26 protein-coding genes and 1 tRNA gene are annotated in these 40779 nt (G+C 61.2%); 13 read left to right on the top strand and 14 right to left on the bottom strand.

The window, feature by feature from the left end; all coding sequences use genetic code 11:
• Window positions 1-44 precede the first annotated feature (44 nt).
• Genes HQL56_02940 through HQL56_02930 form a run of 3 tightly spaced genes read left to right on the top strand, consistent with a single transcriptional unit; the run spans window position 45 to window position 730 of the window.
• Window positions 45-227 carry a hypothetical protein gene (locus HQL56_02940; GenBank protein ID MBF0308474.1) on the top strand — a complete coding sequence of 61 codons (183 nt, stop codon included), beginning with the start codon at window positions 45-47 and terminating at the stop codon, window positions 225-227.
• A 3-nt stretch (window positions 228-230) separates the two neighbouring features.
• A complete protein-coding gene (locus tag HQL56_02935; protein MBF0308473.1) occupies window positions 231-476 on the top strand; it encodes a hypothetical protein in 246 nt (81 codons plus the stop codon).
• Window positions 473-730: a type II toxin-antitoxin system RelE/ParE family toxin gene (locus HQL56_02930; GenBank protein MBF0308472.1), complete on the top strand. Its 258-nt coding sequence runs from the start codon at window positions 473-475 to the stop codon at window positions 728-730. The genes HQL56_02935 and HQL56_02930 overlap by 4 nt, the downstream gene beginning before the upstream one ends.
• Before the next feature lie 303 nt (window positions 731-1033).
• Here HQL56_02930 and HQL56_02925 read toward each other — a convergent pair.
• Window positions 1034-1108 (bottom strand) — tRNA-Val (locus HQL56_02925).
• Between the two features lie 282 nt (window positions 1109-1390).
• Here HQL56_02925 and HQL56_02920 point away from each other — a divergent pair.
• Window positions 1391-2080, top strand: a complete 690-nt coding sequence (locus HQL56_02920; protein ID MBF0308471.1) for a uracil-DNA glycosylase — start codon at window positions 1391-1393, stop codon at window positions 2078-2080.
• A 240-nt stretch (window positions 2081-2320) separates the two neighbouring features.
• On the opposite strand, the gene HQL56_02915 is transcribed toward HQL56_02920, so the two are convergent.
• From HQL56_02915 to HQL56_02905, 3 genes are read right to left on the bottom strand one after another with little or no spacing between them, the layout of a single operon-like run.
• A complete protein-coding gene (locus tag HQL56_02915) occupies window positions 2321-3193 on the bottom strand; it encodes a YdcF family protein (protein MBF0308470.1) in 873 nt (290 codons plus the stop codon).
• On the bottom strand, window positions 3190-4176 hold the full coding sequence (locus HQL56_02910; GenBank protein MBF0308469.1) for a tyrosine recombinase XerC: 987 nt from the start codon (window positions 4174-4176) through the stop codon (window positions 3190-3192). Before HQL56_02910 ends, HQL56_02915 begins: the two co-directional genes overlap by 4 nt.
• Window positions 4173-4892, bottom strand: a complete 720-nt coding sequence (locus tag HQL56_02905) for a DUF484 family protein (GenBank protein MBF0308468.1) — start codon at window positions 4890-4892, stop codon at window positions 4173-4175. Before HQL56_02905 ends, HQL56_02910 begins: the two co-directional genes overlap by 4 nt.
• A gap of 374 nt (window positions 4893-5266) precedes the next feature.
• On the opposite strand from HQL56_02905, the gene HQL56_02900 reads away from it, so the two are divergent.
• Window positions 5267-5551, top strand: a complete 285-nt coding sequence (locus HQL56_02900) for a winged helix-turn-helix transcriptional regulator (protein MBF0308467.1) — start codon at window positions 5267-5269, stop codon at window positions 5549-5551.
• Window positions 5552-5598: 47 nt separating this feature from the next.
• On the opposite strand, the gene trxB is transcribed toward HQL56_02900, so the two are convergent.
• Window positions 5599-6561, bottom strand: a complete 963-nt coding sequence (trxB, locus tag HQL56_02895) for a thioredoxin-disulfide reductase (protein ID MBF0308466.1) — start codon at window positions 6559-6561, stop codon at window positions 5599-5601.
• A gap of 104 nt (window positions 6562-6665) precedes the next feature.
• On the opposite strand from trxB, the gene HQL56_02890 reads away from it, so the two are divergent.
• The 5 genes from HQL56_02890 to HQL56_02870 are packed head-to-tail and all read left to right on the top strand — an operon-like array spanning window position 6666 to window position 13596.
• Window positions 6666-8090: a cysteine--tRNA ligase gene (locus HQL56_02890; GenBank protein MBF0308465.1), complete on the top strand. Its 1425-nt coding sequence runs from the start codon at window positions 6666-6668 to the stop codon at window positions 8088-8090.
• Window positions 8091-8840, top strand: a complete 750-nt coding sequence (rlmB, locus tag HQL56_02885) for a 23S rRNA (guanosine(2251)-2'-O)-methyltransferase RlmB (GenBank protein MBF0308464.1) — start codon at window positions 8091-8093, stop codon at window positions 8838-8840.
• A gap of 15 nt (window positions 8841-8855) precedes the next feature.
• The gene (locus HQL56_02880; protein ID MBF0308463.1) at window positions 8856-9737 is read left to right on the top strand and encodes a hypothetical protein; all 882 of its coding nucleotides are present in this window, start codon (window positions 8856-8858) and stop codon (window positions 9735-9737) included.
• A gap of 26 nt (window positions 9738-9763) precedes the next feature.
• The gene (locus HQL56_02875) at window positions 9764-10777 is read left to right on the top strand and encodes a cache domain-containing protein (protein MBF0308462.1); all 1014 of its coding nucleotides are present in this window, start codon (window positions 9764-9766) and stop codon (window positions 10775-10777) included.
• A gap of 14 nt (window positions 10778-10791) precedes the next feature.
• Window positions 10792-13596, top strand: coding sequence for a tetratricopeptide repeat protein (locus HQL56_02870; protein ID MBF0308461.1), 2805 nt, complete (start codon window positions 10792-10794; stop codon window positions 13594-13596).
• Here HQL56_02870 and HQL56_02865 read toward each other — a convergent pair.
• On the bottom strand, window positions 13524-15335 hold the full coding sequence (locus HQL56_02865) for a tetratricopeptide repeat protein (protein MBF0308460.1): 1812 nt from the start codon (window positions 15333-15335) through the stop codon (window positions 13524-13526). The two genes, HQL56_02870 and HQL56_02865, sit on opposite strands and share 73 nt — an antisense overlap.
• On the bottom strand, window positions 15335-28561 hold the full coding sequence (locus HQL56_02860) for an FG-GAP repeat protein (GenBank protein ID MBF0308459.1): 13227 nt from the start codon (window positions 28559-28561) through the stop codon (window positions 15335-15337). Before HQL56_02860 ends, HQL56_02865 begins: the two co-directional genes overlap by 1 nt.
• A 440-nt stretch (window positions 28562-29001) precedes the next feature.
• Between HQL56_02860 and HQL56_02855 the strand changes: the two genes are divergently transcribed.
• Together HQL56_02855 and HQL56_02850 are read left to right on the top strand one after the other, a co-directional pair.
• Window positions 29002-29973, top strand: coding sequence for a phosphate/phosphite/phosphonate ABC transporter substrate-binding protein (locus tag HQL56_02855; protein ID MBF0308458.1), 972 nt, complete (start codon window positions 29002-29004; stop codon window positions 29971-29973).
• Window positions 29970-32285, top strand: coding sequence for a PAS domain S-box protein (locus tag HQL56_02850; protein MBF0308457.1), 2316 nt, complete (start codon window positions 29970-29972; stop codon window positions 32283-32285). Before HQL56_02855 ends, HQL56_02850 begins: the two co-directional genes overlap by 4 nt.
• Before the next feature lie 15 nt (window positions 32286-32300).
• Here the strand turns inward: HQL56_02850 and HQL56_02845 are convergent, their stop codons facing one another.
• Genes HQL56_02845 through HQL56_02820 form a run of 6 tightly spaced genes read right to left on the bottom strand, consistent with a single transcriptional unit; the run spans window position 32301 to window position 37893 of the window.
• Entirely contained in the window at window positions 32301-33092 is a 792-nt protein-coding gene (locus tag HQL56_02845; GenBank protein MBF0308456.1) for a ParB/Srx family N-terminal domain-containing protein, read from the bottom strand.
• 3 nt (window positions 33093-33095) lie between these two features.
• The gene (locus tag HQL56_02840; GenBank protein MBF0308455.1) at window positions 33096-33605 is read right to left on the bottom strand and encodes a hypothetical protein; all 510 of its coding nucleotides are present in this window, start codon (window positions 33603-33605) and stop codon (window positions 33096-33098) included.
• An 11-nt stretch (window positions 33606-33616) separates the two neighbouring features.
• Window positions 33617-34813 (bottom strand): hypothetical protein, encoded by a 1197-nt coding sequence (locus HQL56_02835; GenBank protein ID MBF0308454.1) that lies wholly within the window; start codon window positions 34811-34813, stop codon window positions 33617-33619.
• A 1-nt stretch (window position 34814) separates the two neighbouring features.
• On the bottom strand, window positions 34815-36593 hold the full coding sequence (locus HQL56_02830; protein MBF0308453.1) for an N-acetylglutaminylglutamine amidotransferase: 1779 nt from the start codon (window positions 36591-36593) through the stop codon (window positions 34815-34817).
• Window positions 36594-36598: 5 nt separating this feature from the next.
• Window positions 36599-37438: a glycosyltransferase family 2 protein gene (locus tag HQL56_02825; GenBank protein ID MBF0308452.1), complete on the bottom strand. Its 840-nt coding sequence runs from the start codon at window positions 37436-37438 to the stop codon at window positions 36599-36601.
• Window positions 37435-37893 carry a hypothetical protein gene (locus HQL56_02820; GenBank protein ID MBF0308451.1) on the bottom strand — a complete coding sequence of 153 codons (459 nt, stop codon included), beginning with the start codon at window positions 37891-37893 and terminating at the stop codon, window positions 37435-37437. Before HQL56_02820 ends, HQL56_02825 begins: the two co-directional genes overlap by 4 nt.
• A 113-nt stretch (window positions 37894-38006) precedes the next feature.
• Here HQL56_02820 and HQL56_02815 point away from each other — a divergent pair, with 113 nt between their 5' ends.
• A complete protein-coding gene (locus HQL56_02815; GenBank protein ID MBF0308450.1) occupies window positions 38007-38216 on the top strand; it encodes a hypothetical protein in 210 nt (69 codons plus the stop codon).
• Between the two features lie 229 nt (window positions 38217-38445).
• Here HQL56_02815 and HQL56_02810 read toward each other — a convergent pair whose 3' ends face one another.
• Window positions 38446-40107 (bottom strand): hypothetical protein, encoded by a 1662-nt coding sequence (locus HQL56_02810; GenBank protein ID MBF0308449.1) that lies wholly within the window; start codon window positions 40105-40107, stop codon window positions 38446-38448.
• Between the last annotated feature and the right edge of the window lie 672 nt (window positions 40108-40779).

The raw sequence follows: 40779 nt of genomic DNA, 5'->3' as shown, positions 1-40779 counted from the left end.
GCCGGGGGCGATAATCGCCCCCGGACCCCCGTATTAATGAACGAATGAAACAGAACTGGAATAAAATTCCTGCCATGACCGCCCGTTATGCCCATCTGGCAGATGATCCCGTCAAGGTGGCCGCTGACCACGTATCGGGGCACATTGCCGCTGCATTGGATGGCAAACCTACGGCAGAGGTGATACCTTTGAACAGGGTCAAGATCCACGCCAACCAGGGAGGTTGAACCATGCTGGCCATTGAGCTTTCACCCGACATGGAAGAGATGATGGAATCGGTCTCCAGGGAGACCGGGAAATCCATGAAAGAGTTGGTCCGGGAGGCACTGGACCGCTTTCTGGAGGAATGGGAAGACCGGCATGACGCCATCGTTGCCGAAAGAGTCCAGGTGGCTTACCTGAAAAGTCCGGGAAGTTTCGCGACCATGGATGACGTTCTGGAGGAGGCGGGCCTTTCCAGGGATGACCTGAGATGACCTATGCGGTTGTTTGGGACCATGCTGCCAAGAAGCAGGTTCTCAGGCTGGACCAGGATATTCGGCGCCGCATCCTTCAGAAAGTGGTTTCTCTGGAAGCCATGCCCCGTCCACCGGGAGCTTTGAAGCTGGAAGGGTCGGTCGATGTGTGGCGTATACGTGTTGGCGATTACCGCATCCTCTACACCATCGAGGACGACAAACTGATTGTCCTGGTGGTCAAGATCGGGCATCGGCGTGAAATCTACCGCTGACCCCACCGAAGACCGGGTCAGCCGCGACGGCGGGAAATGGAACCACCACCTTGGCTCAAACACCAGCAATGGAAATCCTGGGGGTTATTTGCCGCTTAACCGGATGCCACGCTTGGCGGGCCTGCATGATTCTTTCAGGATTTCTTCTTTTTAAGAATTGATTGGCGGGCACCATGCCGGGGCCGATTGGTCGGGTACTGATTTGGGTACTGGAAGCGGGGAATTTTCCCCTGATGGGTACCATGTGATTGCTGGACCAAAAAGGGGTTAGACCGAAGATGGCCTAACCCCTTGATTTTTTGATGGTGGGCGGCACAGGGTTTGAACCTGTGACCCCTGCCGTGTGAAGGCAGTGCTCTCCCGCTGAGCTAGCCGCCCGTGGAGATGCGCTCTTTGCAACGCACCCCGCATGAGAGCTTCGAATTATAGGCGAAGTTTGCTAGAGTGGGAAGGGATTTGTTCCTCTCCCGGCAACAACGACCTCACAGGCAGCCCGCCATGAAGCCGATCAACCCCTCCTCTCCCGTGGTAACCCTTCTCGAATACTGGGAAAGTTGCGGGATTTCCCATCTCACGGCGGACGATCCCCAGGATTGGACGGTCTCGGAACCCGCACCGTCTGCGCAGGTGAGCAAACCCCTGCGAGCCGCCCCCGTAGCCATGGTTCCCCCTTCGGGCCCCGTCCGAAACGCCCCGACGGCGAGACCGTCGGCCTCCATTTCCGTCCCCCAACCCGTTCTGGCCAATCAAACGACTATGACCACCACCCGTCGCCTCTCCGATGCCGAAAAGGTGCAGGAACTCGATCGCCTTCGTCAGGAGGTGCTGCCCTGCCAACGCTGTGCCCTCTCCGCCAGCCGTATTCAGACCGTCTTCGGCGTGGGTGATCCCACCGCGCGGGTGGTCTTCGTCGGCGAGGCGCCGGGAGCGGAAGAGGACAAACGGGGCGAACCCTTCGTCGGACAGGCGGGAAAGCTGCTGGATCGCATGCTCGCCTCCATCGGTCTCGACCGCGGTCAGATCTATATCGCCAACGTCCTCAAGTGCCGCCCCCCGGCCAATCGCAATCCCGCACCGGAAGAGGTCGCCCTCTGTCAGGGCTTTCTTTTCCGGCAACTGGAGATCATTCAGCCGGTCATTCTCTTCGCACTGGGACGCTTCGCCATCGAAAGCCTGCTGGGCCATACCGGTCCCATCGGCGCGGCGCGCAATCGCAGCGCCGCCTGGCGAGGCATTCCCGTGGTGGCCAGCTATCATCCCGCCTTTTATCTGCGCCAATCCAGCCGCAAAAAAGACGCCTGGGACGACCTGCAACGACTGGAAGAACTCATGACTGAACATTCTTTTTAATATTTTGCCTTTAAGAAAGCAAAAAAAGGAAATGTTCTATCCTTTGACTTTTCGGAAACTATTGAGGCCCCTGCACAGAGCGGCATGATCGTGTCAACGGCGAAAGAAAGAGTCCCAGGGCGCTGCCCTGGACCCGTCGGGGGGGATAATCCCCCCCGAACCCCCGTATATCTGAAAGGATACACTTTTCCTTAACAGGATAACGGACAAGGTCAAAGGATAGAACATTTCCTTTTTTTGCTACTTTAAAGGCAACATATTGAACGTCAGGGGATTGTGTTGTTTCGTCAGGAACCGGGAAAGCCCCCTCTCCCATTGGGACAGACGAGCCTCCAGAACCGGCCAGAGGAGATATCGCAGGCGATACCAGCCCAGCCCCAGCCATTCGTGGGTGGCCAGCATCATTTTTTCGCCGGTCATCATCCGCGGCCACAACAGCGAGAGATAATCCCACTCCTGCCCCACCATGAATTCCGTCGGCACGGCAACCACCTCGAACCCCGCCTCTTCGAAACACCAACGCGCCCGCAGCATATGATAGGCCTGGGTCACCAGCAGAATCCGGCCCACACCGTGCGGTTCAAGCATCCGTTTGGAAAAGACGGCATTTTCCCAGGTGTTGCGACTCTTCCCCTCCTGCCAGCGAACCGGAACCTGAAAATCGCCTTCCAGGGTCTTGGCCATCAGAGCGGCTTCGGAAACAGGCTCGTCCATGGGACTGCCCCCGGACAAGAGGACAGGAAGAGCGGTGCGACGGTAAAGATGGGCCGCCATATGAATCCGGGTCAGGGAGGAGTGGTTGACCACATCGTCCTCATCGTATTCCCGAGCCGCCGGACGACGCCCTCCCCCCAGCACCACGATGGCATCGGCTTCGACACTCTGCAGCGCCTCCGTGGACAGAGCGGCAAACGGGGCCTCCAGCGGAGCCAGCAACAATACGCCCGGCAGAGGGATGGTCAACAGGTAGAGAACGAAGAGGGAACCCCCCAGAAGCGCAGCTCCCAATCCTGGCCGCATCCAGCGGAGGGAAGCCCCCCAGAAGGCCCCGGCCACCCAGGGCCAGGGGGTCAGCAGAAATCGCTCCAGAAGCAGATGAACCAACCAGGTCATCGCTCCTCCTCGCGGGAGGCGCGGCAGGCTTTGGCCCGAGGATGGGCGGCATCGTAGATCCGGGCCAGACTGGCCAGCTCCAGATGGGTGTACCGCTGCGTGGTGGAGAGGGCGGCATGACCCATCATCTCCTGAATGGAACGCAGATCAGCCCCTCCCCGCAACAGATGCGTGGCGAAAGCGTGGCGCAGGGCATGTGGCGTCAGGGAAGCCGGCATCTCCAGCTTCTCCCGCCACTCCTCCAGCAAACGTTGCGCCTCCCGGGGGGACATGGGCTGACCCCGTTGACCCAGAAACCAGAATCCCGCACCCGCCTGATCCGGCCAGAAGGCATCGCGAAGCTTCCGGTATGCGCTCAAAGCGGCCAGGGCCGGCGGGCCGACGGGAACGATGCGCTCCTTGCCCCCTTTGCCCAATACCCGCACCGTCTGGGCGGAGACATCCACATCGCCGAAACGCAGGCGACACAGCTCGCCGATGCGCAATCCGGCGCTGTAAAGCAACTCCAGCATGGCGATGTTGCGATGGGAACGCACCTTCAACCAAGCCTTCTCCGATGACGCGCCATTTTCGCGAGGGGCAAGACTCTCCAGCAGAAAGGCGGTCTGCTCCTCGCCGGGAGCGCGCGGCAGACGCTGGGGCACCCGTGGCGTGGCCACCAGCGTGGCGGGATTGCCGGTGACGATCCCTTCCCGCTCCAGAAAGCGGAACCAACTGCGAAGGGAGGCGATGCGCCGCTGCATGGTGGCTTTGGAAACCTGTTGCCGATGGCACCAGCCCAGAAAACCGCGCAGATGCTCCGGGGTCACCCGGGTCCACTGGGCCTCCTCGAAGGTTTCGCCCTCACGGGATGACCAGAATGCCCGGTACAGATCCATATCGCGGCGGTAGGCCGCCACGGTATGTGCCGAATAACGCCGCTCCGTGGCCAGATGACGGGCGAAGGCCTCTTCCCAGCTGCCCTCTGCGGGTTCGGCTCTCATTTCAGCACATTGTGCAGGCACAGGGCGAGAATCTCGGCCAGATTTTCCAGCAGATCCGTGGAATAGCCGGGCAGAAAACGGCTGGGCACCGAGCCGCCCAGATTCAGGCTGCCGATCATGCGCAACGGACCCGAAAAGACCGGCGGACCCGCAAAGAGCGGAACCAGGGCCTCGGAGCGGATGTCCCCCGCCACCGCGCCGAAGAAGCGCTCCCGATTGGCGCCCTCCTGACCGACGCGGATCAGCACTTTCGGGGACTCGCCGAAGGCCTGTTTCACGGTCTCCTGATCCAGCAGGAAAAGCCGCTGGGCCAGGGCCTCGGGAACCTGGCTGCCCAGCAGGGCGCCCGGACTGTCCATCCCGTTCGACAGGGCCAGCGTCACCCGATGGATGGCAAATATCCGTTCCATGTCATGACACACCGTGTTCACCAGCTCCCCGAGATCGGGCGCGGTGATCATGCGCATTTCCAGATGATGAAAATTATTGTAAATCTCTTCGTTGCGCCGAATCTGTTCCAGCAGGTGATCGAGATGCTTGCGACAGCCGCTCAACTCCTTTTCCATGCTGGCCAGTCGGGCATCGCCGAGCTGATGCACCTTTGCCGACGCCTCTCCCCGCGCGGCCAGTAAATCGGGATGACGCGACAGAAAATCCGGATTGGCTTCCAGCCAAACCCGCACATCCGCTTCCTGGATGGATGGCGTATTGCTCATCTTCGTGCTTCCTTTTCGGGAGTCTCCGGTTGACCATCAAACGCTGTCCGCTCCGCCATATTCTGGCCGGAGGGGCTCATCCACCAAGATAATGCAAAGATCATACCGGCCAGAACAAAGCCATTTTATCCGCCGATTATCGAAACACCTTGCCATGGAGCCCATATATTAGCTATAGCTAATGCGCTGATCTTTGGATATCATTGGAGCTTGATCTGAATCAAGAAAGACCCCCGGATCCGGACCAAAGCATTCCCGGGAAGCGTTGGCTGGGCGAGGACTGTGAGGACATCTGGATCAATTTCTAGATATTGCCGAGGTTTTCCGTGGGATGTGAATTCGACGAAGCCAGTATCGAAAAGGTGGCCCGCTGCATGAAGGCCCTGGCCCACCCCCTGCGGCTCAAGGTCATCGTGGCCCTCAACACCCAGGAACTGAGCGTACAGGCCCTGGTGGACGCCGTGGGCACCACCCAGTCCAATGTCTCCCAGCATCTGACCATCATGCGGGACAAGAACATCCTGGAATCGCGCCGCGTGGCCAATCAGGTCTTTTATCGGGTGGGGGACTGCAAGGTGCTCGATCTGGTCAGCTTGACCAAAAAGGTCTTTTGCCAGGGCGAAAAAAACGACCACGGCGTCCCCGAAAAACCAGGCTGAAGCGCCTCTTCCCGGAAGGGGAGAGACTTCTCCCCTTCCGGTCCACACTATTTGCGGCTGACGCCATGCCCGTGGGTCGCCAGATGGCGCTCCGCTTCCAGGGCCGCCATACATCCCGTTCCCGCCGCAGTGATGGCCTGGCGATAGATCTTGTCCTGCACATCCCCCGCCGCGAAGACACCCGGAATGTTGGTCGAGGTCGAACCGGGCTTGGTGAGAATGTAGCCGGTCTCATCCAACTGCAACTGGCCTTCGAAAAGGTCGGTGTTGGGTTTGTGCCCGATGGCCACAAAGGCTCCGGTCACCGCAAGTTCCTTGATCTCCCCGCTTTTGACATCCCGCAGACGCAGCCCCTTCAATCCTCCCGAGGCCGGATCGCCCTCGAAAGAGTCCACCGCCACGTTCCAAACGGGAGTCACCTTTTCATTGGCAAACAGATGCTCCTGCATGATACGCTCGGCACGCAACTGGTCGCGGCGGTGCACCAGATAGACACGGGTGGCGAAGTTGGTCAAAAAGATGGCTTCCTCGACGGCGGTATCCCCGCCTCCGATGACGGCGATATCCTGTCCCCGGAAAAAGAAACCGTCGCAGGTGGCGCAGGCCGAAACCCCGAAGCCCCGCAAACGGGTTTCCGATTCCAAACCGAGCCAACGCGCCGAAGCCCCGGTGGCGATGATCAAAGCGTCACAGGTGAAGGTGTCGCCGCTGTCTCCTTCCAACCGGAAGGGCGTCCGGGTCAATTCCGCCTTGAGGATGGTATCGAAAACCACCTGGGTGCCGAAGCGTTCCGCCTGGGTCTGCATGCGCTGCATCAGATCGGGCCCTTGAACGCCTTCGGGAAAGCCCGGAAAATTGTCCACATCGGTGGTGGTGACGAGCTGACCACCCGGCTGCATGCCCTGGATGAGCAACGGGGCCAGATTGGCGCGACCGGCATAGATGGCGGCGGTATATCCGGCAGGCCCGGAACCGAGAACAATCAGGGGATGGTGGGTCTCTTTGGCCATGGTATCTCTCTCCTGGGGGCATTGCATGACAGCAAAATCGTGTCGTTCGGCCTTGGGGGTATACCATTTTTTCAGGATTTTGATAAGTAAAAAGGAGACATGCCATGGGATTGCTGCTGTTCAACAGCATGACCCGGAAAAAGGAGGCCTTCGAGCCCCGGCTGCCCGGAAAGACGGGCATCTATGTATGCGGCGTCACGGTTTATGATTATTGTCACATAGGCCATGCCCGGGTCATGGTGGTTTTCGACGTGGTGGTGCGCCATCTGCGGGCCATGGGGCTGGAGGTCACCTATGTGCGCAACTTCACCGACATCGACGACAAGATCATCGCCCGCGCCCAACAGAACGGGGAATCCTGGGAAGCGCTGACCCGTCGTTTCATCGGCGCTTTTCAGGAGGATATGGCGGCTCTGGCCGTACTGCCCGCCGATGTGGAGCCCCTGGCCACCGCCCACGTGGCCGAGATGCAGAGCCTGATCTCCCGGCTGCTGGACAACCGGCTGGCCTATGTCACCGAGGGTGGGGATGTCTATTTCGCCGTGGATCGCTTCCAGCCGTATGGGGCCCTCTCCGGCAAACCCCTGGATGAGCTGCAGTCCGGAGCCCGTGTCGGTGTGGATGAACAAAAGGCCAATCCCCTCGACTTCGCCCTGTGGAAAAGCGCCAAACCGGGCGAACCCACCTGGCAGAGCCCCTGGGGGCCCGGCAGACCGGGCTGGCACATCGAGTGTTCCGCCATGAGCACCCGTTATCTCGGGGAGAGCTTCGACATCCACGGCGGAGGCATGGATCTGATCTTCCCCCATCACGAGAACGAGATCGCCCAGTCCCAGGGCGCGGCGGGGCAGGCCCCGGTGCGCTACTGGATGCACAACGGCTTCGTCAACGTGGTCAGTTCCGAAGGGGAGCGGGAGAAGATGTCCAAGAGCCTGGGCAACTTCCGCACCATTCGGGAGTTGCTGCAGGAGCATCCCGGCGAGGTGTTGCGCTACTTCATCCTCAACAGCCACTATCGCCATCCCCTGGATTTCAGCAACAGCCTGCTGGAAGGGGCCAAAGCGGCCCTCGACCGTTTGTACACCGTGCTGCGTCAGGGGGAGGAGCGACTGCAAAGCGCCCCCGACGGGGAAGCCGATCCCGGACGCCTGCAGGAATTTCAGGGCTGTCGGGAGCGTTTCGTAGCCGCCATGGACGACGATTTCAACACCCCCAAGGCGTTGGCGGTGCTGTTCGAACTGGGCAAAGCCCTCAACAGCCTCGACGGGGCCTCGCGGCGGACGGGGGAGGAAGGGTTGGCCCTGATGCGCGAATTGGGATTGCGGCTGGGACTGCTTCAGGCCGAACCGGAACGGTGGTTTCAAGGCCCGTCGGCGGACAACGCGGAGATCGAAGCCTTGATCGATCAGCGCAACCAAGCGCGACGGACCCGGCAGTTCGCCGAGGCGGATCGCCTGCGGGATGCCTTGCTGGCCATGGGTGTCGTTCTGGAGGACTCCAAGCAGGGCACCACCTGGAGGCGAAACTGAGTGAACGGGCCGACACGTCTGACCGGAGGCTTTCACGCCGTGGCCGCCGCTCTGCGGAACGGTGCGGCGGGCATCGAATATCTGGCGGTGGATCGCAACCGTCTGGACAAACGCATGGAGGGGCTGCTGCAACTGGCCCGCACCATGCGGGTCAAGATCCGCCTGGTGGAGCGGGCGGAGCTGGATGAACTGGGACAGGGGCTGACCCACCAGGGGGTGGTGTTGCTGGCCAGCCCCCGCATCACCCCGCAATGGGACGATTTCCTGCCCCTCTTGAAAGAACAGCCTCATCCGCTGCTGCTGCTTCTGGATCAGGTGGAGGATCCCCGCAACCTGGGCGCCATCCTGCGTTCCGCAGAGGTCTTCGGCGTCTCCGGCGTGGTGGTGCCGCGCATGCACTCCGCCCCTCTCGGCCCCGGCGCGGAAAAAGCCGCCGCCGGCGCGGCCAGCCTGGTGGATCTCTTCAAGGTGAGCAATCTGGCGCGCACCATGGAAGAGCTGAAGGAGGCGGGTTTTCAGATCATCGGGCTGGCCGAGGAAGGCAGCACCTCTTTGCCCCGGAGCGACCTCTCCGGCCCCCTGGCCCTGGTTCTCGGCAACGAGGAACGGGGTCTGCGTCGCCTGACCCGGGAACATTGCGACACTCTGGTCTCCATTCCCAACCAGGGGCGTATGGCCTCGTTGAACGTTTCGGTTGCCGCCGGTATCGTTCTGTATGAAGTAATGCGCCAACGACTGGCGCCACGCTGACCAAAGGAAATAAAGATGGTGCGCATTTCGATGTTGATCGTATTATTCCCCACCCTGGTCTGGTCCGAATCGGGTCTGGCCATCCCCGTCGTGCCCTTGCAACAAGCCCCCGTCATCGATGGGGACTGGAACGACTGGAAGTCCGCCCGGTTGTCTCCAAAGGTTGTCCCGCTGGAAACCTCCTCCCTCGGCCAGGATGCGGAAGCCGAAAACGCCACCGAGGAGAAATCCTGGCAACCCATCCTGCAGGTCCAGGCCGGTCTTTTCGGCACGCGCTTCTATCTGGCGGCCCAATGGACGGACAGTGTGGCCAATACGCAGTACAAGCCCCTGAAAAAGATGGGCAGCGGCTATCGTCGGGGGCTCAACAAGGACGATATGTTCGCCATCCGTTTTCCCATAAGCGGTGATTTCGCCAAATGCATGATCTCCCGGCGCACCTATGCCACCGATCTCTGGATCTGGAGCGCAGGGCGCTCCAACCTGGTCGGTCGCGCCGAGGATCTGACCCATCGTTTTTCGCCGCAACGCCTCGATCCGGCCCAGGAATACGCCAGCCCGTATGGCACGATCTATATTCAGAAGCTGCCGGACGAGGGACAGCGCGGCTGGGCCTACACGCCCGATCCCAAGGAGCCCGGCCCCGAAATCATTCCGGGGGTGATCGTGCAGGGAGAACCCTCCGGCAGCCGGGCCGATGTCCAGGCCAAAGGCAGTTGGAAGGATGGGTTCTGGACCCTGGAAATATCCCGGGAACTGAAAACCCCGGACCCCAACGATGTGGTCTTTCCGACCCGGGGTGAAGTGATTGGTCAGATTGCCCTGTTCAACGCCGAATATACTCTGCGCAAACGCATCAGCGAGCCCTTGCACTTCGTTTTTCCCGGTGTTCCGTAATGTCTCCGTCACGACAAGGAAGAACCATGACCCGCTTCTCACGGATAATCTCTCTCCTCGTCGGCTTGATCCCGGTTCTGATTTCAGCCCCGGCCTTCCCCGAGGCGCTTTCCGACCCGACATCGGCCTCCCGGCAAGCCAACTCCCAGATGGACGAAATGCTCTTCCGCATCTCCATGTTCCATCACGAAGCCCGCAGCAGCCTGCTCTCCTCCCTCGATCTGCCGTTTTTCCAGGACTACTTCGCGCTGCCGGAATCCCGGAAGCTGGCGCGTGACAGCAACCATATGCCGCTCTTTTCTAAAATGCAGCAGGAGTTGCGGCATCATATGGAATCCTGGGCCGTGCGTCTGCACCGCCGTTTTCCCATCGCCGAAACCTGTCTGGTGGACCACGAGGGGCAGGAACATCTGCGAGTGGTGGGCGACAAGGCGGAAGCCGCTTACCTCTTTTCGGATCACGAACAGGGCGCTCCCTTCTTCGAACCCGCCTTCAGACTGCCCAAAGGGGCGGTCCACCTCTCCAAACCCTACATGTCCGCCGACTCCCTGATGTGGGTCGTGGCTTTCGTCTCGCCCGTCGTTCTCCCCGGCGGGCAGATTCCGGGATTCCTGCATTTCGAAGTGCCCCTCTCCTACTATCAGGAACTGGTTATGACCAAGGATCTGCCTTTCCGGGCCGACCGGGAGGTCCGGCCAAACAAGGACGAAGAGGGACGCTACTTCATTCTGGACGAAAACGGACTGCTCCTGGCCGACAGCGGGCAGGTAATCGAGCTGCGCCTCAAGGAGGAGCGCAATCCCCGTTCTCACGAGGACCTGCCCGATTACCTCCCTCCTGAAAAATTGGAAACCTATCTGCCGCCCCTGACCTCGATTCAGTCGGATCCCGTTTTTCTGCAAGCCGTGGCCCAGGGCCGCGGCAAGCTGGCGGGAGAAACGGTCTTTTCCATCGGGAAAGCCCGTTACATACTGGTCTATCGCATGGTTCCGGACCGCCCCTGGATCCTGTTCCACCTTGACCCGATCCTCTCACCCTGAGTCCGGAGTGAACGGTGCGCGGTTCTGACGCCTCCACGGGGCTCTTTACCGGATTGCTGCTGCTTTCCGGGTATTGCGGCCTCTCCTACGAGGTGCTGTATGGCCGCTTGCTGGGCAATCTGGCGGGAGACCAGTTCGCCGTCAGCGCCTCCATTCTGATCGCCTTTCTGCTGGGCATCGGTTTCGGCTCCCGTAGCGCCCATCGCCTGTGGCCCCACTTGTGGCTGGTGGAAGCGGGCATCGGCCTCTCCGGCCTTCTGCTGGCACTGGGCACCCCTCTGCTGGACGGCCCCCTCCACGACGGTCTGCCCGGACTGATTCCGGGGCTGTTCAACACCGTCGTGGTCTGTGTTCTGGTGCTGGCCGTACCCTCGTTTCTCATCGGCTGTTCCATGCCCCTCTTCGCGGGCTACTGGCAACGTCTGCACCCGGCTCCCGGCTTCTCCTGGGCCTACGGTTTCTACAATCTGGGCGCGGCATCCACGGTTCTGCTCATCGAATTCGTCATTCTGCGTCAGGCGGGCCTGCGGCTGACCATCCTCTCCGTAGCCCTGGTCAACCTCTTCACCGCCTTCGTGTTGCGTTACTCCTTCAACGGCTTGAGAGCCCCGCCCCCCTCCGAGGGAAACAACAACACCGCCCCCCTCTCCCGCTCCCTGCTCGCGGCCCTGCTGGTGGCCAGCCTCGGCTCGGCGGTGTTTCAACTGCTAATGGTCAAACTGGCGGAGTTGCTGCTGGGACCGTTCCGGGAACACTTCGCTCTGGTGTTGGTACTCATCCTGGGGGGATTGGCGGGGGGCGCGGCCCTGGTGGAACGCTTCCGCCTCTCCTTCGCGGGGGCCATGGTCCTGTCCCTGGTCGGTCTGGCCTGGCTGGTGGCAGGATTATTGTGGACCATGGGCCTTTTCACCGCCCCCTGGGTCTCCACAGCCAGCACCCTGTTCGGCGCACCGGCGCTCAAGGGGGTGTTGCTGGCGATTCTCATGGCCCTGCCCGCCCTCGGTTTCGGAGCCACCCTGCCCGCGCTGCTGGCGGATAACCGCCAGGATATCGCCCGCCACGGCGGACATCTGCTCTATCTCGCCTCCCTGGCCAACGTGGCGGGTTTCCTGCTCATGGTCTTCGGACTGCACCCCTATCTGAGTTACGGCGGCATCGTGCTGGCGGTGGCCGTTTGCGCCGCCTCGGCCTGGATGCTGACGGGAAAGGCCCTCCTGACCCATCGTCTGGCGCCGCTGATGCTGTTGGGCAGCGCCTTCCTGCTGCACGGTTTTTACTGGGAGGAGCGGCTGCTCTACCTGGGACACAGCGAACTCCACGAAGGGCGCAACCTGAAAAAAGCCATCAAGCGTCTGACCGGACTCGACATCTTCAAAGGCCCCCAGGATGTCATGGCCATCACCCACTCCGACCGACCCTTCTTTCTGGTCAACGGCTCCATCAGCATTCCCCTCGACTCCGCCGCCGAGGTCATCGTCGGGGCTTTCGCCTCCTCCTTCGCCCCCCGTCCCCATCAGGCCCTGGTTCTGGGGGTGGGTTCCGGCAAGACCGCCAGCGCCGTCACCCAGCTTTTCGACCACACCGACGCGGTGGAGATCAACGCCGCCATTCTCGACAATCTGGCCAAACTGGGGCGATACAATTTCAATCTGCACGAAAAGAAGAATGTCCGTTTCCATCTGGACGACGCCATCCACTTCGTGCGCCATTGCCCCCGACCCTATGACCTGATCCTCAATACGGTGATGACGCCCCTCTATTTCAGCTCCTCCAAGCTCTACACCGCCGACTTCTTTCAGGACGTGGCCCGCTGTCTGGCGCCGGACGGGGTCTACATGACCTGGTTCGATTCAAGCATCGGCGACGAAGGGGCCCGCATCATCCTGAAGACCATCGGGGAGCGTTTTCCCCATGTGCGCATGGGCATGGTGCGTCACAGCTATTTTCTGCTGCTGGCCTCGAACCAGCCGTTGCAACTGCACGGTCCCGAACGGGTTAGGGCCAACGCCGTTCTGTCGGCTCACCTGCTGGAGGAAGAGGAGATCCTGCCGGAGTGGGTGCCTTACGGCCTGCTGCACACCGATCCCGTGGATTATGTGCGCGGCGGGGATGCGCCACTCAACACCCTGGACCATCCGGTGCTGGAGTTTTCCATGGCGCGATTGCGGGAGAAACGGCTGGCCCATTTCAAACAGTGGTTGCTGGAGACCCTGGATCCGGAGAGTCTGAAAGCGGCGTTGGGCGAGGCCCTGCCCTGGAAAGCGACGCAACAGTCCCTTTATCTGGCCAAACGGGACAGCTCCGGGGCCTTCGTGGCCCGTTTCGAGGAGCTGACCCGGCAGCGGCAGCCCGACTTCGATGCCGACAAACAGCGGGAGCAACGTCATCTCCGGACGGAAGTGGCCCGCCGCAGCGATACGGCCAAGGCCTTCACCCGTGCGGCGGAAAGGTTGTTTGAGGATGGCGACCCGGCGGGAGCCATGCCCATGCTGCAGGCGGCGCTGCAACGTCCGGGCAATCAGACCGGACGACTGTTGTACCGCATGGCCCGCTGTCACGAGGCGTTGTCGCAGTGGGACGATGCCATCGACTGGTACCTGCGCGCCATTGAAAACGACGGTTCCCGGACGGTGGCCCGTTTGCGGCTGGGGGAACTGCTGATCAGACAGGGACGGGCGCAAGAAGCGACTCCCCAGCTTCTGCAAGCCCTGGTGGCGGAGGATGACAAGGCCAAACGGCAGGAGATTTACCGGGTGTTGCAGCACGTCGCCCCGGAATCCGGACCACCCACGGAAAAACCTTCTTCGCCGACACGTTGATAGCGCTGCCACACCTGCAAAAGCGCCTTCTCCCACTCACGGGTAAACGCCTTCCCGTCGAAGAGGGCATGCCCCGGACGCACGGATTGCAGCCGTTGCCGCAGGGCCGACAGGCGTTGCGGCTCTTTGGCCAGTTGCAGGGCTTTGCGTCCGTAATCCGCCGGGGAGTCGGTGATCAGCTCGGGCAGTTCCAGCGCCGTCAACAGACTTGCGGAGACCCTGCCGGCGAAGGTGCGACCCTGGCAGGTCAGGACCGGGCAGCCGCCCCACAAGGCGTCGCTGGTGGTGGTGTGGCCGTTGCACGGCAGGGTGTCCAGAGCCAGATCCGCCACGGCGTAGCGGGCCAGATGGGCCTCGTTGGGCAGCGGCGGGGCGAAGATCAGGCGTTCCCCGGCGATTCCCCCCTGTTCGGCCCGCGCCCGCAAGCGTTTTTGGGCATCGGGATGAAACGCCATCAGCCACAGCACCGATCCGGGCACCCGGCGCAGCAACTCCAGCCACAGCCCGAAAAATTCCGGGGTGATCTTGGCCGTCTGGTTGAACGAACAGAAGACGAAACCCTCCTCCGGCAGTCCATAATCCCGACGCGCCCCCGGCGTATCGATACGGCGTCGGCTGTCGTTGACCTGATAACACACCGGCAGGCGGATGGGTTTTTCGTCGAAATAAGGCTCCATCTCCGCAGGCAACACCACCTCATCCGCCAGAATGTAGTCGATGAAGGAGGCGGCCATGGTGCCGGGGTAGGCCAGGAAATTGATCTGGACCGGCGCGGGACGCAACGCCAGAACCGTGGGCCGGGCATCCCGGGTGAAGCCTTTCAGATCCATGAGAATGTGGATGCCGTCTTGACGAATGCGCCCGGCCAGCTCCCGGTCCCCCAGCGCCGCCACATCCACGAAGTGTTCCACCCCCCGGCGGATGCGGGCTCGCAACGGGCCGCCATCCTCGGGACCGAAGGAGTAGGCGAAGACCTCGAACCGCTCCCGGTCGTGGGCCTCGAAAAGCTCGGCGGCCAGCAGGGCGGTAGCGTGCTGATGGAAATCGGCGGATAGATAGGCGATGCGCAGACGGGAGGTTGCCTCGAATGCGGGAAACGGCGGCAGCGGTTCCAGCCGGGCGGCCACCTTTTCCACCCGTTTGGCGTAGTGGCTGGCGCAGAGCCGCTGCTCGGCGGGATCGTTGCACAAGAAGAGGTAGGAAAAGGGGTTGACCTCGGCCACATCCTGGCGCATCTGCCGGGCCAGACGGGGCACCAGTTGATCGAGCCCCTCCCAGTGGGCCAACTGCTGCCGCTGGTGAATCAGATGGATCAGGGCCTCGGTGTGGTCGGGACGCAGGCGCAAGGCCTGTTCGAAGGCCTGTACCGCCCGTTCCACCTCTCCCAGGCGCACCCGCCCCAAACCCAGGTTGGTCCAGGCCAGATAGTGGCGGGGATCGCTGGCCAGACACTTTTCGTAGGCCTGCACCGACTCCTCGTGCCGCTGGCGACGCCCCAGCAGAATGCCGAGATTGTTCCAGGCCTCCGCGTGTTTGTCGTTCACCGCCAGCGCCTTGCGACAGCAGGCGATGGCCTCCTGCTCGCGGCGTTTGACCAGCAGCACCGCCGCCAGATTGGCCCAGGCTCCGGCGTGATCGGGCTCGACCGACAGCAGTTTCAGGTAAAGCCCCGTCGCGGCCTCCAGGTCGCCGGCCTGGTGCCGGGCGATGGCCTCCCGGAACAAGGGAACGCCTTCCATCAGTCTTGCCGGAATAATGCCATATCACTGTCCACCAGCAAGGTGGCGAAGGGTGCGCCACTTGGTCCACAAGCCAAATACGATTGACTGCCGATGGTCACCTGATGGCTGGCATTCACGGTGTAAGCGGCTCCGTCGTAGTTCACCGTGTCGTTTTCCGCCAGCAGCGGCGGATAACCGAAGAGGCTGTACCAGGTCACGGTGACCGTGTCGTTGGCGTCACCGTCCACCAGCAAGACGTTATCGTCGGTTTTGTTCAGCAGATCATCCAGCCGCAGGGAGAGGGAATCGGCTCCCGGAGACGAACTCGCCATATCGATGCGATCGATGCCTTGAACGTTTTGGGCATGCAGATCGAGGGCGTCGCTCGTGCCGTCGAAGAGCAGGGTATCCAGCCCGCTGCCGCCGTCGATCAACCGGTCGTTGGCTTCGAAGTAGAGGATGTCGTTACCGGCCCCGCCGTGCAGGCTGTCGATGCCGGAACCGCCGTTCAGGGTATCGGCTCCGCTGTTGCCCATCAGAAGGTCGTCGCCGCCATAACCCATCAGCGCGGCTGGTGTGGTGCTTCCGCGAAGGAAGTCGTCACCTGCGGTGCCATCGTCGTAAACCACCGGGCGGGACTGGAAGTTGCCGCCGAAGACCACGAAGCTGGAGCCGGAATAATAATCCCCACCAGACGCACCGGGAGCGCCGATCAGGATATCGGCAAAACCGTCGCCGTTGATATCCCCCATGCCCGAAACGGAATTGCCGGAATAGTCGTCGGCATCGACTCCGTCCAGGCGCACCCCGTTGGCGCCGTTCAGGGAGGCCAGGTTAATGATGCTGGAGAAGCTCCCGCCGTGACCGAAGAGGATATAGCTTGACCCGGCATCCGTGGAGACGATATCGGACTCGGGAGCGCCGATCAGCAGATCGTCAAAACCATCCCCGTTGAAATCGCCGATGCCGCTGCTGCCGAGGCCGGCGTAATCGCCACCGTCCACGCCGTCCACGCGGAAACCGTTGTTGCCGTCCAGGCTGGCCAGATCGAAAGTGCCCGTCCAGGTACTCCCTTTACCAAAGACCACGTAAGTCGAACCGCTGTACAAACCACCGGCGTAGTTGTCCCAGGCGCCGATGAGAAAATCGTCGAAACCGTCCCCGTTCAGATCGCCGGCGTTGCCCACGGGCCAGCCGGTGCGGTCACCGCTGTAGATTCCGTCGAGCCGGACGCCGTCGCCGCCGCTCAGAGTGGAGAGGTCGACCGTGGCGGTCCAATCCCCGGAATGGCCGAAGACCAGATAGGCCGCGCCATATTCCGGTCCCACCACGCTGAAACCCGGGGCTCCGACGATCAGATCGGCGAAACCGTCCCCGTTGACATCCCCGGCGCCGGAGACGGCGGAGCCGGTCCGATCATTCGGGGCCGCGCCGTTCAACCGGAAGCCGTCGCTGCCGTCGAAAGCCGCCAACGAAAGGGGTGAGGCGACCGTGCCTTCGTGGCCGAACATCACATAGGCCACTCCGGTATCGATTCCCACACCGCCCGCCGTGGAGTGGGGAGCCCCGATGATGAGGTCGTCGTAGCCATCGCCGTTGACATCTCCCGCCCGACTCACGGAGTCGCTGCTGTGGTCCCCGGCAGATTCTCCCGTCAAACGGAAACCAAGGCTGCCGTTGTCCAAGGTAGAGAGGTTCAGTGTAGCGTCCCAGGTACCACTGCGCCCGAAAACCAGATAGGTGGCTCCAGAATACCCGCTCGCTCCATCCGCCCCGATGAGGAGATCGGCAAAACCATCTCCATTGAAATCCCCCGCGCCGCTGACCGAGTACCCTGCCCTATCCCCACCTACGGAGCCCTCCAGACGGAATCCGTCGCTGCCGTCGAGATTACCGAGCGCGATCTTCGAACCCCATTCGAAGGAGTGACCAAAAACCACATAGACCGCCCCCGATTGGCTACCGTTCGGGTCCGCCCGATAGGCGCCGATTACCAAGTCGTCAAAGCCGTCCCCGTTGACATCGCCGACGATATCCACCGACCAGCCGCTGTAATCGTCGAAGGAAACGCCGTCAAGTCGGAAACCGTTGCCGCCGTTCAGGGTGGAGAGTTCAATAACGGAAGGCCCGGCGAAAGCGATGCCGGATTCGATCTGCAACCTGGCCCCACCCTGGGTGTAAACCTGGTAATCGTGGCCGTTGAGAGTGGTGATTCCGTCCGCTACCCAATCGGCATAGTCGGTGAGATGCACGGCGCTTTCCGCGCCGCCGTTCACCTGCAGGGTGTGGCCCGTGGAGGTGGTGTGCAGCAGGGTCTGCAACGACAGGGTCAGCCGATTGCCCGTGCCCTGGCTGCCCAGATCGATTGCATCGATGTTCGTTATGCGTCCCAGCATGGCGGAATCGGTCAGGTCGAGATGCAGATCGCTGCCGGCGAGCGTCAGGGTATCCGTTCCGGTTCCGCCGTCGAGGGATTGGAACCCGGTATCGGTGACGACCAGGAGATCATCTCCCGCCCCGCCACGGAACACATCCGCTCCGCCGCCACCGGTCAGGGTATCGTTGCCGGAACCGCCCTGCAGATACTCGGCGGCGGCAGTGCCGGTGGTGACCAGAGTATTGCCGCTGAAATTGCCGCCGAAGAAAACGTAGCTGGATCCCGAGTCACTCCCTCCAAAATCCGCCGTTTGAGCCCCAACGACCAGATCGTCAAAACCATCCCCGTTTACATCGCCTGCGCCACGAACGGAATGTCCGAACCAATCCCAGGATGCCGACCCGTCCAGAAGACGGAAGCCGTCGTTGCCGTCAAGCGCGGAGAGATCCAATGTCGCGGTAAACCCGCTCCCCTTGCCGAAAACGATATAGCTGGCTCCCGCATAGTCCCCTCCAACATGCGCCGCTTGAGCCCCGACGATCAGATCGTCGTAACCATCCCCGTTCACATCCCCGGCACTGCTCACGGAATTGCCGCTGTTGTCGAAAGCATCCACCCCATCGAGGCGGAAACCGTTGCTGCCGTCAAGAGAGGAAAGATCCAAGGTGGCGGCAAAACCACTTCCGGAGCCAAAAACGACGTAGCTGGTTCCGGAGTCTTGTCCTCCGGAATCCGCAAATACGGCCCCGATAATCAGATCATCGTAACCGTCACCGTTCACATCCCCGGCGCCGCTCACGGAAATGCCGCTGTGGTCAAAGGCCAGCACGCCATCGAGGCGGAAGCCATTGCCACCATCGAGACCCGACAAATCCAGGGTCGAGGCGAAGCCGCTCCCCTTGCCGAAAACCACATAGCCGGACCCCGAATCACTTCCCCCGTCATTCGCTGCATGAGCCCCGATGATCAGATCGTCGTAACCGTCCCCATTCACATCCCCGGCATTGCTCACGGACAGGCCGCTCTGGTCACCGGCGGCCACCCCGTCCAGGCGGAAGCCGTCGCTGCCGTCAAGGGTGGAAAGAGACAGGGTCGCGGCGAAGCTGCTCCCCTTGCCGAAAACGACGTAGCTGGCTCCCGAACCGCTTCCCCCCGGACCCGCTCCATAAGCCCCGACGATCAGATCGTCGTAACCGTCACCGTTGACATCTCCGGCACCGCTCACGGAAAAACCGCTCAGATCCCCAGCCGATACCCCGTCCAGGCGGAAGCCGTCACTGCCGTCAAGCGCGGAAAGATCGAGCGTCGCGGTATAACCGCTCCCCTTGCCGAAAACGACATAGCTGATTCCGGGATCGTCTCGGGATCCGATGATCAGGTCACCGAATCCGTCCGCGTTCACATCTCCGGCCCCATTCACCGACCAGCCGGTATCATCCCCCGAGGCCACCCCGTTCAGACGAAAACCGTTGCTGCCGTCGAGGCTCGACAGATCCAACGATGCGGCAAAACCGCTCCCCTTGCCGAAAACGACGTAGGCGACTCCCGCATCGCTTGCCCCCGCATAGATGGCTCCAACGATCAGATCGTCGAAACCGTCACCGTTCACATCTCCGGCACCGCTGGCGGAAAATCCGCTCTGATCCCCAACCGCCACCCCGTCCAGGCGAAAACCGTTACTGCCGTCCAGAATGGAGAGATCGACAGAAGAAAGCATGGCGGGCGGCCCGGATACGGCAATCGCCTGGGCAACCTGGAGGGTCAACCCCGAAGCGACATAGTTGCGATAAGTGAGCCCACCGATGATCTCCTGGCTCGCAAGCTGCCAGTTGGCGCTGTCGGTAACGATCAGCGTATCGTCGGCGTCACCGTCGATAACCACCGTGATGTCTCCGGCAATGCGCTCCAGGCCGAGCCGGTTCAGGAGCAGGGTGTTGCCGCCGCTGCCGGAAAGATCAATGCCCTCCAAACCGGAGATCCGGCCTGCCGTTGCGGGAGCGGTCAGATCCAGACTCAGGCCGGTTCCGTCCAGATGCACGGTGTCCCAACCATTACCGCCGTCGATGCGGAAAAAGGTGGTATCGGAGACATAAATCTCGTCATCACCGCCACCGGCACGAATCACATCGGCCCCGCCCATACCGAACAGGGTTTCAGTCGCGGAAGTGCCGATCAACAGGTTGGCGCCGGCATCCCCCGTTCCCCCCAGCCAGGTCAGGCCGTTGCTACCGCCATACAGGACGTAGGCGCTGCCATAGTGGTTCGCACCGGCATAAGGCGCACCGATAATGACATCATCCCAACCGTCGCCGTTGAAATCCCCGGCGGAACCCACCCAACCCGCCTGATCACCGGGGTCCGTTCCATCCAGGCGGAAGCCGTTGCTGCCATCCAGGGAGGAGACGGCCAGAGTGGGTGACCAGGCGCCCCCGTGACCAAAGACCAGGTAGGCCGCGCCGTAGTCCGTGTTGCCCCCGACATCGTTGGCCCGGTTGGCCCCGACGATCAGATCGTCGTAGCCGTCGCCGTTGAAGTCTCCCGCCGAAGAGACGGTCCGTCCGGCGTAATCCACGTCATGCAGGCCGGTGAGGACAAAACCGTCATACACGTTCAAACCCCCGAGGGAGAAGGAACCGGCACTGCCCCACTGGGAACCGCCAAACACCACATAGGTCACACCCGCACTGTTGAAGGCTTCCGGAGTGCCGATGAGCAGATCCTCGAAACCATCGCCGTTGAGGTCTCCCGCCGAAGCGATGGAGGTGCCCGTGTAATCGTCGGCAGCCACCCCCATCAGGATGACACCCGACTCGGCATACGGCTGACCCAGATTCCCGAGGGAGGTGGTGGGATTGAAGGTGCCGTCGCGACCGAAAACCACATAAACCTTACCCGCATACATGGTATCGTCGGGCAGCCAGGCGGAAGGCGCGGCAATGGCAAGATCGTCGAACCCGTCGCCGTTGAAGTCGAAACCTCCGGTTACCGAGCTTCCCGCCGCATCCGCCGAATACTCTCCAACAAACATGGTCCCGCTCTGACCATCGAGGGTGGTCAGATTGAAGCTGGCGTTCCAGGTTCCGGTGTGGCCGAAAAGGAGGTAGGCGGTTCCGGATTGAATCCCGTCAAACCGTCCATTCACACCACCGATGAGTAGATCGTCGTAGCCATCGGCGTTGAAATCACCTGCGGAACTCACGGAAAAGCCACTTAATTCGGAATCGTTCAGTCCCTCGACGCTAAAACCGTCGCTGCCATCCAAGAGGGTGAGGTCCACCGATCCGTTCCAGGGGCCTTCCTTGCCGAATACAATATAAGTCGTTCCACCTCGGAAATAGGCGCCCGTGGTCCTGGGAGCCCCGATGGCGAAATCGTCAAAGCCATCCCCGTTCAGATCACCGATACCCTGTACGGCCATGCCGAGACCATCCAGGGAACTGCCCGCATCAAAGCGCACGCCAAAAACACCGTCCATGCTGCCGAGCTGCATCGGACTCGTCAGGCCCGCTGCGCCGCCGAAGATCAGAAAAACGGCATTGTTGGCGGAACCGTCGTATTCCGAGGAGCCGACGACCAGATCGGTGAAGCCGTCGCCGTTGACATCGCCGACTGCCGTCGGCGACCAACCCAGATGGCTGGATTCAACGCCATCCAGACGAAAACCGGCTGTCCCGTCGAGGCTGGAGAGATCCACCGAGGCCTGGATCACCTGGACCCCGGACTGGATCATCAGCAGGGCTCCGTCGCTGGAGAAGGTCTGGTAGACGGTGCCATTGGTTTCATAGGAACCGTTGCCGGTCCATTCATCCATCAGGCGAACGGAAGCCGGACCGGTCGCGTCGTAAGTGACCACCAGGGTATTGCTGGTGGAACTGGCTTCCAGCACCTCCCAACGGGAGAGGATGAGCTGATTGCCACCTCCGGATAGATGGACGATTTCGATATCCTCGATACGCCCCTGGGTCGAATCGGTCAGATCCAGGGAGACGTTGCCCGTCAATTCCAGGGTGTCGACGCCCCCGCCGCCATCCGCCAGGCCAAAACCGGCTTGACCGACGGCGATGGTGTCGTGACCGGCCCCGGCCCGGATCACTCCCGTTCCGGCAAGCGAATCCGCCCCATCGCTGCCCAGAATGGTCGAAGCGATGCTGTGGCTGCCACCGAAAACCAGATAGGCCACGCCGGAATCGGTGCCGACGAGATCGGCCCGCTGTGCGCCAAGAAGGAGATCGTCCTGCCCGTCACCGTTGAAGTCGCCGCCTCCGGAAGCGGAATAGCCGCTCCAGGTGGTCAGGCCGGCATCACCCGTCAGAACGAATCCGCTGCTGCCGTCCAGGCTGGCCGGCGTCATCAGGGCATCCCAGGTTCCGGTATGCCCGAAGATCACATAGCTGTCACCCACGGCGCTGTTGACGCCCGTGGCGGAGGTGATCAGATCGTCGATGCCATCGTTGTTGAAATCACTCGCCGAGGCCACCGGATGACCCATCCAGTCTCCGGCGACAAGGCCATCGATGCGGAATCCGTTGGTCCCATCCAGTTCGGACAACAACAGCGAGGAGGCCCATCCGGAGGCGGCTCCGAAGACCACATAGGCGGAACCGGCGGAAGCAACCCCATCCGGATCGGCAGCCCAAGCCCCGATGAAGAGATCGGCAAAACCGTCGCCGTTGATGTCGCCCGCATTGCTCACGGAGTAACCGGTCTGATCTCCGGAGCCGATGCCGTAAAGGGCAAACCCGTTGGAGCCGTTCAGAGCGGAAAGGGAGACGAGCGGATCCCAGGTCGCAGCGTGGCCGAAGACCACATAGGCCGCACCGCTGTCCACAGCCCCTCCGTCCGCTTTGGGCGCCCCGATGAGCAGATCGGCATAGCCATCCCCGTTGACATCCCCCGCGCGGCTGACCGCATAGCCACTATCGTCGTACTCGGCGACACCGCGAATCTTGAAACCGCTGGTGCCGTTCAAGTCCGAGAGATCCATCGAGCCCATCCAGGATCCGGCATGGCCGAAGACCACATAGGTGGCGCCGTAATCGTAAAGTTCGGAACCGGCGGCCCCCCAGGCCCCCACCAGAAGATCGTCGAAACCATCGCCGTTGATGTCGCCGGCGCTATCCACAGCATAACCGGCGTAGTCATCCGCCAATTCGCCCAGCAGACGGAAACCGTCCGCGCCGTTCAGGGTGGAAAGCTCCAGCAAGGCATTCCAGCTCCCGGAATGGCCGAAGACCACATAGGCCGCTCCGGAATCGGCATAGGCCCCGTCAACCAGCCGGGCCCCGATGAGGAGGTCGGCGAACCCGTCGCCGTTGACATCCCCCGCGCCCCGAACCGAATAGCCGCTTTGGTCTCCCGCCGCGACGCCGGCCAGACGGAAACCATTGCTGCCGTCCAGCGCCGACAGATCCAGTTGGGAAAGAGGTGTGCCCGACGAATCGGCGTGGCCGAAAACCACGTAAGAGACCCCGGCATTGACCATCCCCCCGACATCGGCCAGTTTGGCGCCGATCAGCAGATCGTCGTAGCCGTCACCGTTGAGATCCCCGAGGAAGTCCACCGACCAGCCGGCCTCATCCCCCGACGCCACGCCGTTGAGCCGGAAACCGGTTGCACCGTCAAGAAGCGCGAGATCGACACTGGCCGGAAAAGTGCTGCCGCCGCCACCCTGATTGAACTGGGTGGCCAGTTCATAGACCTGGGAGCCCTGGGGAGTCCACACCGAAAACCACTCCACATCGAGCAGATCAATGGTGGCATCCCCCGATTGACCGGCATCGGAAGTGGTGACCACCTGATAATCCCAGGACTGGCTGGCGGCGTTATCCTTGGTGATAACCGCCACTTCATCGCCGTTGAGGTAAAAATGCAGCTTGCCGCCACCGTCCAACTGGGTGGTCAACGGCCCCGACTGCTCGCGAATGAAATTGTTGGCCAAAGACAGCGTATCCATGCCGATACCGCCATCGACCCAGCTGTGGCCCGCACCCCAGACGGAAAAATAGTCGCTGCCCCCATTGCCGTACAGCGTGTCGTTGCCGTTGGAAACATCGATGCTGTCGCCTTCTTCGGAGCCGTAAACCGTGTCGTTGCCTTCGCCCGGCCAGACGATCAGATGATACCCGTAAGGATAACCGGGCAAGGTCAGGGTATCGTCAAAATCCGAACCGGTGACCACATGTTCCGGGTGGATGGCATCGATGAAGGTTCCACCGACCAGGGTGATTGCCCCCTGGGTATTGGAGAGGGTGTGCCCCTGAGCGTCGGTCAATTCAAAAACCAGCTTTTCGAAACCGGTCAGATCCTTGATGAACTCGTTAGTGCCCGACACCACTTCATAAAGGATGACCGCGCCGTTTGCGTTGATCACCTGGAAACCGCGCGATCCGAGGATCAAGTCAAAATTACCATCGGGATTCAGACCACCCGACAGGTATCCCTGACCACTTCCATCCACGATGGAAAAAGCCAGGACGTCCCGGTCTCCGCCGGAGCCGGGAGTCAGATAGGCCAGGGCATCCGACAGGGAGGTCGGCGTACTCCAATCGGCCCAGGTGTCCGGTTGCACCCAGTCATTGCCGGAGGTTCCCACGGAAACTTCCGCACCATACAGAAACTGACTGGCCACCACATCGCCGGTCCGGGTAATGCCCAGAAAGGCGTCGCTCTGGTTGGAAACCCCCTGAATGGTATCCCCGCCGCCCAGATAGAGATTGCCCACGGCAATCTGACCCGAATCCGCATCCTGGCTGTTATAGGAGAAGATCAACGTGTTGCCGCCGTCTCCCGACACATAATCCGCCAGAACGGTTTTATATCCCCCGGTACTGCCCAGCACCAGTTGCAGATGCGGTGTGCCCGTCACCGACACCGCCTGATCGAAGGTGAGGACCACATCGAGGTCATCGCCCACCCGGAAGAGTGACTCTTCCACGTAGCGAACCTCCATGACGTAAGGCTGATGGTTGCCGAAGTCGGGGGCACCGGAAATCGGCGCATAATCCCAGACGTGGGGAATCGTCGGATCTCCCGCAACCGAGGGGGTCAGTACGGCAACGTTGTTCCCGTTGAGATTATTGATGCTCCAGGTTCCCTTCGAGGAGAAACCGGCCAGGCTGTTGTCGAAGGTGCCGTTACTGATGCCTTGTCCATTGACCTCGATATTGTCGATCGACACCGTCGAGGAGAGGGAGCTGTCCCGAACGTTGGTCACACCGATGGCCACGGTTCCGCTGAAAGCACCCGGCGTCCAGGTGAAGGTCCGCCAGCCGCTGTCGCCGTAGTTGCCCACCTGGGCCACATCCGAGAGAATCTCCTGTGCGCCGTCGACACCCAGGAAAAAGACGAAGTCATTGAAAGGCAGGTAGTCGGCAGCCTTGAAGTCCCAGTCGAAGCTGAGGGTATCGCCATCCGCCAGAGTCACATCGAAAGAGAGGACGGAATAGTTGATAATGGGCGTATGAGCCGGCACTGCGGTTCCGGAGATGAAAATCGTGAAACCTTCCGAAACCGGCTCCCCGATCCCGTCATCCGCTGTCAGCTCGATCTCCAGATCGGAGGCCCCGTAAGGAACGGTGCCGGAGAAGGTGCCTGTGACCGGATCGAGAGCAAGCCATTGCGGCAGAGGGGACCCATCGTCCAGAGTCGCGGTGTAGGTCAGGGAATCACCGTCGCCATCGAAAAAGCTGCCGTCAGCAATGGTGTGGCTGTGCAAGCCGACACTGCTCCAGTAGACATCCGAAAGGGGAACGACCAGTGTCGGGTCGTCGTTGACGTTGGCCACGGCGGCGCTGGCGGCGCTGAGCAGCACTTCCTGGGTTCCGTGGCCATCGATATAGGAGGCCATGGCCCGGATGTAATAGCCCACATCCTCCTGAATCGGCACATAATGATCTTCCGTGGCGAGATCGATGATATCCCAGGAGATGCCATCCCCGGAACGCATCCACAGGAAGGTGAAATCGCCGACCCCGTCCCCGTCGGAGATGGCGGAGACATCGGCTTCGAGGCTCTCCCCTTCCATCGGGGAGCCGGAAAGGGTCAGGGTGCCGCCGGGAGGGGCGTTGGTGCCGTTTTCATCCCCGATGGGTGAAGCCACCAGTTCCAGGGTATAGGAGGAGTTCTCCAGGGGGCTGAACACCTCGACCCAATAGGTGCCGGCTTCCAGGTCGATGCGTATGGCCTCGGAGAGACCATCCGTGGCGGAGTAATCGATGATTTGTTCATCGGCGTTCAGCAGATAGATATCCGCATCGCCGCCACTGGTGTTGAAGTCGGCAAGGAACAGCGCCACCTGACCGTCTTCGCTCAAGTCGAAGCGATAAAAATCACTGGCCTGCTGAAACGAGACGCTCCCGGTAAGCGTGACGTGATCCCCCAGGATATCTCCCTGATCGCTCGCCGTTTCGAAGCTCTCACCCGGATTGTTCGTGCCCTGGAACAGGGTATCGATGCTGGAGGTATCCGTGGTGACATCCTCACCGGTGGTGTCGTTTCCGGTGGTCTGATCAAACGCATCGGCGGCGGCGGTCTCCTGCTTGACCTGGGTGACCAGGTTCGATTCCCGGGTCAGGGCCTCCTTGAAATGGGCCAGGGCCTGCTGGGCGGAAACCACTTCCGTCTTGCCAAGGGTGGATTGGAGAAAATTCCCCAACCCGGAATTCTTGGCGAGAAACTGGTCGGGACTGGTCCCGAAATCGACGTTGACGTTCTCGGCGGCCTGTTGCACCCCGGTGCCGATGGTGATGCCGTTGGAGGGATCACCGTCCGCGTCGAGGGTTTGCAACAAGCGCAGCATGTTGGCCGCTTTGGTCGCCCCGCTCTGATCCTTGGAGTCGACCAGCGAGAAGGGGGTGATGATGCCGCCGCCCTTGCTGGAACCCAAACTGATGCCGCCGATGGAGAAGGAGAGGGTATCCCCCGCCTTGTAATAAAAGCGGCCCTGGGAATCGGTAACGCCGTTCTGCCCCGATGAGGAGCGCACCGTGATACCCTGAACCAGGTCATCCAGAAAATAGCCGACCTGGAGCAGGGAGAGATCCACGGTGCCGCTGGCCGAAGCCCCCTTGGCGTCGGTGGCGGTCAATTTGAGAGAGAAATCACGGGTACCATACAAGGGGGTGCCGGAAAGTACACCTGTTTTGGAGTTGAAACTCAGCCAGGAGGGCAAAGCCTGTCCGTTGCCCAGCGTGGCGGAATAGGTCAATACATCGCCGGCGTTGGGGTCACTGAAGTAGGTGGCGAACGATCCGGTATAGGACTGGGCCGTCACCATGGCAGCCTTGAGGGAACTCCCCGAGAAGACCGGGCTCAGATTCAGCACGGGCGGCAGATCGATGATCGTCTTGATCGTATCCGTCAGTTGCGTCGTGGTGGTTGCATTCTCCTGGGAGGAGAGATTGGTCGTCTGCTCCCCCGTACCGCTCGATCCGGACGTGAACGAAGTGGTCGTGGTGGTGGTATTGGAGAGCGCAAGCGGATCGTTTGAGCGGTTCCCGGACAATTGCAGAACCTGGTTATAGCTGGAACTCAACATATCGTCCCGCATGAAATCGGAAGTCAACGTAGAGGTGTCCGAAGCCGACTGGGTGGTGTGACGGGTCGTCGAGCCACCCTCTTCCAGGGCATGGCGCTGAATGCCGTCGGAGTGGCTGTCCGAGGTGGCCACATCCTTGCCGCCTTCCTTGTGGCCGGCGGAATCGTCTGCCTTGACAGACGACTTGTCGTCCTGATCCGCATCGGCCTTCTTGTCGTCGTGTTTCCGATCCTCTTCCTTGCCCTTCTCCTCCTTGCCCTTCTCTTCGCCCTTGCCCTCCTCCTTGCCCTTTTCCTCGCCCTTGCCCTTCTCCTCGCCCTTACCCTTGCCCTTCTCCTCCGGTTTCGCCCCCGCGTCACCCTCTTTTTTATCCTGACGGTTCGGGTCGTCCTGGCGCTGTTTTTCAACCTCCTTGGCCTTGAGCAGTCCGACCTCGGAAACCTGATGGTGCAACCGCTGGATCAACTCCGCCGGCGCCTTGAAAACCGGCAGGGGGGGCCCACCGTCAAAATGCACCACCGTGGCGGTGCCGGGTTCCAACAAGGTGACGCTGCCACGGCCCAGGGCATCGGCGATATCCAGCACGCCGGAGCTGTGGACTACCGTGGTATCCCCCTGGAGGGTCACTTCCCCCTCCAGTTCACTGCCTCGAATGCCGATGGTGGCGGTGGGGGTCTTGATGACGGAGTGGCGTCCCTCCTTGAGATGAGCCAACTGCCCGCTGGAGTAGCGGAACATGCCGGTCACCACCGAGGCCCCGAAGGCCCCCTGGGCCGCTTCGGGACGGAAAACGTAGTGGTCCACCACCGCCCGGGCCTGCTCGCCGAGCTGAAAGACCGTCCCATCCTTCAGGGTGAACTTGACCAGGCTCTCCTCCGCAGTACGAACCTGATCCCCTTCCCGAACCGCGTCGCCCTCCTTCAGTTGCCGGGTGGCGCCATCCTTGCCGGTCACCGTGACCCGCCCCACCAGGATCTCCGCCTGACCGATGACATCGCCCCCCTCCCCCTCCGGGACGGGCCCCGCCAGATGGACCGCTCCTCCGGGCAGAGCCAGGGCCGATACCGTCTCGAAGGTCAGGGCCGCACCGTTGGCCAGTACCAGCGCGGGAGGATCAGCCCGGGCGAAATAGCCCTCGATGCGGATCGATTCGCCTTGCGGATTGGTGATGAGCAGATCCGTACCCAGCCGCTGATAATCGCCCTGCAACAGATAGGAGGCATCCGGCAATTGCAGGATCTCCTGGCCCGGCAGCAGAGAAATACCTTTCTCCTTTACCCACAGTTGTGGAAAAACTGCCGAAGAGGAAGAATGGGAAGGGGTGGCGACCATGGGGGCTATCCCTGAAAGTGGAAATTGGCCTGGAGCGGCTCTGCCGCATACGTGCGCACAGTACAGGAAATTGTGGCAACAATAACTCAGTTTGGCAATATTTTTGACGGATTAGACCATCCATTTTCCATGCAGAACAAATGCCATTCGACAAGCTTTCAAACCTACATTTCGGCATATCAAGAAAGGGTACTTCACCGGCCGGGAGCTTGCCTTTTCCCAGGACAGATTATTGAAAGCCGTTGCTGCCACGAGCGTATTGGATTACAAATAGAACGCATTGCAATACCGATTCGAGAGGGCGCTTGAAAATAAGCAGTAATTATAATTGAAAATTTAAGATGTGTATTGGCCTGGCTTCGGTTGGATTGACCGCGTTTTGCAACGCCCTTCGCAATCATTCATTAATAGTGCCATTTCCTGTTTCAGGTAAAAGTCCGATGGATGCATGGCTTTTGCAAAGCGTCGTACCGCTACCCCGGCCAACGGCAGGGAAGAGACGGTCCCGCCAGACCCTGGGATGGTTGGCATGGCTCTGCCTCCTGCTGCCCGGATGCCAGGCCGATGAACAGGCCGAATACCGACCCCGCTATGCCGACCAGGCCGTCGAACAAAATTCCGTTTACCTTTTCGGCGTTCACCCCCTGCACAATCCGGAACGTCTCTTCGCGATTTATCAACCTCTGGTAAATTATATCAACCGCCAGTTGCAAGGCGTCCAGTTGAAATTGGAAGCCTCCCGCAACTATGCCTCCTATGAGGAAAAGCTTTACTCCGGACACTATCACCTGGCCCTGCCCAACCCCTTCCAGACCATCAACGCCCTGGAGAAGGGTTACCGGGTCTTCGGCAAGATGGGGGACGACCACAACTTTCGCGGCATCCTCCTGGTTCGCCGCGACAGCGGCATTCGGGAAGTCGCCGACCTGAAGGGAAAAGCGGTCAGCTATCCGGCGCCCACCGCCCTGGCCGCCACCATGCTGCCCCAGTGGTTCCTGCACTCCCAGGGGCTGAACGTGACCACCGATATCGAGAATCGCTATGTGGGTTCCCAAGAGTCCTCGATCATGAATGTCTTTCTGGGACACACCGCCGCCGGCGCCACCTGGCCTCCCCCCTGGAAAGCCTTCAGCAGGGAGAGACCCGAGCTGGCCGAACAGTTGGAAGTGAAATGGCAGACCGACAGCCTGCCCAACAACGGACTCGTGGCCCGTAAAGAGCTACCTCCGGATCTGGTGCGGCAGGTGGCCCACATCTTTTTCGCACTGCATACCCATCCCGAAGGAGAGGCCATCCTCGCCCCCATGGCCCTCAGCCGTTTCGAGGAGGCCGACAACGAGACCTATGCCCCGGTGAAAGCCTTTATCGCCCTCTTCGAGCAGCAGGTGCGACCCGTCCGGGAAAAACCATGACCTCCGCCACCCGTTCCCGCCTCGCTCTCTCCCTGCGCAATCAACTGATACTGGGCGTCGCCCTGGTGCATGCCGTGCTGATGACCGTGTTCGTCTTCGACCTGGTGGAGAGACAACGGGAATTTCTTCACATTCAGGGGGAAAAACAGGCCGTCAGTCTGAGTCAAACCCTGGCGGCAAACAGCATCTCCTGGGTACTCGCCAACGACGTGATCGGCCTGGAGGAGGTACTGAACGCCCTGAAAAACTATCCTGAACTGCGATACGCCATGGTGCTCTCTCCCCTGGGCAAGGTCCTGGGACACACCGAACGCCACCTGAACGGAAAATTCGTGGTGGACCCGGTCAGTCGCCGTTTGACCGATCACTTGCCCGCCACCGCCATTCTGGTTTCCGACCATCAGCTGCTTGATGTCGCCGCCCCCATCCTGCTCCAGGGAGAATTGATCGGTTGGGCCCGCATCGGTCTCGGTCAACTCGACAACCAGGCGGGATTGCAGCTCGTCACCCGGAAGGGTCTGATCTATACGCTCATCGCCATCCTGATCGGCGCCGTCTTCGCCACGCTGCTGTCACGAGGCTTCACCCGAAGACTGAACACCTTGCTGGAAGTGGTCGACGCCGTCCGGGACGGGCGGCGCGACCTGCGCGCCCCCGAAAACCGCAACGATGAGTTGGGACGCCTGGCCGATGGTTTCAACCGCATGCTGGATGCCCTCCTGAAAGAGGAACAGGCCCTGCTCCAGGCCCACTTCCGACTCTCGGAATCCCGAGTGCAATCCGAGGAGATCACCCTTCAGTTGCGTCAGAGCTACGAGAGCCTCCAGCAGGAACGCAACAAGCTGCACACCATTATTCACAGCATCCGCGAAGGCATCGTGGTCACCAACTTCCAGGGCGACATCGTGCTGATCAATCCGGCCACGGAAGGCCTGTTGCAGAAAAATCGCGATCTGATCGAAGCCGATGGTTTCTTCAACCTGGCCGATGACGCAACCTTCATGCACACCTGCCTGGAAAGCGGCGACGACGACCTTTCCCATACCCTGCGCTACAAGGGCAAGGATCTGCACTTTTTCGCTTCCACCTTCCGGGAAGGGGGACGCGCCATCGGTTCCCTCGCCCTGATCCGTGACATCACCGAGGAGAGAAAACTGAAGGAGCAGTTGCATGAAATCATCGCCAAAGCCCCCTTCGGCATCGTGGTAGCCGATGATCAGGAGATCATTCGCGTCTTCAATCCCAAATCATCTCATCTCTTCGGCTATGAGACCGAGGAGATCCTCGGAAAACCCCTGACCGATCTGCTCTCCCCCACCTTCCGCCGACGCCAGGAAGTGGAATTGCGCCACCGCTTTGCTCGCGGTACGGATCAGGCCCCGAAAACGCTCTACTTCGAATCCGAAGCCACGCACCGGGATGGCTCCACCTTCCCCATCCGCATGGCCCTCAACCCGATGATGCTGGACGGACGCGACGCCATGGTCTGCATGATCGCCGACATGACCGAGGAGAAGCTGCTGATCGACGATCTGATCCGCTCGGAAAAGATGGCCGGATTGGGCAGCATGGTGGCGGGGGTGGCTCATGAAATCAACACACCGGTCGGCATCGGCGTCACCGCCGTTTCCGAATTGAAGGAAAGAACACAACAATTTGTCAGTGTATTAAAATCAGAAGGCATCAGCGAGGAAGAATTAAAAGAGTATTTATCATCCACAACACGCCTGATCACCCTGATACAAGGCAATCTGGAACGGGCTGCGGATCTGGTGCGCAGCTTCAAATCCGTGGCTGTGGATCAGTCCAGCGAACGACTGCGCACTTTCCGCCTGAGAGAGTATGTGGAATCCACGGTGCTGACCATGCACCACGAATTCAAGAACACCAAACTGTCCGTCCTCGTCCAGTGTGAGGAGACCCTGGAGATTCACAGTTATCCCGGTGTCTTCTCCCAAATTGTGATCAATCTGTTCAGCAACTCCCTGATACACGGCTTCGATCCGGGAGAGGAGGGGATGATCCGCATACAGATGACCGTGGAGGGTAAACATCTGCGCTTCACCTACCAGGATGACGGTCACGGCATGACGGAAGAGACCTGCCGCCGGGTCTTCGAACCGTTCTACACCACCCGCCGGGACCGGGGAGGCAGCGGGCTCGGCATGCACATCGTCTACAATCTGGTCACCCAGACCCTCAATGGCACCATCTCCTGCCAGAGCAGCCCGGGACACGGTGTGAACATCGTGATCACCATGCCGCTGGCCACGCCGGAAGGAACGCAAAACCCGGATGATTCCCCGATGTGACCTGCTGCCGCCGCGTCAACTCTTCTCCAGACACCCCTCCCGGTCATAGGTCACCTCCTGCAACTGGTGACAACCGATCAGATCCACCACGATATCGAACGCCTTGATCAGCTCCTCGCCCTCCCGCTTGAGATAGAGGCCCGAATAGGGCATGGAACGACAGGTCAGGGAGAAGTCGGGCCGGTGCAGCTTCAAATGCACGTTCTGCCGCAGAAAATTGGCCCAGCGGAACTCGATGAAAAAGGCCTTGGCCTGCTTCTCGGGCAGGTACTTCTCCTCCTGGCACATGGGGCGATGCCGGGTTTTCAACACGTCCTTGGTGTAGCAGCCCAAGTCACGCACCCAGCGCGCCATGGTGCGATACGGGTCGTTGAGCAGACCGTTGACGTGATGGGGCAACAGTCCGGGGTTGAGCGGACCGTTGCCCTTTTCGTCCCACAACCAGCACAAATGGCCCTCGATCATCGATTGCCAGAACTGATCCGGCTCCAACACCGACCAATCGTCCACCACATAGGCGAAGACATATTTGGACTCTTCCGGAATGACCTCAGAACGATACAGAGCCGTGCACAAATGGTGATGATCCGCCAGGTAGAAGACCTTTCCCGGTCCGATCACCACCGGCACCAGATTGCCTTCCTCGCAGAGTTCGTCTTCCAGGGTGCCCTTGAGGTGGAGCGCTTCCAGGGTTTTGCGTTTGCAGTCCACCGATACCATACCCACGGCAAACTGGGTCGGTCGCCCGGAAGCGACCGGCATGCAGAAGATATCCCCCTTTTCCAGGGTATGCTTGCAATTCTTCATGATCTATTCGTCTTCCGTCTGGTTGAACACCACCCACAAAATGCCTTCGAAGCGAAAAATCTCCAGGCGTCGTTCCCGCATCCAGTCGTTGGCCATGCGTTCCCAATCGATGTAGCGCACAAAGGGCTCGGGAACCTGATCGAGGGCGCCGCTCTCCAGATGCAGTTCCTCCATGACATCGCCGGGATCCCCTCCCAGAATGCGCACCTCGCCCATCTCCTGCAGGGCGGTGACGAAGGAGTCCCCCTGGGTGTAGCGGCGAAAGAAGAGGGCGGCGCGCTGCGGCTGTTTGAGGCCACGAACCTGTTCAAACCAGAGGGGAAGGGTGTGGGCGTCGATTCCCATGGCCTTGAACAACTCGCCATAAGGACCCGCCACATAGGAAAACTCCAGCTCCTCCGGCTCCGCCCCCAGGAGCGCCTCTTTCTCCTGCCACTCTTCGAGACTGTGGAAAAAATGGGGGATGGCCCCCCGGCCTCTTACCCTGACCTGAATGAGTTCCGTCTCAGCCATCTCCGCCTCGCTTACGATACCCGTGAGACCATCTCGAACAACCACTCCTCCAGCAGATCCACCCGACGGTCCCAACTGTTTTCCATGGCGATGGCCCGCCGCTCCCCGGGGTCTCCCGGTCCGCCCTCCCGAATGGCCCGCTGCAGCGCCCCGATCCAGGAGGAGACATCATCCTCCACCAACCCCACCACCCCGGACAACTCCCGTAGGGTGGCGAAGGCGGGGCTCACCAGGGGAACCATGGAGCCCAGATAATCGTGCAGTTTCTGGGGGTACCCCGCCGCCCACCAGCCGGGTTCGGCCCGATAGATGATGGTGTTGACATCCATGTGCCGTATATAGACCGGCAACTCGCCATAAGGTTTAACACCCAGAAAATGGATGTTGGGCATGGCGCGACACGCTTCCAGATCCGCCTTGGCGCGAATCTCCCAATCGGTTTGGGGACGATCGGCGATTTTGACGTTGCCCACCAGCGCCCAGTGCCATTGCGGGCGCTGCCGCGCCACCTCCAGAATGGTGCGGAAATCGATCTTGGGGGTGATCTGGCCCACATAGCCGATGCGAGGCCGGGGAATGGCGGCCAGATCGGCCGGGCAGGGCTGATGATCCGCGGCCAGCACGGTGTCGATATCGGTGCCGTTCAACAGGATGCGGGCTTTCTCCGGGCCGGGAGGCGGCATGGCCTGCCGCACCGTATCGGAGATGGTGGTCAGCAGATCGGCGCGGCGACACAGCCAGGCCTCCTGCTGCATCTGGCTCTCCGTCCAGCCCGGCGTCATCTGGGCATACATGTCGAAGGCATGAAAGGCCACATGGGGCTGGCCCATCCAGGCGATATAGGGCACGAAATCGGGATGGAAGAAAAAGAGGATGCCCCGCTGCCCCGGACGCAACCCCGCCAGCTTGAGCAGATGCCGGGCATGCAGGCGATAGACGGCCTGATCCCAAAGGGGGAGTTTGGGCCAGCGCGCCGCGAGGCGTCCGGGCCGGTCCACCACCACCCCGTCCATGGCCACTCCCCGACTCAGCCAGTCGGCCTGTTGCCAGCGGGGGCCGCCCCGTTCCCACACCGTCATGGGTCCGATGGTATAGACCACCGGCCAGCCGCGCCGTCCCAGCCGGGAGAGCAGTTGTTGCCGGTTCATCCAAAAACCTTCCCAGGGATTCGGCCCGAAGGCCACGATGGGCAGACGCGGTGTGGACATGCTAAACCCCCTTGTCCTGCAACCACCACTCCAGCAGGGCCAGTTGCCAGAGTTTGGAGCCCTTCAACGGGGTATGGTGGGCCAGCGGCTCGGCCAGGAGACGTTCCACGTGGGAGGGGCGGAACAGCTCCCGTTGCCGGGCGCGCTCCGAAGTCAACACCTCCCGCACCCGGAGCAGAACCTCACCCTGGAGATCTTCCAGAGCGGGTACCGGGAAATAGCCCTTGGGCCGATCGATGACCTCCGCCGGGAGCAGGGTCCGCGCCGCTTCCTTCAACAGCCACTTGCCCCTCTCCCCCGCCTTGAAGCGGGCGGGAATGCGTCCTGCCAGCTCCACCAGCTCGTGATCCAGGAAGGGCACCCGCGCCTCCAGACCCCAGGCCATGGTCATGTTGTCCAGCCGTTTCACCGGATCGTCCACCAGAATGACGGCGGTGTCGAAATGCAGCACCTTGTCCAGAGGACCACAGCCCGTCAGGCCGGCAAAGTGGTTTTCCACCCTTTCCAGGGTGTAGTCCCGCTCCACCCAGTCGGGTTGCAACACCTTGGCGATCTCCTCGTGGCTGCGGTCGAAATAGAGACGGATGTAATCCTGCAGGGGTGTCCGGCTCTCCCGCATGGGCGGATGCCAGAAGTAGCCCGCGAAGACCTCATCGGCCCCCTGCCCGCTCTGCACCACCTTGACGTGGCGGGAAACCTCCCGGGAGAGCAGGAAAAAGCCCACGTTGTCGTGACTGGTCATCGGTTCCGACATGGCCCCGATAGCCCGGGGCAGGGCCTGCAGCATCTCGGAGGTGGCGATGGGGAGGCGATGGTGTCGCGTGCCGAAATGGGCGGCCACCCGATCGGAGTAGCGGAACTCGTCCCCCTCCTTGGCCCCCACCGCCTCGAAACCGACGGAAAAGGTCTCCAGCCCGGCCCGCCCCTGTCCCGCCTCGGCGAGCAGAGCCACGATCAGGCTGGAATCGAGCCCCCCCGAAAGCAGCACCCCCACCGGGACATCCGCCACCAGGCGGCGTTTGACCGCCAGGCGCAACGCGGCCAGCACCCGCTCCTGCCACGCTTCGAAGGAGGGTTCCCTCTCCTCGACTTCGCCCCCGATCCGCAAAGACCAGTAGAGGTGATCCCGAATGGCTCCGTCCGGTTGCACGATGCGCACCGTGGCAGGCGGCAGTTTGCTCACCCCCGCCAGCAGGGTGTGCGGCGGCGGAACCACCGAATGCAGGGTCAGATAGTGGTGCAACGCCTGTTTGTCGAGGCGGGTGTCCACCCCGCCGGCAGCCAGCAGCGCGGGCAGGGTGGAGGCGAAACGCAGCCGTCCCGCGCTGCGGGCCAGATAGAGCGGCTTGATGCCCAATCGGTCACGGGCCAGCACCACCTCACCCGTGTCAGCGTCCCACAAGGCGAAGGCGAACATGCCCAGAAAACGGCTCACCGCCTGCCAGCCCCACTCCCGGTAGGCCTTGAGAATGACTTCCGTGTCCCCGCTGGTCAGGAAGCGGTGTCCTTTGGCCTCCAGCTCCTGCCGCAGGGCTTCGAAATTGTAGATGCAGCCGTTGAAGACCAGCACATGGCCGCTTTCCGGATCGATCATGGGCTGCCCGGCCCGATCCGACAGATCGAGGATCTTCAGGCGGCGATGGCCGAAACCCACCGGGCCGTTCAGATGCAGACCGTGCTGGTCCGGTCCCCGCGAGATCATGGAGGCCATCATGCGTTGCAGGGGTTCCCCCTCCACCCGCTGCCCGTCGAAACGTATTTCCCCGCACAAACCGCACATGGCACTCACCCCTCTCCGGCAGGGAACCCCGCGGGAACGAAACCCCGAGCCAGCAGGATCTCCCGAATGCGCTCCACGGGCCATTTGCGCCGGAACAGCTCCCGGTTGCCATGGCGGGAGCGGTCGTACTCTTCCTGGGAGAGGTGGGGCATGGAGGCGGAATGCATGTGGATGAAAAGAGCGTGCGGTTCGTACCAGCAGTCATAGCCGGCCTGGCTCAAACGCAGGGAGAGGTCGGTATCCTCCATGAAGACCAGGTCGTATTCCTCATCGAAGAAACCGACCTCCTCCACCGCCCGGCGGCGCAACAGCACGCCGGTGCCCATGAAGGCCTCCAGACGCAAGGAGCGGTTGACCTCCGGCGCTTCCCGGTGGAAACCGGGCAGGTGATAGAGGGGCAGGCCGTCGGCGCCGAACCGGGCGCCGCAGGTCTGCACGCGCCAGTCGGCAGCCGCCTCGCCCTCACCGGGCAACAGAATGCGCCCCTGAACCGCCCCGCAGCCCGGCTCCGCGGTCATGCGCCCCAGGAGGAACTCCAGCCACGGTCCGGCGGGGAACATATCGGTATTGATCAGAAAGAGAAACTCCCCCTCACTCGCCGCCAGTGCCTGATTGTTGGCCTTGCCGAAGCCCCGGTTTTCGGCGTTGCGGATCACCTTGACCCGTTCCTGCCCCGCAAGCGTTTGCAGAAGTTGCGGCATGCCCTCCTCGCGAGAGGCGTTGTCCACCAGGATCAACTCCCAGGGTAAATGGGCGGTGTGGCGCTGCAGACTCTCCCACAGATAGGCCAGAAGCGGGGTCTGATTGAACACCGGCACCAAAATGGAGGTCAGGGGCGTACTCATTTGCCTTTTTTCTTTTGTCCCTTGCCGGACTTGCCGATAAGGGGGGTAACGGTGGACGTCTTGAGGGGCGGACGCGACAGGACGGGGGCCGGAGGAACCGGTGGGGAGACAAGCGGTGTCGGAGCCATGGGCTGGCCGGGCATGGGGCCCAGCTTTTCCCGCAGGCTTTGACCCAGATCCCGTTCCCGTTCCAGGGCCTTGTCCAACTGAACCCGCAACAGGGCGTTCTGCGCCTCCCGTTGTCCCAGCAGGGCGAAGGCGGCGCGGATCAACTCCGGAACCTTGACCAGACGGGGCTCGGCGACACCGCCGGCGGGCAGAATGCCCGCCGCGTCCAGGACGTGGACCAGCACCTCCGGGGCCAGACCGGCCAGCCAGGCGGCCTCCTGCAGGGAGAGTGCCGGGTGATCCCGCCAGCGGTTCAGGGCTTCGGAGGCAATAAGGGCTTCGCTCATGGTTGATGTATCTCGATTGGCAATACGTTGAACGCGGACGACGAACCATCATGTCTCATGGTGGCGTCATTGGCAATACGGAGGATTCCATGCAGGCATTCAAGGAGTGAAAGATGGAGATCACCGACCCTGCCCTGGTCAAGGGCCTGGTATCCTGGCTCGGCGTGGTTCTCTTCTCGGGAGGCGTGGTCACCCTGGGGGTGAAACTCGGCTCCTGGAGCGGCAGACAGTGGGTCGTGGCCCGACCGCCGCGCCAATCCCTCAGACCCGTGAAGGAGAAGGCCTCGCTCCTGGCGCGCACCGAACCCGACTTCGAGATGTAGAACATTGCAGCGCGGGAACCGGGCTGCGCGGCAGGAAGGTGTGCGGGTAAACGGGGGTTCGGGGGGGATTATCCCCCCCGACTTACTCCAGGGCAGCGCCCTGGGACTCTTCCTTTTGCTGTTGACTTCCGACCCCATGGGGTCCAGGGGGCACCCCTGGGACTATTCCTTTCGCCGTTGACACGATCATGCTGCACCGTGCAAGGGTCTGAATAGTTACCCTGGGCGGTCAGAAGCTGTCGAATTCCTCCGCCAGGCGCATTTCCGGGCCGGTCAGCAGGTTGATCTCCGTCGCTGCCGGTTTCTTCGAATCAGCACTCCGTTTGGGTTGGTATACCGCCGGCTGGCGCCGGGTCGCCTTGCTCCGGGCACTCTCTTCGGCTACGCCCGTTTTGGCCGGTGAGATCCGCCCCCCCAGCCGGAAGAAGGCGATGGACTGAGCCATCGTATCGGCCTGCACGCTCAACTCTTCGGAAGTGGCCGCCAGTTCCTCGGAAGAACTGGCATTTTGATGCACCACCTGGTCCAGCTGCTGAATCGAATCGCGGATATGTTTGATCCCCTCCCGCTGTTGCCGGCTGCATTCCGCGATACCCCGAATGCGGGTAGCCGTCTCCTGGATATCGGGCACGAGCTGCCCGATGATCGATCCCGCCTGCTCGGAGATGTTGACACTGGAAACGGAGAGATGGCTGATCTCGCCGGCAGCCACCTGGCTTCTTTCCGCCAGTTTCCGGACCTCCGCCGCCACGACGGCGAAACCTTTTCCGTGTTCCCCGGCCCGGGCCGCTTCGATGGCGGCATTCAGCGCCAACAGATTGGTCTGGCGGGCAATCTCCTCGATGATGCCGATCTTCGAGGCAATCTCCTTCATGGCCGTGACCGCCTGATTGACGGCTTCGCCCCCTTTGGTGGCGTTCCGCGAGGCCTTGACGGCCAGAGTCTGCGTTTCGTCGGAGCTGTCCGTATTGAGCTGGCAGCTCCCCGTTATCTCACCCATGGCCAATGAAGTCGTCTCCAGGGAGGCGGTCTGCTCGGTCGTTCCCTGGGCAATCGACTGGGCCGCCTCGGCTATTCCCCGGCTGCCGATGGCGATCTGCTCCGCTGCCAAGGTGACCTCGCCCACAATGCGCTGCAGTTTGTTCACCATGTTCTGCACCGCCAGATGAATACCGGTTGCCCGATCGGAATCGCCGAAGGCCATGCTCAGGTCGCCATCGGCCACCCGACCCGCCAGTTCCGCAATGAGCTGCGGCTCCCCGCCGACCTGGCGCAGGATGATGCGGAGATTGAAAAGGGCCAAGGCAGCGGCCATCAGCAACACCAGGATCAGTACCCCGATGGCCGTGCGAACGGTTTCGGTGCTGGTGGCATCGAACTGACTATCCGCCTCTTCGGCCTCCTGCACCATGGAATCATGAATAACGCCGATGATGTCGATGATCTGATTTCTCAAGACATCGACATCCCCGTCGATGCGATGCAGCTTTTCATTAGCCCCCTGATCACCGTGCATTATCGCACTGACCGCATCAAAGTACTCCGTTTCGATGCGATTTACATAGTTCCGGCACAACATGGAGAGTTTATCCGAGTTGGCACGCTCCTCGGGGGTGTCGACCATCCTGGCCACGGCGGTGAGATCCTCTCTCATCCGCGCGGTCGCCTCTTTCAGAGAGCGTCGGGCCTCGTCCAGGTTTTGATTGATGGCGGCATCAGCTGCGATGATATAGATCCTCTCCAGCCGCTGGGTGATCTCCCCCATGGAAATGGCATCCTTGAAACGATCCGCCCCTTCATTCTGGAAATGGGCCTGGATCGACATGGAGTGGATCTGATAGGCCACCAACACCCCGAAAATGGCTATCAGAATCGCAAAAGAACCGATCATTCTTGTCCGCAATCGCATGTCATTCATTCGTTTTTACCTCAATCGCTGCATTGTCCGGGAAGATCCCCTGACCGGGGATTTCGTTATCGATAAGCCGTCCAACACGGCCGTGATGCAGTGGTGGTGACATTTCACCAGCCACTGTGCTCGGTTTTCAGTTGCGGAAAGCAACCGCTTCTTAAGGTAAGCGCCTGGTAAGGTTCCGCACCGCCTCCAGTAATAAATGATATTCAGGTACATGAACTGGCCAAATGAGCGTGACTGATTATGTAATTGAAGAGTGAAGGATATCCGGTATGAAAAGGAACAAGAGGAACATACTGACTTCGCGCATTCAGGACAGACCTATCGAAGCGCATCCTGCTCGCATTGTAGATCTTAATGAGAATTTGTCAACTTATATTTCAATGTGCCAAAAACTCCCGATACGGAAGTTTTGTATCGTGTAACACCGTTGAGACAGGTGGCGAGAAGGACCGCACGGACTTTATTCCGTTTCTGTTTCATTTTTGCATTATTGCAGGGGTCTGGGGACCATCATGGTCCCCAGCAGGGGTTTGGGGACGGAGTCCCCAATGTGTTGTCTTTGACTTATTTTTGTTCTTTTATTCCCCTGAAAGGAGAGCCTTCCAGGGGAATAAAAGAACAAGAGAAAACCAAAAACAGAACCTT

This window comes from Magnetococcales bacterium, assembly GCA_015231925.1.
Taxonomy (GTDB): Bacteria; Pseudomonadota; Magnetococcia; order Magnetococcales; family JADGAQ01; genus JADGAQ01.
The sequence above is the reverse complement of the archived record's forward strand: the minus strand, read 5'-3'. Positions and strand labels throughout refer to the sequence as shown.

Bases quoted from the DNA above. Each gene is read 5' to 3' on its own strand.
- HQL56_02940 (MBF0308474.1), top strand. From the start codon at position 45: ATGAAACAGAACTGGAATAAAATTCCTGCCATGACCGCCCGTTATGCC.
- HQL56_02935 (MBF0308473.1), top strand. From the start codon at position 231: ATGCTGGCCATTGAGCTTTCACCCGACATGGAAGAGATGATGGAATCG.
- HQL56_02930 (MBF0308472.1), top strand. From the start codon at position 473: ATGACCTATGCGGTTGTTTGGGACCATGCTGCCAAGAAGCAGGTTCTC.
- HQL56_02920 (MBF0308471.1), top strand. From the start codon at position 1,391: ATGGTTCCCCCTTCGGGCCCCGTCCGAAACGCCCCGACGGCGAGACCG.
- HQL56_02915 (MBF0308470.1), bottom strand. From the start codon at position 3,193: ATGACCTGGTTGGTTCATCTGCTTCTGGAGCGATTTCTGCTGACCCCC.
- HQL56_02910 (MBF0308469.1), bottom strand. From the start codon at position 4,176: ATGAGAGCCGAACCCGCAGAGGGCAGCTGGGAAGAGGCCTTCGCCCGT.
- HQL56_02905 (MBF0308468.1), bottom strand. From the start codon at position 4,892: ATGAGCAATACGCCATCCATCCAGGAAGCGGATGTGCGGGTTTGGCTG.
- HQL56_02900 (MBF0308467.1), top strand. From the start codon at position 5,267: ATGAAGGCCCTGGCCCACCCCCTGCGGCTCAAGGTCATCGTGGCCCTC.
- trxB (MBF0308466.1), bottom strand. From the start codon at position 6,561: ATGGCCAAAGAGACCCACCATCCCCTGATTGTTCTCGGTTCCGGGCCT.
- HQL56_02890 (MBF0308465.1), top strand. From the start codon at position 6,666: ATGGGATTGCTGCTGTTCAACAGCATGACCCGGAAAAAGGAGGCCTTC.
- HQL56_02880 (MBF0308463.1), top strand. From the start codon at position 8,856: ATGGTGCGCATTTCGATGTTGATCGTATTATTCCCCACCCTGGTCTGG.
- HQL56_02875 (MBF0308462.1), top strand. From the start codon at position 9,764: ATGACCCGCTTCTCACGGATAATCTCTCTCCTCGTCGGCTTGATCCCG.
- HQL56_02865 (MBF0308460.1), bottom strand. From the start codon at position 15,335: ATGGAAGGCGTTCCCTTGTTCCGGGAGGCCATCGCCCGGCACCAGGCC.
- HQL56_02860 (MBF0308459.1), bottom strand. From the start codon at position 28,561: ATGGTCGCCACCCCTTCCCATTCTTCCTCTTCGGCAGTTTTTCCACAA.
- HQL56_02855 (MBF0308458.1), top strand. From the start codon at position 29,002: ATGGATGCATGGCTTTTGCAAAGCGTCGTACCGCTACCCCGGCCAACG.
- HQL56_02850 (MBF0308457.1), top strand. From the start codon at position 29,970: ATGACCTCCGCCACCCGTTCCCGCCTCGCTCTCTCCCTGCGCAATCAA.
- HQL56_02845 (MBF0308456.1), bottom strand. From the start codon at position 33,092: ATGAAGAATTGCAAGCATACCCTGGAAAAGGGGGATATCTTCTGCATG.
- HQL56_02840 (MBF0308455.1), bottom strand. From the start codon at position 33,605: ATGGCTGAGACGGAACTCATTCAGGTCAGGGTAAGAGGCCGGGGGGCC.
- HQL56_02835 (MBF0308454.1), bottom strand. From the start codon at position 34,813: ATGTCCACACCGCGTCTGCCCATCGTGGCCTTCGGGCCGAATCCCTGG.
- HQL56_02830 (MBF0308453.1), bottom strand. From the start codon at position 36,593: ATGTGCGGTTTGTGCGGGGAAATACGTTTCGACGGGCAGCGGGTGGAG.
- HQL56_02825 (MBF0308452.1), bottom strand. From the start codon at position 37,438: ATGAGTACGCCCCTGACCTCCATTTTGGTGCCGGTGTTCAATCAGACC.
- HQL56_02820 (MBF0308451.1), bottom strand. From the start codon at position 37,893: ATGAGCGAAGCCCTTATTGCCTCCGAAGCCCTGAACCGCTGGCGGGAT.
- HQL56_02815 (MBF0308450.1), top strand. From the start codon at position 38,007: ATGGAGATCACCGACCCTGCCCTGGTCAAGGGCCTGGTATCCTGGCTC.
- HQL56_02810 (MBF0308449.1), bottom strand. From the start codon at position 40,107: ATGATCGGTTCTTTTGCGATTCTGATAGCCATTTTCGGGGTGTTGGTG.